The sequence below is a fragment of the Streptomyces sp. NPDC001922 genome (assembly GCF_042891165.1).
Taxonomy (GTDB): domain Bacteria; phylum Actinomycetota; class Actinomycetes; order Streptomycetales; family Streptomycetaceae; genus Streptomyces.
In genome coordinates this window covers 1-53,752 of record NZ_JBIASV010000016.1, presented here as the reverse complement: position 1 = coordinate 53,752, position 53,752 = coordinate 1, and the positions used below count along the sequence as shown (strand labels likewise).

48 protein-coding genes and 1 pseudogene are annotated in these 53,752 nt (G+C 72.4%); 29 read left to right on the top strand and 20 right to left on the bottom strand.

The window, feature by feature from the left end; translation table 11 throughout:
- The 3 genes from ACFYYR_RS27195 to ACFYYR_RS27185 form a co-directional block, all read right to left on the bottom strand.
- A partial coding sequence (locus ACFYYR_RS27195; RefSeq protein ID WP_388858888.1) for an SUKH-3 domain-containing protein occupies positions 1 to 606 on the bottom strand: 606 nt, incomplete at its 3' end.
- Between the two features lie 2 nt (positions 607 to 608).
- Complete coding sequence (locus tag ACFYYR_RS27190; RefSeq protein WP_388858885.1) at positions 609 to 5,171, bottom strand: DUF6531 domain-containing protein; 4,563 nt, start codon at positions 5,169 to 5,171, stop codon at positions 609 to 611.
- 151 nt (positions 5,172 to 5,322) lie between these two features.
- Positions 5,323 to 5,961 (bottom strand): hypothetical protein, encoded by a 639-nt coding sequence (locus ACFYYR_RS27185; protein ID WP_388858882.1) that lies wholly within the window; start codon positions 5,959 to 5,961, stop codon positions 5,323 to 5,325.
- 152 nt (positions 5,962 to 6,113) lie between these two features.
- On the opposite strand from ACFYYR_RS27185, the gene ACFYYR_RS27180 reads away from it, so the two are divergent.
- From ACFYYR_RS27180 to ACFYYR_RS27170, 3 genes and pseudogenes are all read left to right on the top strand, one after another.
- The gene (locus ACFYYR_RS27180; RefSeq protein WP_388858879.1) at positions 6,114 to 6,434 is read left to right on the top strand and encodes a hypothetical protein; all 321 of its coding nucleotides are present in this window, start codon (positions 6,114 to 6,116) and stop codon (positions 6,432 to 6,434) included.
- A 52-nt stretch (positions 6,435 to 6,486) separates the two neighbouring features.
- Positions 6,487 to 6,591 (top strand): annotated as a pseudogene (locus tag ACFYYR_RS27175) (DNA-binding protein); the annotation flags it as partial.
- 179 nt (positions 6,592 to 6,770) lie between these two features.
- On the top strand, positions 6,771 to 7,952 hold the full coding sequence (locus tag ACFYYR_RS27170) for an FAD-dependent oxidoreductase (RefSeq protein WP_388858876.1): 1,182 nt from the start codon (positions 6,771 to 6,773) through the stop codon (positions 7,950 to 7,952).
- A gap of 198 nt (positions 7,953 to 8,150) precedes the next feature.
- On the opposite strand, the gene ACFYYR_RS27165 is transcribed toward ACFYYR_RS27170, so the two are convergent.
- Positions 8,151 to 8,717, bottom strand: a complete 567-nt coding sequence (locus ACFYYR_RS27165; RefSeq protein ID WP_388858873.1) for a TetR/AcrR family transcriptional regulator — start codon at positions 8,715 to 8,717, stop codon at positions 8,151 to 8,153.
- 175 nt (positions 8,718 to 8,892) lie between these two features.
- Between ACFYYR_RS27165 and ACFYYR_RS27160 the strand changes: the two genes are divergently transcribed.
- The 3 genes from ACFYYR_RS27160 (at position 8,893) to ACFYYR_RS27150 (ending at position 12,183) form a co-directional block, all read left to right on the top strand.
- A complete protein-coding gene (locus tag ACFYYR_RS27160; protein ID WP_388858870.1) occupies positions 8,893 to 9,684 on the top strand; it encodes an SDR family NAD(P)-dependent oxidoreductase in 792 nt (263 codons plus the stop codon).
- A 156-nt stretch (positions 9,685 to 9,840) separates the two neighbouring features.
- Positions 9,841 to 11,067 (top strand): PucR family transcriptional regulator, encoded by a 1,227-nt coding sequence (locus ACFYYR_RS27155; RefSeq protein WP_388858867.1) that lies wholly within the window; start codon positions 9,841 to 9,843, stop codon positions 11,065 to 11,067.
- Between the two features lie 93 nt (positions 11,068 to 11,160).
- Positions 11,161 to 12,183, top strand: coding sequence for an ornithine cyclodeaminase family protein (locus tag ACFYYR_RS27150; protein WP_388858864.1), 1,023 nt, complete (start codon positions 11,161 to 11,163; stop codon positions 12,181 to 12,183).
- A 60-nt stretch (positions 12,184 to 12,243) separates the two neighbouring features.
- Here ACFYYR_RS27150 and ACFYYR_RS27145 read toward each other — a convergent pair whose 3' ends face one another.
- Positions 12,244 to 13,215 carry a helix-turn-helix domain-containing protein gene (locus ACFYYR_RS27145; protein WP_388858861.1) on the bottom strand — a complete coding sequence of 324 codons (972 nt, stop codon included), beginning with the start codon at positions 13,213 to 13,215 and terminating at the stop codon, positions 12,244 to 12,246.
- A 145-nt stretch (positions 13,216 to 13,360) separates the two neighbouring features.
- Between ACFYYR_RS27145 and ACFYYR_RS27140 the strand changes: the two genes are divergently transcribed.
- A complete protein-coding gene (locus tag ACFYYR_RS27140) occupies positions 13,361 to 14,083 on the top strand; it encodes an SDR family oxidoreductase (protein ID WP_388858858.1) in 723 nt (240 codons plus the stop codon).
- A gap of 302 nt (positions 14,084 to 14,385) precedes the next feature.
- Positions 14,386 to 17,682 (top strand): tetratricopeptide repeat protein, encoded by a 3,297-nt coding sequence (locus ACFYYR_RS27135; RefSeq protein WP_388858855.1) that lies wholly within the window; start codon positions 14,386 to 14,388, stop codon positions 17,680 to 17,682.
- 345 nt (positions 17,683 to 18,027) lie between these two features.
- Here the strand turns inward: ACFYYR_RS27135 and ACFYYR_RS27130 are convergent, their stop codons facing one another.
- Together ACFYYR_RS27130 and mca are read right to left on the bottom strand one after the other, a co-directional pair.
- Complete coding sequence (locus ACFYYR_RS27130) at positions 18,028 to 18,318, bottom strand: hypothetical protein (protein ID WP_388858852.1); 291 nt, start codon at positions 18,316 to 18,318, stop codon at positions 18,028 to 18,030.
- A gap of 4 nt (positions 18,319 to 18,322) precedes the next feature.
- Positions 18,323 to 19,195, bottom strand: coding sequence for a mycothiol conjugate amidase Mca (gene mca / locus ACFYYR_RS27125; protein WP_388858849.1), 873 nt, complete (start codon positions 19,193 to 19,195; stop codon positions 18,323 to 18,325).
- 125 nt (positions 19,196 to 19,320) lie between these two features.
- Between mca and ACFYYR_RS27120 the strand changes: the two genes are divergently transcribed.
- Complete coding sequence (locus ACFYYR_RS27120) at positions 19,321 to 19,734, top strand: DUF4307 domain-containing protein (protein ID WP_388858846.1); 414 nt, start codon at positions 19,321 to 19,323, stop codon at positions 19,732 to 19,734.
- Between the two features lie 232 nt (positions 19,735 to 19,966).
- Positions 19,967 to 20,464 (top strand): transcription elongation factor GreA, encoded by a 498-nt coding sequence (greA, locus tag ACFYYR_RS27115; RefSeq protein WP_351515510.1) that lies wholly within the window; start codon positions 19,967 to 19,969, stop codon positions 20,462 to 20,464.
- A 216-nt stretch (positions 20,465 to 20,680) separates the two neighbouring features.
- Here the strand turns inward: greA and ACFYYR_RS27110 are convergent, their stop codons facing one another.
- From ACFYYR_RS27110 to ilvA, 3 genes are all read right to left on the bottom strand, one after another.
- Entirely contained in the window at positions 20,681 to 21,541 is an 861-nt protein-coding gene (locus ACFYYR_RS27110; RefSeq protein WP_388858843.1) for an ABC transporter permease, read from the bottom strand.
- A complete protein-coding gene (locus ACFYYR_RS27105; protein WP_388858840.1) occupies positions 21,538 to 22,686 on the bottom strand; it encodes an ATP-binding cassette domain-containing protein in 1,149 nt (382 codons plus the stop codon). Before ACFYYR_RS27105 ends, ACFYYR_RS27110 begins: the two co-directional genes overlap by 4 nt.
- A 460-nt stretch (positions 22,687 to 23,146) precedes the next feature.
- The gene (ilvA, locus tag ACFYYR_RS27100; protein WP_388858837.1) at positions 23,147 to 24,397 is read right to left on the bottom strand and encodes a threonine ammonia-lyase; all 1,251 of its coding nucleotides are present in this window, start codon (positions 24,395 to 24,397) and stop codon (positions 23,147 to 23,149) included.
- A gap of 159 nt (positions 24,398 to 24,556) precedes the next feature.
- Between ilvA and ACFYYR_RS27095 the strand changes: the two genes are divergently transcribed.
- The 3 genes from ACFYYR_RS27095 to ACFYYR_RS27085 are packed head-to-tail and all read left to right on the top strand — an operon-like array spanning position 24,557 to position 26,005.
- Positions 24,557 to 25,081, top strand: a complete 525-nt coding sequence (locus ACFYYR_RS27095; protein ID WP_388859333.1) for a MarR family winged helix-turn-helix transcriptional regulator — start codon at positions 24,557 to 24,559, stop codon at positions 25,079 to 25,081.
- Positions 25,082 to 25,124: 43 nt separating this feature from the next.
- Positions 25,125 to 25,757 (top strand): sigma factor-like helix-turn-helix DNA-binding protein, encoded by a 633-nt coding sequence (locus tag ACFYYR_RS27090; protein WP_388858834.1) that lies wholly within the window; start codon positions 25,125 to 25,127, stop codon positions 25,755 to 25,757.
- On the top strand, positions 25,754 to 26,005 hold the full coding sequence (locus tag ACFYYR_RS27085) for a hypothetical protein (protein ID WP_388858831.1): 252 nt from the start codon (positions 25,754 to 25,756) through the stop codon (positions 26,003 to 26,005). The genes ACFYYR_RS27090 and ACFYYR_RS27085 overlap by 4 nt, the downstream gene beginning before the upstream one ends.
- 273 nt (positions 26,006 to 26,278) lie before the next feature.
- On the opposite strand, the gene ACFYYR_RS27080 is transcribed toward ACFYYR_RS27085, so the two are convergent.
- Positions 26,279 to 27,439 (bottom strand): cystathionine gamma-synthase, encoded by a 1,161-nt coding sequence (locus tag ACFYYR_RS27080; RefSeq protein WP_388858828.1) that lies wholly within the window; start codon positions 27,437 to 27,439, stop codon positions 26,279 to 26,281.
- 290 nt (positions 27,440 to 27,729) lie between these two features.
- Between ACFYYR_RS27080 and ACFYYR_RS27075 the strand changes: the two genes are divergently transcribed.
- Positions 27,730 to 28,830, top strand: coding sequence for a hypothetical protein (locus ACFYYR_RS27075; RefSeq protein ID WP_388858825.1), 1,101 nt, complete (start codon positions 27,730 to 27,732; stop codon positions 28,828 to 28,830).
- Between the two features lie 213 nt (positions 28,831 to 29,043).
- Complete coding sequence (msrA, locus tag ACFYYR_RS27070; protein ID WP_388858822.1) at positions 29,044 to 29,709, top strand: peptide-methionine (S)-S-oxide reductase MsrA; 666 nt, start codon at positions 29,044 to 29,046, stop codon at positions 29,707 to 29,709.
- 80 nt (positions 29,710 to 29,789) lie between these two features.
- On the opposite strand, the gene ACFYYR_RS27065 is transcribed toward msrA, so the two are convergent.
- Positions 29,790 to 30,893, bottom strand: a complete 1,104-nt coding sequence (locus ACFYYR_RS27065) for a hypothetical protein (protein WP_388858819.1) — start codon at positions 30,891 to 30,893, stop codon at positions 29,790 to 29,792.
- Between the two features lie 448 nt (positions 30,894 to 31,341).
- Between ACFYYR_RS27065 and ACFYYR_RS27060 the strand changes: the two genes are divergently transcribed.
- The 8 genes from ACFYYR_RS27060 (at position 31,342) to ACFYYR_RS27025 (ending at position 40,632) form a co-directional block, all read left to right on the top strand.
- Positions 31,342 to 32,412, top strand: coding sequence for a hypothetical protein (locus ACFYYR_RS27060; protein ID WP_388858816.1), 1,071 nt, complete (start codon positions 31,342 to 31,344; stop codon positions 32,410 to 32,412).
- 349 nt (positions 32,413 to 32,761) lie between these two features.
- Positions 32,762 to 33,589, top strand: coding sequence for a hypothetical protein (locus ACFYYR_RS27055; protein WP_388858813.1), 828 nt, complete (start codon positions 32,762 to 32,764; stop codon positions 33,587 to 33,589).
- A 135-nt stretch (positions 33,590 to 33,724) separates the two neighbouring features.
- Positions 33,725 to 36,361 carry a SpoIIE family protein phosphatase gene (locus ACFYYR_RS27050; protein WP_388858810.1) on the top strand — a complete coding sequence of 879 codons (2,637 nt, stop codon included), beginning with the start codon at positions 33,725 to 33,727 and terminating at the stop codon, positions 36,359 to 36,361.
- Between the two features lie 17 nt (positions 36,362 to 36,378).
- On the top strand, positions 36,379 to 37,500 hold the full coding sequence (locus tag ACFYYR_RS27045; protein ID WP_388859330.1) for a substrate-binding domain-containing protein: 1,122 nt from the start codon (positions 36,379 to 36,381) through the stop codon (positions 37,498 to 37,500).
- A gap of 24 nt (positions 37,501 to 37,524) precedes the next feature.
- Positions 37,525 to 38,304 carry an ATP-binding cassette domain-containing protein gene (locus ACFYYR_RS27040; protein WP_388858807.1) on the top strand — a complete coding sequence of 260 codons (780 nt, stop codon included), beginning with the start codon at positions 37,525 to 37,527 and terminating at the stop codon, positions 38,302 to 38,304.
- Positions 38,301 to 39,500 (top strand): sugar ABC transporter permease, encoded by a 1,200-nt coding sequence (locus tag ACFYYR_RS27035; RefSeq protein WP_388858804.1) that lies wholly within the window; start codon positions 38,301 to 38,303, stop codon positions 39,498 to 39,500. Before ACFYYR_RS27040 ends, ACFYYR_RS27035 begins: the two co-directional genes overlap by 4 nt.
- A 182-nt stretch (positions 39,501 to 39,682) precedes the next feature.
- Positions 39,683 to 40,057, top strand: a complete 375-nt coding sequence (locus ACFYYR_RS27030; protein WP_388858801.1) for a hypothetical protein — start codon at positions 39,683 to 39,685, stop codon at positions 40,055 to 40,057.
- A 155-nt stretch (positions 40,058 to 40,212) separates the two neighbouring features.
- Entirely contained in the window at positions 40,213 to 40,632 is a 420-nt protein-coding gene (locus tag ACFYYR_RS27025; RefSeq protein ID WP_388858798.1) for an acyl-CoA thioesterase, read from the top strand.
- An 85-nt stretch (positions 40,633 to 40,717) separates the two neighbouring features.
- Here the strand turns inward: ACFYYR_RS27025 and ACFYYR_RS27020 are convergent, their stop codons facing one another.
- Together ACFYYR_RS27020 and ACFYYR_RS27015 are read right to left on the bottom strand one after the other, a co-directional pair.
- Positions 40,718 to 41,974, bottom strand: coding sequence for an Ig-like domain-containing protein (locus ACFYYR_RS27020; RefSeq protein WP_388858795.1), 1,257 nt, complete (start codon positions 41,972 to 41,974; stop codon positions 40,718 to 40,720).
- 194 nt (positions 41,975 to 42,168) lie between these two features.
- On the bottom strand, positions 42,169 to 42,555 hold the full coding sequence (locus tag ACFYYR_RS27015; protein ID WP_388858792.1) for a hypothetical protein: 387 nt from the start codon (positions 42,553 to 42,555) through the stop codon (positions 42,169 to 42,171).
- Between the two features lie 107 nt (positions 42,556 to 42,662).
- On the opposite strand from ACFYYR_RS27015, the gene ACFYYR_RS27010 reads away from it, so the two are divergent.
- On the top strand, positions 42,663 to 42,971 hold the full coding sequence (locus tag ACFYYR_RS27010) for a hypothetical protein (RefSeq protein ID WP_388858789.1): 309 nt from the start codon (positions 42,663 to 42,665) through the stop codon (positions 42,969 to 42,971).
- A 238-nt stretch (positions 42,972 to 43,209) separates the two neighbouring features.
- Here the strand turns inward: ACFYYR_RS27010 and hutH are convergent, their stop codons facing one another.
- The 5 genes from hutH to ACFYYR_RS26985 all read right to left on the bottom strand — a co-directional run bounded on the left by hutH (position 43,210) and on the right by ACFYYR_RS26985 (position 49,668).
- Positions 43,210 to 44,748 carry a histidine ammonia-lyase gene (gene hutH / locus ACFYYR_RS27005; RefSeq protein WP_388859327.1) on the bottom strand — a complete coding sequence of 513 codons (1,539 nt, stop codon included), beginning with the start codon at positions 44,746 to 44,748 and terminating at the stop codon, positions 43,210 to 43,212.
- Between the two features lie 78 nt (positions 44,749 to 44,826).
- Complete coding sequence (locus tag ACFYYR_RS27000; RefSeq protein WP_388859324.1) at positions 44,827 to 45,948, bottom strand: diguanylate cyclase domain-containing protein; 1,122 nt, start codon at positions 45,946 to 45,948, stop codon at positions 44,827 to 44,829.
- Between the two features lie 332 nt (positions 45,949 to 46,280).
- The gene (locus ACFYYR_RS26995) at positions 46,281 to 47,078 is read right to left on the bottom strand and encodes an enoyl-CoA hydratase/isomerase family protein (protein ID WP_388858786.1); all 798 of its coding nucleotides are present in this window, start codon (positions 47,076 to 47,078) and stop codon (positions 46,281 to 46,283) included.
- Between the two features lie 258 nt (positions 47,079 to 47,336).
- Positions 47,337 to 48,656, bottom strand: coding sequence for an adenylate/guanylate cyclase domain-containing protein (locus tag ACFYYR_RS26990; protein WP_388858783.1), 1,320 nt, complete (start codon positions 48,654 to 48,656; stop codon positions 47,337 to 47,339).
- Between the two features lie 121 nt (positions 48,657 to 48,777).
- Positions 48,778 to 49,668 carry a biotin--[acetyl-CoA-carboxylase] ligase gene (locus tag ACFYYR_RS26985; RefSeq protein ID WP_388858780.1) on the bottom strand — a complete coding sequence of 297 codons (891 nt, stop codon included), beginning with the start codon at positions 49,666 to 49,668 and terminating at the stop codon, positions 48,778 to 48,780.
- Between the two features lie 163 nt (positions 49,669 to 49,831).
- Here ACFYYR_RS26985 and ACFYYR_RS26980 point away from each other — a divergent pair, with 163 nt between their 5' ends.
- The 4 genes from ACFYYR_RS26980 to ACFYYR_RS26965 all read left to right on the top strand — a co-directional run bounded on the left by ACFYYR_RS26980 (position 49,832) and on the right by ACFYYR_RS26965 (position 52,613).
- On the top strand, positions 49,832 to 51,421 hold the full coding sequence (locus tag ACFYYR_RS26980; RefSeq protein WP_351514718.1) for an acyl-CoA carboxylase subunit beta: 1,590 nt from the start codon (positions 49,832 to 49,834) through the stop codon (positions 51,419 to 51,421).
- Positions 51,422 to 51,433: 12 nt separating this feature from the next.
- Positions 51,434 to 51,640 carry an acyl-CoA carboxylase epsilon subunit gene (locus ACFYYR_RS26975; RefSeq protein ID WP_351514720.1) on the top strand — a complete coding sequence of 69 codons (207 nt, stop codon included), beginning with the start codon at positions 51,434 to 51,436 and terminating at the stop codon, positions 51,638 to 51,640.
- Positions 51,641 to 51,724: 84 nt separating this feature from the next.
- On the top strand, positions 51,725 to 51,859 hold the full coding sequence (gene mmpB / locus ACFYYR_RS26970; RefSeq protein ID WP_351514722.1) for a morphogenic membrane protein MmpB: 135 nt from the start codon (positions 51,725 to 51,727) through the stop codon (positions 51,857 to 51,859).
- Between the two features lie 127 nt (positions 51,860 to 51,986).
- Positions 51,987 to 52,613, top strand: coding sequence for a Maf family protein (locus ACFYYR_RS26965; RefSeq protein WP_388858774.1), 627 nt, complete (start codon positions 51,987 to 51,989; stop codon positions 52,611 to 52,613).
- Positions 52,614 to 52,831: 218 nt separating this feature from the next.
- On the opposite strand, the gene ACFYYR_RS26960 is transcribed toward ACFYYR_RS26965, so the two are convergent.
- Entirely contained in the window at positions 52,832 to 53,287 is a 456-nt protein-coding gene (locus ACFYYR_RS26960) for a hypothetical protein (protein ID WP_388858771.1), read from the bottom strand.
- Between the two features lie 372 nt (positions 53,288 to 53,659).
- Here ACFYYR_RS26960 and ACFYYR_RS26955 point away from each other — a divergent pair.
- Positions 53,660 to 53,752: biotin carboxylase N-terminal domain-containing protein (locus ACFYYR_RS26955; protein WP_351219746.1), on the top strand; the 93-nt coding region annotated here is incomplete at its 3' end.

Here is a 53,752-nt window from a genome sequence, read left to right as displayed (position 1 = left end):
CCGCAGCCCGCGCTCCCACTCCGCCGTGGACACCGAACGCCCTGGGTACCAACCCGCCTCTTCCAGCAGTCCGTTGGTCTTCGCCGACCACCGCGGCTTGGATCCACCCTGCTGCATCCCCAGGTCACCGACGGCACCCGGAACTGCGGGCTCGGTGGGCCGGCGGGGCCACCCAAAGATCTTCTCCAGAGCCTGGTCGCCGCTTTCCGCCAGAAAGTAGGCGTCGTCCATGCCGGTGTAGACCGTGCCGGCCGACGTCATGCCGAGGTACGCGTTACGGTTGCCGGTCATACCGACGGGATAGAGTTCGGCGCCCGCCTGCTCGCTGAGCACCTCGAAAATCTCCTGGTCCCACTGGGCCAGAGTGGGGTCGAAGCTGACCTCCGACCGCACCACCGTGATAGCGCCGACGATCACTTCCGTTACGGACAGCCCGCCGAACTCAGCCAGGAAGCGTTGCGCGTCCGGATGGATCTCGAACTCGTCGTGCTCCTGCAGCACGCGCTCCCACTCCGCCGTCGGCACCGAACGCCCCGGACGCCAGCCCGCCTTCCGTAGCAGTCGCTCGGTCTCCGTCGACCACCGCTGCTCGGGTCCGCTCTGCATCGCTAAGTCACCGCCGTAATTCCGAACTGATCCAGCACATGTTGGCATGACGAACACGGTGGCTTGATCCCGCCAAGTTTCGGGTTGCCCGGAGGACGGGTTTCGACGGCGGCCATCACCCCACCGCGTGGATCAACGCCCGCGTTCTTGGCATGCGACAGGGCTTCCGCCTCGCCGCATTTCGCATGTTGTCGTCCCTCCGCATCCTTCAGTCTGACCCTCATCGGCACTTTGTCGTACGCCGCCTGTACGTCCGGGTGCAGGTCGTGGTTCCCGCCACCCTTGAGGCTCGAGCCGGTGAACACCTGCCGATGCCCAGGCACGGCCAGGCCCGCCGAGCTCGACGGCCTGGTGTTCTTGTTGGCGCCCGGCCTCAGGGCTTCGTTGTCCGCCCGGTCCCGTGCCCCCTGCAGCGCACGCTCGCAGTCGGGTGCGAGCCCCAGAGGGTCCACCGCGGAGAACGGGTTCGACACGTACGCACGCGGGTTGGGACCCGGCGCCAGGCCGAGTGGGTCGAGGGAGGCGTACTGCCCTGTGTCCGGGTCGTAGTGCCGGTGGTAGTTGTAATGGAGCTGCGTCTCGGGGTCGTGGTACTGGCCGGGGAAGCGCAGTGGGCAGTACGCCTCTCCTGGGGCCGGGTCGACGTCAAGGGAGCTGCCCCAGAGCGTCGTTCGCGCGTGCCATGCCACCGTGCCCGTGTCGTCCACGAGTTCCGCGGGAGTGCCGACGACGTCGGTGACGATGGCGTAGAACTGCTCGTCGACCCACTCCTGCGGCCGGTCCTTCGCGGGGATGCGGTCGACCTGGGTGACGGGGCTGACGCGATCGCGTTCCCAGTCCCAGACCGTGCACCGGGGTGGCTCGTCGCCGGTCCGGGTGACCTGTTCGGCCATGACGAAGCCGTCCCAGGTGAACCGCACCTCTTCCACCACGGTCACCCCGTCGGCTCCGAGCCGCTGTTTCGCGATCCGGCGGCCGAAGGGGTCGTAGGTGTACCGCCAGCGTGTGCCGTCCGGGGTGGTGACCCCGACCAGCCGGTCCTCGCTGTCCCAGGCGTAGTGCCAGACCTCGGGCTTTCTCGACAGGCGCTTCTTGCGGCGCTGCACTACGCGGCCCTGCGCGTCGTACTCGTAACGGACGTTGCCCGGGCTCCGCATGGGCAGCGCGTCGGTGGCGGACGGCTCTGCGCTGTCCCCCGAGGGCTCGCCCTGGGCGAGGTTGCCGGCGGCGTCGTACGCGTAGCGTTCCGACCAGGTCGCCGCCTGTACGTGCGTGATACGCCCGGCGTGATCGGTGCGGTAGGCGCGGTCGCCCGTGAGCCGATCGCCGATGGCGGCGATCGTGCCGTCCGGACCATAGGCGTACGTGCGGCGCTGCACGGGCTCCGGCGCAGGGCCGGCTGTGGGCCCGCCGCTCGCTGTCAATGTCTGCGAGGTCAGGCGGTTGCGCGTATCCCATGTCTGGTGGAGCACCGCGTTGCCCGCCCGGCGCTCGACCTCCCGCCCCGCGTCGTCGTAGGCGAAGCTGACGGACCTGCCCGCAGTCCGCAGCATGACGGGGCGATCGCGCCCGTCGTACTCCCACCGGCTCTCGGCACCGGTGGGAGTGACACGGTGCATGCGCCTGCCGAGCACGTCGTAGGTGGAGCGAACGGTGGCGCCGTTGCACGTCTCGGCAAGGACGCGGCCGAGGGGGTCGCGTTCGTAGCTCAACTCGGCGTGCGGGCTCCGAACCGTGCGTACATTGCCAACCGGGTCGTACGCGTAGGTCGTGACCCCCTCGGTGGTGCGCTGCTCGAGCACCTTGCCGAGCGTGTCCCGTACGTACACGGTGGATTCGCCGGCGCCATTGGTCCGCTCGACGAGCCGGCCCGCGGCGTCGTGCCGGTAGCTCTGCGTGCGTCCGCCGAAGTCACGTTCACGGGACAACCGGCCCACTGCGTCGTACTCGTACTGCCACGACCGGCCGAGCTGGTTGGTCACCGAGGTCACGCGCAGCTCGCGGTCGTACGTGAATTCCAGGCGCGAGCCGTCCGGGTCGGTCCGAGCGGCAGGCAGGTCGAAACCGGTGTACTCGAAGCGAGTCGTCTGCCCGGTACCGTCCGTGTGCTCGACCAGGTTGCCCTCGCCGTCGTAGGTCCAGCGCTCGGTGGTGCCGTCCGGGAGCGTGCGCCGGCTGAGCTTGCCTTCGGGCGTCCAGTCGAACCGGGTGACGGAGCCGTCCGGTTCGGTCTGGGCGATGAGCCGGCCCATGGGGTCGCGCTCGAGTCGCCTGGTGGCGCCTTCGGCGTCAGTGACCGCGATCGGCATGCCCGCGGCGTCGGTCTCCATCAGCACGGTGCGGTCGGCGGCGTCGGTGATCGCGGTGACGGCGCCGATGTCGTCGTACCGGTACGAGACCCGGCCACCCGTGGGATCCGTTTCGGCGGTCAGCTCGCCGCAGGAGTCGTACTCCATCCGCCAGACGCTTCCGTCGGCTTCGGTCACGGTGGTCGGCCGCCCGAACTCGCCGTTCTCCGCGGTGCTCCGGTATCCGTCCGCCCGAAGGACGGCGGTCGGGTGGCCTGCCTCGTCGTATGTGTAGCGGGTGGTCTGACCCAAAGGGTCGGTGACCGAGGTGATGCGGTCGTACCGGTCCTGAGTGCGCAGGGTCTCGTTGCCGAGCGGGTCCCGCTCCCTGATCATCTGATAGCTGTCGTTGAACTCGTAGACAGTGGTGTTCCCGAGGGCATCGGTGAACAGGGTGCGGCGGCCCTCGGTGTCGTAGACGATGCTGCTGCTGAGGAACCCGTCGGCGCCCTCCGTGGCGACACAGCAGCCGTCTTCGTACGTGTAGCGGTACCAGACGTCGTTGCGGTCCTGCCAGCCGGTGATGCGGCCGGCATCGTCGTAGACGAACGTCAGCGGCCGGTCGGCGGAGTTGTAGACCTCTGTGAGGTTGCCGCGCGCGTCGTACGCGTAGCGCAGCAGCGTGGGCCGGTCGGGGGCGCTGAGCAGGGTCAAGGCGGTGACACGGCCGCTTTCGGTGGTCACACCGATGCGGTATCCGCCGTGATGGACGATCTCGCCCGGCGTCCCGTCGGGTTGATAGTGCACGGCGACGGTGTTGCCGTGCCGGTCCCGTATCTCGGCGAGGGCGAGCTCGTGGGCAGGGTTGTTGGGCTGCGGCCGGAAGGCCAACGTCTGCCCGGTGTCGGGGCGGTGGACCGTCAGAGTGCCTTGCGCGGCGCCGTCCCAGGTCAGGGGCCACCTGGGACCTTCGACGGGGAGGACGGAGAGGTCGGGCTCGGGGACGGGGTAGTGCAGCTCCATGCCGTCCTCGGTGAAGAACCGGAGGCCGGAGGCGTCGAGGAGGAGGCGCTGGTCGAGTGTTGAGGCCCAGGTGGGTCCGAACCACCGGCCGCTGCGGACGCTGGTGCGGTGATGCCGCTGCAGGACGAGTGGCAGCACGCCGGGAAGCTCGAGGTCCGTGGCCGACATGACCATGTCGCCGGTCGCCATGTCGATCGGATCGGTGCGGCAGACGAGCGATTTCGCTTCGCGGCCGAGCCCGCGAACGTTCTTGCCCATGCCCTTGACGCCGAGCGCCATGCCCTTGAGTCCGGTCTTGTTGAGAGCTTTGGCTCCCTTGGCGAGGCGACCGAGGCTGGTCAATCCCTTGACGCCCGGGATGCAGTCCAGCGCCGCCATGGCGACGTCGAAGAGGCCGGCCTGGCCTTTTCTGTATTTGTTGAGGGTGTCGGCGAGCACCACCAGGGCCGCGACGACCACGATGGCGGCGAGGATCGGGCCACCGATGACCATCGCGACGATGCCGACGACGGCGACGACGACCTTGCAGACCGAGACGATCGCGTCCCAATTGTCGGTGACGAAGTCGGTGACCTCCTCCCACCAGTGACGGTTCTGGATACCGGCGTCGGAGGCCTCCTCCAGCTTGTCCTTGCAGACCCGGGCGGCCTCCTCGCGCAGCTCCCTGGCCTCCTGAGCCATCGCCTTCGCGGCGTCCAGAGCCGACTGGGCGGTGTCCACCGCGCCCTGAGCGTCCCTACGGGCGGAGGCCGCATGCTGGGCATTGCGGGTCGCCGCCCGCACCTTGGCCTCGTCCGGCGCCTCGTGGCCCTTGGCCTCGTCGTACGACTTGGTCCGGGCGGTGGCGGTCTTCACCCAGTCGGTGGACGAATCCAGCCGGCCCTGCGCCCCGGTCAGATCCGAGCGCGCCTCACGGCCCTTGGCCAGCGCCCGCAGCGACAGGGCCTGGGCACGCTCGAGCTTCGGCCAGTAGGCGGCGATGGCATCGCCCGCCATCTCGTACGAGGTCCGCAGCTTCCGCAGATTGCCCGGGACGCCGTCGAACGCCTCCTTGAACTTCTTCGCCGAGCGGCCGGACCACTTCTGCACCGCGTCCTCGGAGGACATGTTGCGGATCCCCCGCAGCGCGGTACCGACGTCCTCGGCGAACTCGTGCAGCTCGCGCGCGAGATGCCGCACCCTGTCCGGATCGCCGGGCACCGGATCCCCGTCGAGATCCAGCACATGCCAGTCCGTCGGACGATGCCCGCCCACGTCAACTCCCCCGTAAAACACTGAACTTCAGACCGCGTGACGCTGCGCGCAACCCTAACTCCCGCCCCTGACAAGGGTGAAGGCGGTAGAGGGAGGCCGGAGGAGTCGGGCTGATCAGCGAGGCGCGAGGGTGCGCCGTGCGACTGAGCCGTCACACAAAGCGGAACGTCGAGGTGACGGCGTCGAACATGTCGAAGAAGGAGTCCGCCAGGTCCAGTACCCGGCTGCTGCCGGACACCAGCGCCACCGTGCCCTCCTGCCCGGGGACGGGGATGAAGGTCTGCATCAGCACCGCCCGCACGGTGCGCTGGTCGCCGGGGACGGCGACGTCCTCGATCCCGTAGGTCCGCGCCACGGGGCCCACCTGCGGGATCTCGACAGTGGTGACCTCGCGCCACGCATCGCCGTCCCGCTTCGCCGGCCGGGGACTGATCTGTTGGGCGATGAGCTGCGGATCGGTCGGCAGGATCTCGCCGTCGTCGGTACGGGCACCGATCACCGACACGGTCACCGAGGCGGTGACGGGCGCCGCGCCGCCGAAGGACTCCGCCATGCAGCCGCAGTACAGCGCCCCGGACTTCCAGGCATCCCCGGCAGCCTTCTGCAGAAACCAGGTGAACGCGTCCCGGTGCTCGGCCAACTCCGGGCGCTGCCGGATGCGCTCGTTGACCAGCTGCCGGATGGTGTCGTCGCGCGATGCGGGGCGGATGTCGAACTCCCACCAGGACTTCGGCACCTTGATATGGAATCCGCTGCGCTCGATGGTCTGTGCTTCGCTTCGACGGCTCATCGCCTGCTCCCCTCCCGTAGCCCGATCCTGTCCCCGGGGCAGCCGCCCACCTTACGGCCGGGCGGGAACGGGGTGGTGCGGCGGATGGGGCCTGCGCCTAGGCTGGCCGCTCACGTGACTATGTGATGACACTGCTGCGGGGGAGGTTCCGGGTGAGCGGCGACGAGGGACGGCTGGCGATACCGCTGACCGAGCTCGAAGGCTTCGGCGGCCGGCTGCGGTCCATCAAGAGCCGGATGAACGCCACCAAGAAGATGTTCGCCTCCTACGAGGACGACATCGGCGACGACGGCGTCGTGGAGAAGATGGAGAGCTTCGAGGGGAACTGGGAGGACGGCCGCGGCGACATCGACAAGCAGCTCTCCGGACTGGCCGACATGGCCGACGCGGTGTACCGCGAAGTGACCAAAGTCGACCTGGACTTCGCGAAGAAACTTGAGAAGGGCAACAAGGGGCGATCTCCCCGAGACTAGGGCTCACGGATGTCGGGCTGGGCAGGGCGACAAGGTCCTGCACCGCGGTAGAGCGCTGCTCCGGGACGCAGGCGGCCTGCACGGACACACATACGCCATCGGCATCGACGCTCTCGTCGCGGCACTTGCGCTCCGCGCTCCGGCCCCCGTCGCCGTGGGGCCCGCCCAGCACACGCTCGACGCATACCGTGGCCCCCAAAGGACGGTGCGCAGCGCGAGCTTGTCGCAACCGATGTATTCGGCCAGACACCAGGAGCGGCACGACGGCTTCGCAGCGACCGGTGCATCATGGACGCGGACGCCCGACGGGACCTACGCGGAAGAGCGGACTGGTACGTGACACGCATCCTGGTCATCGGTGGCGGAATCGCCGGTACGGCGACCGCGCTGGCCCTGCACAAGGCGGGATTCGACGTCGCCGTGCACGAAGCACATCGTGACACGGCCGAGGACATCGGGGCGTTCCTGACCCTGGCGAGCAACGGAATGCGCGCACTGGCGCAGCTCGACGCCTCGGACGTGGTCACCGCGCTCGGCTTTCCGCTGCGCTCCATGCGGCTGCTCGACGACCGGGGCGGCGAAACGGCCCACGTACCGCTGGGAGAGGCCGACGACCCGCTCCTGCGGTACCGGTGCCTGCGCCGGGGCGAGTTGAACGCCGCCCTGCAGGCCGAGACCCTGCGCCGGGGCATCGGTCTGTCGCACGGCGCGCGGCTGGTGTCCGTGGAGAACGGCCCGGACGAGGTGACCGCGCGCTTCGCCGACGGCAGTGCCGCGACCGGCGATCTGCTCATCGGCGCGGACGGCCTGAACTCGACCGTCCGGCGGTCGATCGCGCCCGGCACCGAGCCCGTCCACGCGGGGCAGAGCGTCTTCTACGGCTACACCCGCGGCACCCCGGCGGCGGAGGGCACGGGGCACATCACCATGGTGCGGGGCAGCAGCACCGCCTTCGGTTACGCGGTCTCGCCGGACGGGGAGACGTACTGGTTCGCCCGCGTCGGCGGGGACGCCATCCCCGCCGGGGAACTCGCGCACCCCGCACCGTCCGCCTGGCGGGAGCGGCTCGTCGGGATGCTGCGCCGGGACGCCACCCCCACCGCGGACATCGTCGCGGCCTCCACCGACGACCTCATGGCCACCAACGCCACCGAGATTCCGCTCGGCACTCCCTGGCGCTCCGGACGGACGCTGATCATCGGGGATGCGGCGCATGCGGCCTCACCGGCGACGGGACAAGGGGCCTCGATGGCGCTGGAGGACGCCGTCGTCCTCGCCAAGTCCCTGCGGGACACGCCCGATCCCGACAGCGGGCTCTCGCTCTACGAGGCGTGCCGCCGCCCGCGGGTCGAGTACAACATCACCGCCAGCGGAGCGATCTCCCGCGGAACGCGCACCGCTTCGCGCCCCGGCGGGGCACCGGCACCCCAGCGTCCCGGCGACGACATGCTGGCCCAGCAGTTGGACTGGAACCTCGATCTGCGCACCGTCGTCTCGCCGGCCACGCGGACCGGATGATCCGTTTCCAGGTTCGGTGACCGCATGAGGCGAGCGGGCGGGGCCACGCCCGCGGCCCGGCAGCGGGCGGTCCGGGCCCGCGCTCACCGGAAGCAGCCGTTGCGCTCACCGGGAGCGGCCACAGCGCCGCGGCGATGACACCCGTCCGACGGCGACCCTCCGGCGGCCCGGCGCGACCGGACGAACCGGCGGCGCGGATCAGGCGTGCTGTGCCCCGCGTGCCAGCAGCATCAGGGCGTCGACGAGTTCCTCGGCGGGCAGGCCGGTGGCGAGGCTGCGCAGTTGCAGTCCGAAGACCAGCGCGACGGCGGTGCTCGCCAGGCGCTCGGCGTCCGGTACGCCGAGACCGGTGAGGATCCGGGCGGCCAGCTGGTCGTACGCGGCGAAGCACTGTGCGGCCGCGGTGCGCAGCCGCTCGTCGCGGCCGGCCTGGACGTAGAGCTCGAAGGGTGCGATGTACCTGCCGTCGGTCTGCGTGCACCCGGCGACCTGGCCGACCGTGGCGGAGGCCCGGTCGATGTCCATCCCTTCGGTCTCGCACTGGTCGGCGAGCTCGGTGAAGCGCCGGGTCTCCTCGGCCACGAAGTGCAGCAGGCTCTCCCGCAGCAGCTCGTGCTGGGTCGTGAAGTGGTAGGTGACCGAACCGAGCGAGACCTTGGCCTCCTCGGCGATCCGCCGGTTGGTGACCCCGGCGACGCCGTCCTCACCGATGATGCGCAGGACGGCGTCGATGATGCTCTGCCGGGTTCCGGAGGACTTGGACATGGCGGCCATTGTGCCACCGGTGCGGCGGCGGGACGGCGGGCGCCGAGGTCAGCGGGATGCACCCACCGCGAACGCCCCCGATCGCGCGGTGCGGGCGGACGCATGCGGCGGTTGACAGGGTCACCCCACCCTCCTACTGTTCGTTCGAACGAACAGTGTTCGAGAGGCTCGCACCATGCGCATCGCAGGATCCACCGTTCTCCTCACCGGGGCCGTCGGCGGCATCGGCCAGGCCCTTGCTCGCGACTTGGCTGCCAAGGGGGCCGAGCTGATCCTCTCCGGGCGCCGGGCCGAGCCCTTGGAGGCGCTCGGCGACGAACTCGGCGCCCGGGCGGTCACCGCCGATCTCGCCGACCCGGACCAGGTCGACCACCTCGCCCGGGCCGCCCGCGACGCGGACATCGTGATCGCCAATGCCGCGCTGCCCTCCACCGGCGATCTCCTCGACTACACGCCCGAGCAGATCGACCGTGCGCTGACGGTGAATCTGCGCGCCCCCGTCATGCTGGCCCGCGCGCTCGCGCCCCGGATGGTCGAGGCGGGCCGGGGCCACATCGTCCTCGTCGGCTCGATCTCCGGGAAGACGGCCACCAAGTACTCCTCGCTCTACAGCGCGGCCAAGTTCGGGCTGCGCGGCTTTGCGCTCTCCTTCCGCCAGGACCTGCACGGCACGGGGGTGGGGGTGTCGCTGGTCCAGCCCGGCGCCGTCCGCGACGTCGGTATGTTCGCCGCCACGGGCGCCACCCCGCCGCCCGGCGTGCGCATGGTCTCCCCGGACCAGGTGGTGGCGGGAGTGGTCCGGGCCGTCGAGCGCGATCTGTGCGAAGTCAATGTCGCGCCGGTGGAGTTGAAGGTGCTCAGCGCCCTCGCCGGGCAGTTCCCCGGCTTCGCGGAGAAGGCACAGCGCGGCTCCGGTGCCGAGCGCACCATCAACCAGGTCGCGGCGGCCCATCGGGACCGGCGGTAGCCGGCTGCCACCGGTTCCGCCGGAGGTCACCGGCGGCCGCGCCCTCGCGGCCGCCGGCTCCGGCCGGTTCGGGGGCCGACCGTGCGCTGCGCGGCGACCGGGCGGCAGGGGCTATGTTGCACCTGTGTACGACGTTCATCCGTAGCGGGAGTCGCCGTGGCCCTGCCCTGCACCGACGCGATCCAGCGGCTGGTCGACTCGCTCGCAGCCCGCATCCGGCATTCGGTCGCCGTGGACGACGAGCGCGGCCGCCTCATCGTGTGCAGCCGTCACTACGGGGACGAGGACCGGCTCCGTATCGGCGTGGTGCTGTCCCGGCGGCTGCCGGCCCCCGTTGCCGAGTACGTCAACGGCTTCGGCATCGCCACCTCCGCCACACCCCGGTCGATTCCCGCCCATCCGGGTCTCGGACTCAAGGAACGACGCTGCTATCCGATTCGTGACCACGGACGGCTGCTGGGCTACCTGTGGCTGATCGGCGCGCACGCCGAGCGCTTCGACGAGGTGGTGGGCGACTGCGTGGTCCAGCTGTCGGCGCGGCTTCGCGAGCGGTCGGTCCAGGTGAGCGAGGAGGAGCAGCGGCGCCGGGCGCTGGCGACCGACCTCCTGAACGGGGGCGAGGGCTCCGCTCGCGCCGCACGGGACCTGGCCGCCCAGGGGCTCGTCGGTGCGGAGGACGAGGTCGCGGTCGTCGTGGCCGGGGAGGCCACGGACCCCGAGACGGTCGCCGCGGTGATCGCGGAGGCCACCGGCGGCCGCGACGAGCCGCCGGTCCGGGTGCTCACGGCCGCGGTGCGGGGTCGCGGTGCGGTCCTCGTCACCGGCCGGCAGGAGGTCGGGCAGGCCGCTGCATGGTGGGCCGAGGAGGTGCGGCGGGGGGTGCGGCAGCGGGATGCGGAAGGCGGCGGTGTCGTCGTCGGTGTGAGCAACGCCGGCCGGCTCGACGCGGCTCCTGATCTGTTGCGCCAGGCAGTGCTGGCGGCGTTCGCCGCCACCGAGCTGCCGGAGCTTCCACCCGTGCTCTCCTGGCGGGACACCGGCGTCTACGGCCCGCTCATGCTCGCCGCGATGACCTCCCCGGAGCTGGTGGTACCGCCGCGGATCGCCGGTCTCGGCACCGTCGCACGCACCGACTCCCTGGCCCGCACCGCCGAGGTGTTCCTGGACGCCGCCGGGGACACCGCGGCCGCGTCCGAGCAGCTGAGGATTCACCGGACGACGCTCTACTACCGGCTGGCCCAGGTCGAGAACAGGACCGGGTGGGACCTGAAGAACGGCCGTGACCGGCTGACCCTGCATGTGGGGCTGAAGATGCAGCGCCTCCTCGACAGCGGCATCCCGGCTTTGCTACGGGGAGAGGAAGGGCGGCGGGAAAGTTCCTGACACGCGACGATGCCCGCGGGGGCCGGGCGGCCGGAGACTGCGCGGAACCCGGAGGACGGCCCCGGGTGAGGATCGATCGTGAAGGGACCTCGCATGACCTTCCCCACGGACCGACAGCACATCGCCGGCCATCTGAAGCTCGGCTCGGAGCTGCTCCACCTGTCCCGGCAGGACGTCGAAGACCTGCAACTGACGCGGGACACCCTGCTCGAGCTGACCCGCCGGGCCCTGGTCGAGCACGGACACCGCCGCTACGAGATGCCGGCCAAGATCGGTGTCCACCCGTACGACAACGTCTTCTTCCACGCCATGCCGGCCTACTTGCCGGGGCCGGGGATCGTGGGCGCGAAGTGGATCGCGTGCTACCCGGACAATCCGCGCAGGTTCGGCCTTCCGCAGACCACCGGGCTGCTCGTCCTCAACGATGAGGAATCCGGTGTGCCGCTGGCCGTCATGGACTCGGCGTGGCTGACCGCGATGCGCACCCCGGCGGTGACGGTTCTGGCCGCCGCGGCACTGCATCCCGGCGCCACCACGTTCGGGATGTTCGGCTGTGGCGTGCAGGGGAGGGAACACGTCCGCTACGCCGCCCTGGCGATGCCCGGGCTGGAGACGGTCCATGTCCACGACACCGACGAGGCCGCCGCGGATGCCCTGATCGCGCAACTGCAGCCCGAACTGGACGTGCGGATCGTCAAGGGTGAGTCGGCCGAGGCGGTCACCAAGAGCGCGGAAGTGCTGAGCTCGGCGACGGTCATCCTGCGGGAACCGCTCGCGGTGGTGAAGGACGAGTGGGTCACCGCCGGACAGACGATCCTCCCGTGCGACCTGAACACCTTCTGGGATCCCCGCACGGCCCGGCGCGCCGACAAGTACATCGTCGACAGCGTCGAGGAGCACGAGCTGTTCGCATCGATGGGGTACTTCCCCGACGGCCTGCCCGAGGTCGTCGCCGAGACCGGCGAGGTGCTGGCCGGGGTGAAGCCCGGCCGGGAGAGCCCCGACGAGATCATCGTCAACAGCAACATCGGCATGGCCGTCTGCGATGTCGCGATGGGGCACGCGATCCTGCACCGCGCGCTGGAGCGCGGGGTCGGGTCGCGGCTTCCCCTCTGACCTCCGGGCGGGCGGCGGATGCCGGGCCGTGTCCCGCGCGCGAGAGCCGGGGCCCGCAGGTCAGCGGTCGCGGCCGGTGCCGCTGAGCGGTGTGCCGGCGGCGTCGTCCGGGTGGCCGGGGCGGGCGGTGGCCCCGGTGTCCGGCGCGGGCTGCGGCGTCCGCCCGGCCGTGGGGTCCGTCGCCGCCCAGCTGCCCAGCAGGCGCAGGGCGTGTGCGGAGGGGGTGTCGGGTTCTGCGGTGTAGAGGTAGAGGGCCTGGTCCGGGTCGTCGGGCAGGGGGAGGGTCTCGTAGTCGAGGGCCAGCTCGCCGACGACGGGGTGCCGGTAGTGCTTGGTGCCGTGGGTGTACTGGAGAACGTCGTGGTCGGCCCACCACTGGCGGAAGTCCTCGTCGTGCACGGACAGCTCGCCGATCAGCTCGGTCAGGCGGGGGTCGTGCGGGTGGCGTCCCGCGTACAGGCGCAGGACGGCGACCGTGCCGCGGGCCGCGGTCTCCCAGTCGGCGAGCAGGTCACGGGCGGCGGGGTCGAGGAAGATGAACCGGGCGAGGTTGCGGTCGCGGTGCGGCAGCGCGTCGAAGTCGGTGTACAGGGCCTTGGCGAGGGGGTTGGCGGCCAGCACGTCCAGCCGGTGACCCATGATCATCGCGGGGATGTCGGACAGGGAGTCCAGGAGCCTCAGCAGTCCGGGCCGCACGCGCTGCGGCGGCACCGCACGGCGGCGGGCCGAGCCCGGCCGGGGGCAGGCCAGGTCGAACAGATGGGCGTGCTCGGCCGCGTCCAGGCGCAGCGCGCGGGCGATGGCGTCCAGGACCTGCGCGGAGGCGTTCGCGCTGCGCCCGCGCTCCAGCCGCACGTAGTAGTCGACGCTGATGCCGGCCAGCCGGGCCACCTCCTCGCGGCGCAGTCCCGGCACCCGGCGGCGGCCGGTGTCCGGGCCCAGGCCGGCCTCGTCGGGGCTGGTCCGGGCCCGGCGCGAGCGCAGGAAGTCGCGCAGCTCGAGGTTGGGCTCACGCCCCGCTGACGTGCTCATCCACTCAGGTTAGGCGGGCGCGTGCCACGGCGGCACGGCGGAAGGGGGGCCTGACAGGCCCCCCGTCCCGGCGCCCGGCGTGGTCCCCGTGATGGTCTGCTGAACGGAGCCCCCCGTTCGCATCTGCTCTTGAGAGGGATCAACCATGTCCAAGCCCCTGATCGTCATCACCGGCGCCAGCTCCGGCATCGGCGCGGCCACCGCCCGCCTCCTGTCGTCCCAGGGTCACCCGCTGCTGCTGCTCGCGCGCCGGCTGGAGAAGCTGGAGGAGCTCGGTCTGCCCGAGACCCTGTGCCGCAAGGTCGACGTCACCGACCGGGACGCCCTCCAGGCCGCGGTGCGCGAGGCCGAGGAGCGGTTCGGGCCGGCGGACGCGATCGTCAACAACGCCGGGGCGATGCTCCTGAGCCGGTTGGCGGACCAGGGTGCCGAGGAATGGGACCGGATGATCGACCTGAACATCAAGGGCGTGCTGTACGGCATCCGTGCCGTCCTTCCCGGCATGCTCGCCCGCGGCACGGGGACGATCATCAACGTCAGCTCCGTCGCCGGCCGCAAGACCTTCCCGAACCACACCGCCTATGTGGGCACCAAGTTCGCCGTCCACGCCATGTCGGAGAACCTGCGCGAGGAGGTCGCCTCCTCCGGCGTGCGCGTGGTGACCATCGCCCCCGGCGCCGTGGAGACCGAACTGCTCTCCCACACCGGCGACGAGCAGATCAAGCAGGACTACGAGGAGTGGAAGAAGTCCGCCGGGGGTGCCCTGGACAGCCGGTCCGTGGCCGAGGCCATCGCCTACGCCTACCACCAGCCGCAGAACGTCACCATCCGCGAGATCGTTCTCGCCGCCACCGGCCAGGAGGGCTGACCGGCGCGGCATCGCGGGGACGGCCGGCCCCGACGGGGCCGCTGTCCCTGTCCCCCGGCCGGAGCCGGGCTCCTCGGTCGCCGCCTCCCGCGTGGAGCCCGCCGCCCGAGCGGTGGTCCGCACGGGCCATGCCCTCTCCCTACGGCACGTGACGTTCCGGGGCCCGCGCGCCGGACGCCTCCCCTACGCCTCCCATCCTGTCGCATCCGGCCGTTCATGCGAGTTATCCACAGGGTGCGCGGAAATCCCGTAGACGCGGAAGACTTTCCGTAAGCGACGACCACTGGTGGAGGGGGAGGCCCATGACGGGCTCACTGGCTGTCCTGCGCGAGGGACACCGGGCGGACGCGGACCGGCTGTTGGCCCGCGCCGTCGAGGAGGAGGTGCGGCGCTCCGGCGGCCGCACGGACGGGGCGGTGCTGCTGGCCCGGGCCCGGGAGGCGCTGGACGGCATGGCGGCGTCGGCGGCCGAGGAGTACGCGGCGTATCTGCGGGAGTTGGACGAGGCCGGCGGTCAACGGCCGCCCGGCGAACGGCTCTCCCGCCGGGCGCTGGGCACCCCGGCCCTGGTGGCCGCGGTGGCGGCGGTGACGGCGTTCGGTGCGGACCTGGGATCGGGCACCACGGCCGGGACGGCGCTGACCGCCGGTGCGGCGGTGGCCGTCGCGGGCGGCGCGGCCGCGGTGCTGGGACTCTCGGCAGGGCACCGGCAGCCGGCCCGTCGGCAGGCGGGCCTGCGCGGAAGACCGGGCGGCGAGGAGCAGTTGCGCCTGCAGTGGCTGACGGCACTGGAGGTGCGGGGGATCCGGCCGTTCCTGGACCAGCAGCGGATGCTCGCCGCGGCCACACGGCGGGACACCGGGGGCGGGATTCCCGCCGCGCGGGGCCAGGGCGCCTCCGCCGGCCGGGGACCCCAGCTGCGCGGCGGCGACAAGAGCGCGGCAGCGCTCCGGCGGAACGTCCTCCAGCAGTCCTTCGGTCATCTCCCGGAGGAGGACGGCCCGTTCGCGGGACGCCGGACCCAGCTGCTGCAGATCGCGCAGTGGGTGCACGCGTCCCGGGCGAGCACGGAGACGGTGCCGACGGTGGTGGTGCTGCACGGGGCGCCGGGCTCCGGCCGGACCACCCTGGCGGTGCGGGCCGCGCACCATCTGCGCGACCAGTTCCGCGGCGCCTGCGTCGTGGACCTGCGCGGGGACAGCACCGAGGAGCCCCCGCTGCCCACCCGGGACGCCCTGCTGCATCTGCTCAACCGGCTGGGCGCGCCCCGCGAACAGCTGCTCTTCCGGGAGCGGTCCTCCCCGGAGCAGCAGGTCAAGCGGCTGAGCGAGCTGTACCACCAGCATGTGGCGGGGCTGCCCGTCACGGTCGTCCTCGACGACGCGTCCGATCCGGAGCAGGTGCGCGTGCTGCTGCCGGAGCGTTCGGACAGCCTGCTGCTGGTCACCGCCCGCACCCCGCTCGACCTGCCGCCGGAGTTCCCCGCCCGGGTCCATCAGCTGGCGGTGGAGCCGCTGGAGGCGGCCGGGGCCGAGGAGTTGCTGAAGGCGGTCGCGGAGCGGTCGGCGGGGCCGTACGACATGGCCGCGGGCGACCGGATCCGTGAGCTGTGCGGCGGGCTGCCGCTGGCGCTGCGGGTGGCCGGTTCCGCGCTGGGCGGGCGGACGCCGAGCGGTCTGGCGGACGACCTGGCGGGCTGCGCCGGGGCGGACCCGGTCGAGCGGGCGCTGCGCCTGCGCTACGCCGACCAGCCGGAGGCCGCGCGCAGGCTGCTGCGCCGGCTGTCCCTGGCGGGCCGGGCCAGCCTGGGCGCGGCGGCCGCCGCCGCGCTGCTCGCCACCGACGAGCAGGAGGCCGTGCGGCAGTTGACCGCGCTGTCCCGGGCCGGGCTGATCGAGCATGTGCGCGGCAGCCGCTACCGGCTGCACGACCTGGTGCGCCGCTTCGCCCACGCCCGGCTCGTCGGCGAGGAGGACCCGGCCGAGCGGTCGGCGGCCCAGGAGCGCCTGATCCGCAGCTACGCGGAGCTCGCGGACTCGGTGATCCGGCTGGTGGACGGCAGGACGTCGACCCGGGCGGACCTGGTGTCCCACGGCCCCGCGGGCTCGCACGGCTTCACCTCGCTCGACGCGGCGCTGCGCTGGCTGGACGACGAGTCGAGCTTCATCACGGCGGCTCTGCGGCACGCGGAGGACGTGGACCAGTCGGCGGTGCTGCACCTGCTCGGCGCGCTGTGCGACTACTGCCTGCTCCGCGGCGACCTCTACCGGCTCGGCGAGCTGAGCGACCTGACGAAGGCCGCCGACCGGGGGCTGCTGGTGCGGTCGGTGCAGTGGCGCACCGGTGTCGCGGCCCGCCAGCTCGGCGAGCTGGACAAGGCCCGCACGACCCTGTCGTCCGTGGTGGATCTGTACTTCGAGGCCCAGCACCCGTCCGGCGCGGCCCGCGCGCTGCGGGACCTCGGCATCACCCTGCACCACCAGGGCAATCTGCCGGAGGCAGCGGCGAAGCTCCGGGAAGCCCTGGACATGCAGACCGGCGAGGAGCTGAGTGGTGACCGGGCGTGGACGCTGCACGCCCTGGCGGCGGTGGAGCGCGACCGGGCTCATGTCGCGGAAGCCCTGGAGATGCTGCACACGGCGCTGGAGCTGCACCGGCGCAGCGAGAGCGTGCACGGTCAGGCGTGGGCGCACTTCCAGCTCGGCCAGGTCCATCTGCGGCTGGGCGCCGTCCCGGACGCCGAGCGGGAGCTGCGGCAGGCCCTCGAGGAGTACGGCAGCACCCGTGACGGCCGGGGCGAGGCCTGGGCGCTCACGGAGCTGGCGCGGGCCCGGCTGGTGGACGGCGACGCGGGCACCGCGGCGGACCAGCTTCGGCAGGCACTGTCGCGGCACGCGGACAACGAGGACGCCCGGGGCGAGGCGTGGACCCGCTACTACCTCGGCCAGGCCCTGGAGGAGCGGGGCGAGCACGACGAGGCGGTCCGGGAGCTGGAGCGGGCCCGCACGATGTTCAGCCGCATGCGGGACGCCTACGGGCTGGCCTGCGCCCGGCACCACTCCGGCCGGGTCACCCGTGACCAGCGCGCGGCCCGGACGGGGAGCCTGCTCAACAGCGGGTTCGCCCGGCAGCTCCTCCAGGACGCCCGGCAGGACTTCCACCGGGTGGGCGTCGCTCACGGCCAGGCCTGGTCGTGCCTCGAACTCGCGGTGATCGACGCGGGCAACGGCCGCTCCGCGCAGGCCCTGGACCTCACCGAGGAGGCGGGCCGGCTGTTCGTGGAGTACGGGGACCGGCGCGGTGAGGACTGGTCCCGCTTCCTGCGCTGCACGCTGCTGCCGCTGGCGTCGCCGGGCGGATCGGTGGTCGGCACGGCGGTGGCCCAGGAGGAGCTGGCCGAGCTGCTGCGGGACGCGCATCCGATGCGCGACGGGAAGCTGGAGGACTGCGCGGAGGCGTACGCGCTGATCCTGGAGCGCGGTGTCGAACCGGAGACCGGCTGGCAGGCATGGCGGCTCGGCATGGTTCCGAACCGCCACTCCCGGGAGGTGATGGGCGTGACCGTGGCAGCCGCTGGCCGGGAACCGGGGCCGGCGTAGCCCGACCACCGCCGGGCCGGACGCGCCGGCTCGGCGCCCGGTCCCGATGCCGCGGTCCCGATGCCAGGGCTCGACGGCCGGGCTCGACGGCCGGGCTGTCGGGCCTGGCATGAAGCGCAGGAGGCACGGGCCGGCGCCGGAGGCCGGGGCCGGCGGCGGTCTTGCGCAGCCCTGCCCACCGGTCCTCCGACCGGGCGGTGACCGGTCCTGCTCCGGCGCGCCCACCGCCCGACCGGCCGGCCGGTCCTGCTCCGGCCCGTCCCCCGACCCGCCGGTCAGTCCCGCTCCGGCACGTCCCCCGACCCGCCGGTCAGTCCTGCGTCGGCTTGCCCTTCGACCCGCCGGTCAGTCCTGCTTCGGCTTGCCCTTCGACCCGCCGGAGGAGGCGTCGGCCGTGCGCTCCGCCGAGGCGGCGCCGCCCGCGGCGGAGGCACCCGCGGCGGAGGCGGCGGGCGCCTCTTCGAAGTCGATCTTCGTGAACTGCTTGTTCATGCTCTTCATCAGCAGCCACACCGCTCCGCCGATGAGCGCGAAGACGATGAAGCCGAGGACGCCGGGCGTCACCTTTTTCTCGTCCAGCTCCTTGGCGAGCGGGACGAGATGCGTCATGGCGAGCTGAGTGGTCGCAGAGGTCATGCGCTCAATTCTCCCGGATGCCCGCGAAGAGGTCGTCCTCGGGGAGGGAGGTGTCCACGAGCGACTTCGCGAGCTCGTACTCCTCCGTGGGCCAGACCTCCTGCTGGAGCTCCATCGGCACGCGGAACCAGCCCCCGTCGGGGTCGATCTGCGTGGCGTGGGCGATCAGCGCCTTGTCGCGGATCGGGTAGAACTCGGCGCAGGGAACGTGCGTGGTCAGCGTCCGCTCGACCCGCTCGAACTCCTTCCAGCGCTTCAGCCACTCTCCGTACGGCGACTCCATGCCCCGGGCGAGAAGCGCCTCGTGCAGGGCGACGGTCCGCGGCCGGTTGAAGCCCTGGTTGTAGTAGAGCTTCAGCGGCTGCCACGGTTCCCCGGTCCCCGGGTACTTCTCCGGGTCCCCCGCGGCATCGAAGGCCACCATGGAGATCTTGTGGGTCATGATGTGATCGGGGTGCGGGTAGCCGCCGTTCTCGTCGTACGTGGTGACCACGTGCGGCTTGAACTCACGGATCAGCTTCACCAGCGCGCCCGCCGCCTCGTCGACGTCCTGGAGCGCGAAGCACCCGTCGGGCAGCGGCGGCAGCGGGTCCCCCTCCGGAAGCCCGGAGTCCACGTAACCCAGCCAGGACTGTTTGACGCCCAGGATCTGCCGGGCCTCGTCCATTTCCTTGGCCCGCACCTCGTGGATGTGTTCCTCGATGTAGGGGTCGCCCTGCAGCTTGGGATTGAGGATGGAGCCGCGCTCACCGCCCGTGCAGGTCGCGACCAGCACGTCCACCCCCTCGGACACGTACTTGGCCATGGTCGCCGCGCCCTTGCTCGACTCGTCGTCGGGGTGGGCGTGGACCGCCATCAATCGCAGTTGCTCGGTCAAGACTCGATCCTCGGATCCTGAAGTCATGGGTCGCAGCCCTCTCCCACGGTTGGCGAGGGCGCCTTCTATAGTGACCGAAACGACGGGCCGTAAATTCCGCGGTCCACATCGCGGGAGGAACGAACATGAGCGGCACGCGCGCAGAGCTGCCGGAGGGGCGGTACGGCCGCTCCGCCGACGCCCGCGCCGACCGCACCCTGAAGATCGTCGGCGCGGTGCTGGGCACGGCGCTGCTCGCGGTGATCGGCTGGTCGGGCTTCTCCTACATCGCGGGCGAGGCCGTCAGCGGCGAAGTGATCAAGTCCAAGGTCGTCACGGACTCGGCCGTCGAGGTCCACCTCGAGGTCCGTAAGGACACGCACACGGACGGTGTCTGCACGGTCCGCTCACTGGCCGAGGACGGCAGCGAGGTGGGCCGCAAGGACATCCGCTTCGAGGAGCGCCGGAGCCGCGTGGACAAGGTCGCGACCATCCGGACGACGGGGCGTGCCACGGCCACGGAACTGGTCGACTGCACGCCGTCCGCGACCTCCGGCTGACACCACGGGACCGCCCGGGCACCCTCCGTTCCGCCCCCTCCGCAGCGAGCGGGCGCGCGGGCTCGGAGCACCGGCCACCCACCCGGCCTGACCTGCATTGACGCGATTTTCACCGTTTCCTCCTCCCCCTTTTCCTAGGGAATTGTTAGGCTCGTGGTTTCGCCCACCGGTGAAGGCGCAACCCTCCGGGTAGGGCGTTGCTTTGTATCCCCAGTACCGACGAGGAGCACCTGTGACCCAGACCAGCGACAACGTCACCTGGCTGACCCAGGAGGCGTACGACCAGCTGAAGGCCGAGCTGGAGTACCTGTCGGGTCCCGCACGTACCGAGATCGCCACGAAGATCGCGGCGGCCCGGGAAGAGGGTGACCTGCGGGAGAACGGTGGGTACCACGCCGCCAAGGAGGAGCAGGGCAAGCAGGAGCTCCGGGTCCGCCAGCTGACCCAGCTGCTGGAGCACGCGAAGGTCGGAGAGGCCCCCGCCGCGACCGGCGTGGTCGCCCCCGGCACCGTCGTCACCATCGCCTTCGACGGCGACCCGGACGACACCCTCACCTTCCTGCTCGCCTCGCGCGAGTACGCCAGCTCGGACATCGAGACCTACTCCCCGCAGTCCCCGCTGGGCAGCGGCGTCCTCGACAAGAAGGTCGGCGACGACGCGGAGTACGAGCTGCCGAACGGCCGCAAGGCATCGGTGAAGATCCTCGAGGCCAAGCCGTACCAGGGCTGAGCGCGCTCGCGCCGCCCCGCGGACGGAAACGAGGCCCCCGGCGCCGGAGCGCCGGGGGCCTCGCCGTGTCCTGCGCCGTCGGCCCGGCCCGCCGCCGTACCGAATCCGTGGATCCGGGGCGGCGACGGCCCCGGCCCGTGAAACGGGTCCGGGGACCGGCCGGTCCCGACCGCTGCTGAGCGGTGTCAGGCCGTGGCCGAGCGGTACTGAGCGGTGTCAGGCCGTGGCCGAGCGGTACTTCCGGACGGCCAGGGTCCGGAAGACCACGATGATCAGGACCGACCAGAGTGCCGACGCGACCACCGGGTGCTGCATCGGCCAGGCGTCCGCCGCGTGGTAGTTCGCCGGGAGGTTGCCGAAGAGCTCACGGCAGGCCTGCACCGTGGCACTGAACGGGTTCCACTCGGCGATGTGCCGCAGGAAGCCCGGCATGTTCTCGGACGGCACGAAGGCGTTCGAGATGAACGTCAGCGGGAACAGCCAGATCAGACCGCCCGATGTCGCCGCCTCCGGGGTCCGCACGACCAGGCCGATCAGGGCGCCGATCCAGGAGAAGGCGTAGCCGAGCAGGAGCAGCAGGCCGAAGCCGGCGAGCGCACCGAGGATGCCGTCCTCGATCCGCCATCCGACGAGGAGCGCGACGATCGCCAGCACCACCAGGGTGAGCGCGGTCTGTACGAGGTCGGCCAGCGTCCGGCCGGTCAGTACGGCGCCCCGCGCCATGGGCAGCGACCGGAACCGGTCGATGAGGCCCTTCTGCATGTCGTCCGCGATGCCCGCGCCCGAACCGGCGGTGGCGAAGGTGACGGTCTGGGCGAAGATCCCGGCCATGAGGAAGGCGCGGTACTCCTCGGGTGAAACGGTGCCGGCGATCGCGATGGACCCGCCGAAGACATAGCTGAACAGCACCACGAACATGATCGGCTGAATGAGCCCGAAGATGACCACTTCCGGGATCCGGGCCATACGGATCAGGTTCCGCTTCGCCACCACCAGCGAGTCCCGGACGGACTGGCCGATGGCTCCGCCGGGCTGCGGCGCCGTGGCGCGGGGAGCCGTGTCGGTGACGGCGCTCACTGGTGTGCCTCCTGCTGCGTCGAGGTCTGCCGGGTGGCGGACGGCTGCGATGTGGACGGCTGGGTGGTGGACGGCTGGGTGGTGGACGACCGGGCCGTGGAGGACTGGGTTGCGGAGGACCGGGCCGCACCGGACCCGCCGGTTCCGTCCGGCGAGCCGCCGTCTCCGTCCTGCGCGGCGCCTCCGTCCCGCGCGGCGTCACCGTCCTCCGCCGCGTGGCCGGTCAGTGAGATGAACACGTCGTCGAGGGTCGGCCTGCGGAGACCGACGTCGTCGATCTCGACGCCCCGGGCGTCGAATTCGCGGATGACCTCCGCGAGCAGCTTGGCGCCGCCGGTGACCGGGACGGTGACCTTGCGGGTGTGCTCCTCCACGCCGACCTCGCCCTTGCCGAAGCCGCCGAGGATCTCGGCCGCGTCCCGGAGCTGGTCCCGGCGATGGGCGACGATCTCCACCCGCTCACCGCCGGTCCGGGCCTTGAGCTGGTCGGACGTGCCGCGCGCGATGACCCTGCCGTGGTCGACGACGCAGATGTCGTGGGCGAGGTGGTCGGCCTCCTCCAGGTACTGGGTGGTCAGCAGCAGGGTCGTGCCACCGGCCACCAGTTCCTGGATGACCTCCCACAGGGCCTGGCGGTTGCGCGGGTCGAGTCCGGTGGTCGGCTCGTCCATGAACATCACCGGCGGACTGATGACCAGCGCGGCCGCGAGGTCGAGACGGCGCCGCATGCCGCCGGAGTACGTCTTGGCGGGGCGGTCCCCGGCCTCGGCGAGGTTGAAGCGTTCGAGCAGCTCGCTCGCGCGGGCCTTCGCGGCGCGCGCGGACAGCTGGTAGAGCCTGCCGACCATCTGGAGGTTCTCACGGCCCGTGAGGTACTCGTCGACGGCGGCGAACTGGCCGGAGAGACCTATCGAGCGGCGGACGTCGTTGGGGCGCTCGAGGACGTCCACCCCGGCCACGAACGCCTTTCCGCTGTCGGGCCGCAGCAGGGTGGTGAGCACGCGCACGGCGGTCGTCTTGCCCGCCCCGTTCGGGCCGAGCAGGCCCAGCACGGTGCCCTCGGGGACATCGAGGTCGACGCCGTCCAGAGCCCTCACCTCACCGAAGGTCTTGACGAGACCCTCGGCGTAAATGGCACCTGGCATGAAGTTCTCCCACAGTCTTGGGTTGTTCAGCTTGGGTGGTTCAGCGGAGATCAGGGACATCGGAGACGACGGCGGCGCCGTTACGTATGCCGGTTCTGTCCCGATGCGAAGTCGGGTCGCACGTGGAGGAGCACGACTGTACAGCTAACGCGATATATCGCGTCAAGGGTTTTGCGGTCCCCGCATCCGCGGCCCTTCGCGGAAGCGAGCTGCATCCGGGCCCCTTTCCGCACCCCGCCCCGCGACCGCGATGCGTTGCGCCCGGAGGGGCGGGGCCCGTATGGAAACCGCGAGGACAGCGCGGCGGGGAGCACACCAGGCTCGGCGGCTCAGCCCTGCCAGCGGCTCAGCCCTGCCACGTCACGGCAGGGCACGGCAGTCCCTGCAGGGGCACGGCAGTCACAGCAGGGGCACGGCAGTCACGGCAGGGTCATGACCTGCGGCAACGCCTTGCGCGGCGTCACGTCATCACGATGTAGCCCGCCTTGCGCAGCGCGGCCCGCACCTCGACACAGTGCTCGGGCCCCCTCGTCTCCAACTGCAGTTCCACCTCGGCCTCCGTCAGCCGCAGCCGTGCATCGGTCCGGACGTGGCTCACGTCGAGCACATTGACGTCCCCCTGCGACAGCACTCCGAGCAGAGTGGCCAGCGCCCCCGGTCGGTCCGTCAGCCGCAGCCGCAGCGACAGGTACCGGCCCGCCGCCGCCATGCCGTGCCGCAGAATGCGCTGGAGCAGCAACGGGTCGACGTTCCCGCCGGACAGCACCCCGACCACCGGCCCGTCGAAGGAGTCCGGCTGCGACAGCAGCGCCGCCACCGGGCTCGCCCCGGCCGGCTCCACCACGAGCTTCGCCCGCTCCAGGCAGAGCAGCAGCGCGCTGGAGAGCTCGTCCTCGGAGACCGTACGAACCTCGTCCACGAGATCGCCAACGATTTTGAACGGCACGTCCCCCGGGCGTCCGACCTTGATGCCGTCGGCCATGGTCGCCATGGTCTCCAGCGACACCGGGCGCCCCGCCGCCAGCGAGGGCGGGTAGGCGGCGGCCCCCTCCGCCTGCACGCCCACCAGCCGCACGTCCGGCCGCAGCGCCTTCACGGCCACCGCCATCCCGGCCGCCAGCCCGCCGCCGCCGATGCCGACGACGATCGTCCGGACCTCGGGGCACTGCTCCAGGATCTCCAGCCCGACCGTGCCCTGACCCGCCACCACGTCCCGGTGGTCGAACGGGTGGATGAAGACCGCGCCGGTCGCCCGCGCGTGCTCCTGCGCCGCCTCCAGCGTCTCGTCGACGACATGGCCGTGCATCCGCACGTCGGCGCCGTACTCACGGGTCGCCGCGATCTTCGGCAGGGGGGCGCCCACCGGCATGAAGACCGTCGAGGCCACGCCCAGCAGGGAGGCGGCGAGGGCGACGCCCTGCGCGTGGTTCCCGGCACTTGCGGCCACCACGCCCGCCGCCCGCTCCTCGGCGCTCAGTCCGGCGATCCGCACATACGCACCGCGTACCTTGAAGGAGCCGGTCCGCTGGAGGTTCTCGCACTTCAGGTGGACCGGGTCACCCACCAGCTGGCTGAGATGCCGGCTGCCCTCCATGGCGGTCACCCGGGCCACCCCGGTGAGCATTTTGTGCGCCGCACGCACCTCGTCGACCGTGATCTCGGACAGATCGAGGGGCTCCGGGCGGGCACCCACCCCATGGTTTTCAGCCATGTGGCCAAGTTTCGCAGTTCCGGTCGGACCCGGCCGCCGGAGGACCCGTCCACCGGTTTGTCCCGTGCTGCTCCGGCCCGGGCCCGGGCCGCGTACCCTGTGCGCATCCACAGCCCGATTCCCACGAAGTGAGCTCAGGCCATGCCGACGACTCCGGACATGACGACTGCTCCGCCGCCCTCCGGCCAGGAGGGGCCTGCGGACAGCGGTCTCCTCGAAGCGCTGCAGCACCAGGTCGCCGTGTTCGCACGGCGCGCGGAGCAGACCAGGCTCGGCGGCGTCGGCCAGGTCCGCAATTCCATGGACCGTGCCGCCTACCTGCTGCTCAACCGCCTGGACCGGGAGGGTCCGATGGGGGTCAAGGCGCTCGCCGCGGGGATGGGCATCGACTCCTCGACGGTCACCCGGCAGGTCGCGCCGCTCGTGGACACCGGCCTGGTCAAGCGCACGTCGCACCCCGAGGACGGCCGGGCCGTCGTCCTCCAGCTCTCGCCGCGCGGCAAGGCCCGGCTGGACGAGGTCCGCTCCTCGCGGCGGCAGCTGATGGCCCTGGTCACGGAGGGCTGGACCGAGGAGGAGCGGGAGATCTTCTGCGCCCTGCTCACCCGCTTCAACGGCTCGCTCTCCGCCCGGCAGGCCGCGGCTCATCTGCCGCCCGCCGACCCGGAGGCCCCCGCCTCTTGACCGCGCGCACCGGCTGCCGTCCCATGGAGGCTCAGGAGGCGCGGTGCGAGAGCGGCGAGCAGCACAGGAGCGCCGCCGGGCCCGGGAATTCGAGGCGTTCGTCGCGGGTGCGGCCGGCCGGCTGCTGCATGCCGCCATGCTGCTCACCGGCGACCGGGACGCCGCCGAGCGCCTGCTGACGGCCGCGCTCGCGCGCACCTATGCGGGGTGGGACCGGCTGCACGGCGAGGATCCGTACGACCGCACGCGGCAGGAGCTCATCGGCCGCTTCGCCCATGGCGCCTGGCACCACCGACGGGTCCACGACGGCGTGCTCGGCGGGCTCACCCCGCGCGAACGCCTCGTGCTGGTGCTGCGGCTCTACGAGGGGGTGCCCGAGGAACAGACCGCCGCCCGGCTCGGCCTCCCCGTCGAGCGGGTCCGTGCCATCTGCCTGCGCTCGATGACCGCCCTGCGCAGCCGCGCCGCCTCCCCCGGCGGATCCGTTCCGCGCGGACCGGCCCCGCCCGGTCCGGCACCGCGCGGGGCCGCGCCACCCGGAGCCGCGCCGGGTGGTGCCACGCCGCTCGGAGCCCGGGCTCCGGGGGCCGGACCGCCCGGCGCGACGGCGGCATCGGCGGCCGCGGCGGACCGGCACCCCGACGGCGGCGCGCCCCCGGGGGTGTCGGCGCGATGAGCCTTCCCGACCGCAAGGAGGACGAGGTCCGCCGGATGCTCGAAGGGCCTCATCCCGCCGTGCCGCCGGACCTCGCGGCACGGGCCGTCCAGCGCGGACAGCGCATCCACGGCCGGCACCGGGCGGTACGGACCGCCGGGTGGGTCCTGCTGCTGGCGGCCGCCCTGGCCTTCGCGGTGTGGGCGGCCGTGGCGGAGCCATGGCTCGTGCCGCCGGCCGACACCACACCGCCGTTGGACGGCTGGTAGGCCCGTTGGAGGCCGGCCGGCCGTCGGCCCGAGAGCGGTGCTCCGGCCCGAGGAGGGGTGATCCGGCCCAAGGTGGGCGATCCGGCCCGAGGACGGTGATCCGGCCCGCCCCCGGATACGGCAAGCGGGCCCGTGCCGTCGTATGCACGAGCCCGCCGAGGCCCTCAGGAGCCGGCCCGGGGTGACCCCGCGCGGGGTCACCCCGGCAGGAATCGGCCCAGCAGGGACCGTCCCAGCGAGAGCCGGACCAGCAGGAACCGTCCCGGTACGGGGTCAGCCCAGGGCGCGGGTCAGGTCCGCCAGCTGGTCGTCGACCGCCTCGATGCCGACCGACAGCCGCACCAGGTCCGCCGGCACCTCCAGCGCCGAGCCCGCCACCGAGGCGTGCGTCATCCGGCCCGGGTGCTCGATCAGCGACTCCACGCCGCCGAGGGACTCGCCGAGGGTGAACAGCCGGGCCCGGTTGCAGACCTCGACCGCCGCCTCCTCGCCGCCCTCGACCCGGAACGACACCATGCCGCCGAAGCCGCGCATCTGCTTCGCGGCGACCTCGTGCCCGGGGTGGTCCGGCAGCCCCGGGTAGTAGACCTGGGTCACCTTGGGGTGGGAGACCAGCATCTCCGCGATGCGCCCGGCGTTCAGGCTGTGACGGTCCATCCGGACCGCGAGGGTCTTGATCCCGCGCAGCACCAGCCAGGAGTCGAAGGGCCCGGCGACGGCGCCCATCGCGTTCTGGTGGAAGGCGAGCTCCTCGCCGAGTGCGTCGTCGTTCACCACCAGGGCGCCGCCGACCACGTCGGAGTGCCCGCCCATGTACTTGGTCATGGAGTGCACGACGATGTCCGCACCGAGCGCGAGCGGCTGCTGGAGGTACGGGCTGGCGAAGGTGTTGTCGACGACGAGCCGCGCCCCGGCGGCGTGCGCCACCTCGGCGACGGCGGCGATGTCGGTGATGCCGAGGAGCGGGTTGCTGGGCGTCTCGACCCAGATGAGCTTCGTGCGGGGCGTGACCGCGGCCCGGACGGACGCCGCGTCGGAGGTGTCGGCCACCGACCACTCCACGCCCCAGCGCTCCACGACCTTCGCGAAGAGCCGGAACGTTCCGCCGTAGGCGTCGTTCGGGATGACCACGTGGTCGCCCGGCACCAGGAGCGCGCGCAGCAGGCAGTCCTCGGCGGCGAGCCCCGAGGCGAAGGCCAGCCCGCGCCGTCCGCTCTCCAGCGCGGCGAGGTTCTCCTCGAGCGCGGTACGGGTCGGGTTGGCGGAACGGCTGTACTCGTAGCCGCCCCGCAGCCCGCCGACCCCGTCCTGCTTGTACGTGGACACTTGGTAGATCGGCGGCACGACCGCGCCGGTGAGCGGGTCGGCCGTGTTGCCCGCATGGATGGCGCGGGTCTCGAAGCTCTGGTGTGCGTGCTGGTGCTCGTCACTCATGAGGCCCGAGAGTAGTACGCGCGGCCCGGGAACTCCTGGGCTCGTCCGACAGTACTTTTGGGGGACGGGCTCCGACGTCCGGGCACGGGCGGCGGCGCCGGGAGACCGGTGCGCGGTGGAGGCGGCGGCTCCGGTCCGTGGCCGGGGCGGACGCGACGGCCCGGGACCGGCGGACACGACGACTCGGGACCGTACGAACGGGCACGCGGCGGTCCGGGCCACACTGGTGCCCGGCATCCGAGACGACGACACGGCACGAGACGACACGGCAGAGGACACCTGGACACCTCATGGAGATTCTGATCATCCTGCTGGGCCTGACCATGATCGGCGGTGTTCTGATCCCGGCCCTGCGGCGCAGGCGCGACGGACGTCAGGCGTTCCACGCCCATGGCAGCGCCCTCGACCCCCGGCAGTACGGCTTCGTCAGCCCCGAGCAGCTCGACGTCCGGCTGCCGGGACCGGACCGGGAGCTGGCCGAGGTGCTGGCGGAGATCCGGCGCACCCAGGAGTGGCGCCCCGCCGCGCAGTTGCTCGCCGTGACGGACGACTGGGAGCTGCGCTGGCAGCGGGTCCAGACGCTGGCCGGAGCGGCGGCCGTGGAGCTGGCCGAGCTGCCCGGCGAGGGCGGCCGGTGGCTGCGGACCTGGCGCACCGAGTCCCCGAAGGAGGCGGGCGGCGCGGTGGTGCACGCCGAGTTCCTGGTCCGGCAGGCGCGCCAGTCCTCCGGCGGCGCCGGGTCGGACGAGTACCGGATCATCCTGGAGGAGGCGCGGTCGGTGGCCGAGGACGCGGCGCTGCTGGCCCCCGGCGACCCGACCCCGTACATCGTCCAGCTCGCGGTGGCCCGCGGACTCGGCTACCGGGAGGCCGACGTCGAGGAGCTGTGGAGCACGATCACCACGCGCGCCCCGCACCACATGGGCGCGCATCTGGCCGCCCTGCACCACTGGTGCGAGAAGTGGCACGGTTCGAAGGAGCTGGCCGACGCCTTCACGCACCGGGCCGCCGCCTCGGCCCCGGAGAAGAGCCTGCTGCCGGCGCTGCCGCTGTTCGCCGTCTTCGAGCACCTGCCCGAGGTGAACATGGTCCGCGGCCTGTACCAGAGCGCCGTGGTGACCCGGGCCGTCCAGGGCGCCCTGTTCGCCACCCGCTCGGTGCCCTCCGACCACCCCGTCCTGCCGCACGTCCGCCATCTGCTGGTCTGGTTCCTGGTCCGCGCGGAGCGCTACGCCGAGGCGATGGAGCAGCTGCGGCACGTGGACGGGCATGTGGGCGCGGTGCCCTGGTCCTACTCCCCCGACCCCGCGGCGGAGTACACGGCGTACCGGGCGCTGGCGGTCAACGGCTGGGAACAGTCGGGCGGCACCCCGGCGACGCTGCCGCGCTGACGGGCGGGCAGCCTCCGCACCGACAGGACGGGGGCCGGTGCGGGCTCCCGCCCCGATGGAGCCTCGGCCGGTGGCCTGCACACGAACGACGGACGACGGACGACGGCTTACGGACGACGGCTTACGGAGCGGTGACGGCCCGCGGCGGCCGGCCAGGAATCCCCGGGCCCCCGCATACGTTGTCCGTACGGACATCACGCCGAGAGGACCCTCATGTTCCTGCACAGCCACCGGCCCCAGCTCCCCACCCCGGAAGAGGCACTGCGCGGCCGTGACACCCCCGAGTTCTCGGTGCCGGACCGGCACACCGTCCTCGGCAACCCGCTGCTCGGCCCGTACCCGGAGGGCCTGGAGGTCGCCGACTTCGGGCTGGGCTGCTTCTGGGGAGCGGAGCGGAAGTTCTGGCAGACCCCCGGCGTCTGGACCACGCTCGTCGGCTACCAGGGCGGGTACACCCCGAACCCGGCGTACGAAGAGGTGTGCAGCGGCCTCACCGGGCACACCGAGGCGGTCCGGGTGGTCTTCGACCCGGCGGTCGTCTCCTACGCGGAGCTGCTGAAGCTCTTCTGGGAGTCCCACGACCCGACCCAGGGCTTCCGCCAGGGCAACGACGTCGGCACCCAGTACCGCTCGGCGATCTACACGCACTCCCCCGAGCAGCAGTCCGCCGCCGAGGCCTCCCGCGACGCCTACCAGCAGGTGCTGACGCAGGCGAACCACTCCGCGATCACCACGGAGATCCTCCCGGCGGAGGGCCGCCCGTTCCATCCGGCGGAGCCCTATCACCAGCAGTACCTGGACAAGAACCCGAACGGGTACTGCGGGATCGGGGGGACGGGCGTGAGCTGCCCGGTCGGTGTGGTGAAGGCCGACGGCTGAGGTTCGCAGCCGGACGGCATCGCCCCCGGTGAGGCCGGGCATCGCTCAGGCGCGCGGGGCAGCAACCGGTGCCGGACGGGTCACTCGGGGGCCTTGCCGGTCTCGGCAGCGCTGTTCCCGGCAGAACTGTCCCCGGCAGTGTTGTTCCCGGCAGGCGGGGACGGGTACGAACTCGGCGCGGTCACGCTGTCGGCAGGGTTGGCGCACCCGGGAACGCTGCCTTCGGGGCTGCAGTTGTCCGGGGTGTTGCGGACGACTGCGTTGCCCGTGAGGGTGACCTGAGCGGAGGTCCCGCTGAAGACACCGCCACCAGCGGTGATCGCGGTGTTGCGGGTGACCAGGCTGCGCGTCAGCGTGGCTGTGCTGAACTCGTTCGACAGGCCCGCGCCCGACACGGCGATGTTGTTCCTGACGGTGGTCGACGTGAGCTGCAGGGTGGCGCCGAACTGGTTGATGCCGCCCCCGTGAATCGCCGTGTTGCCGCTGACCGTTACGGAGTCCAGGGACGCGGTACTCCTGACGTTCTCCAGACCACCGCCGTTGTCGTTGTGTGCCCGGTTGCCGAGCAGCGCCCCGCCCTTCATCGTCATCGTGCCGGGACGGTCGAGGATGCTGTTGCGTCCGTTGGCGATTCCGCCGCCGTTACGGACGGCGGTGTTGTGCGCGATGGTGGTGCGGTCCAGACGGAACTGCCCGCCCAGGTTGTAGACGCCGCCGCCCGTACCGGCACGATTGCCCTTGATGATCACGTCGGCCAGGTTCAGGGTGCCGCTGTTCCAGATGGCGCCGCCGGCGGAGTGGGGCACGCTTCCGCCGCTGACCTCGAGCGACTTCAGGGAGAGTTCCCCGCCGTTCGCCACGTGAAAGATGCGGAAGTCCGACGTCGCGCCGGGGGCGCGTCGAACGGTGGTGTCGCGGCCGGAGACGGTCACGTTCCCGGTGATCTCCGGGAGCCCGTCGTCGGGATGGTCGGGTGCGGTCAGGGTGTAGGTGCAGTGGGCCGCGAGGGTGATGCGACCGCCGCTGGTGTTGGCCTGGTTGATGGCCGTCTTCAGGGCTGCGATGTCGTTGCACCGCACATGGGTCTCTCCTGCGGCACCGGCCGGTCCGGCCGGCAGGACGGCGATGGACAGTCCCACCCCCAGCGCGGCGGTCAGGGCGCCGGACCGTGCCAAGCTCTTCATCGCTGCACCCTTCGCCGTGCTGGAGAGGAAAAGGCCGGTCTCACCGGCAGCCGATGGCCGGGCCGCCGACCGACCGTCCGGTGACCATGCCGTTTCGTTCTTAACCGCCGGACGTACCGGCCTCACCCGGCGTACCGCCGAACGGCCCCGGTTCCCACGCCTCCGGTCCGGCGCCCCCGGCCCTCACCTCGGCCCAGCAGCCCAGGGGCCGGACGCGTCACGGCGGGAGGCGCGAACCGGCAGTGCGGTGGTGGCGGGGCCCGCAGCTCCAGCCGAACCCGGCATCGAGCGGCCCAGGGGCCGTGCACCCGAATGACCGGCAAGCCATGCATGGAAGGCACACGTCGGATATGTCTGAGTGGCGATCAGCGACGCTCAGGGGGTGCAGGCTCGACGGCTTGGCGTCGCCGGGATCGCGGAATCCTGCCCCCACAGCCAAGGAAGCCCCATGACTGACACGCTCAGACGCGCAACCGTCACCGCCGTCACCGGCCTCGGCCTGTGCCTGACGCTGCTGCCCGCCGCGCAGGCCCAGGCGCAGGCACCGACCCGCGTCGCGTGCAATGACATCGCAGCCCTGAAGGCGGCCATCAACAACGCGAACACCAGCGGCGGCAGCATCGCCCTCGCCCCTCGGTGCGTCTACACCCTGACCCAGGCCGACAACCCGGGTGACGGCCTGCCCGAGATCACCGGCAAGGTGGAGATCACCGGGGACAACACGACCATCGATCGCAATTCCGGCACGCCGTTCCGCCTCTTCCACGTGCGGGAGGGCGGCAGCCTCACCCTGAAATCGATCACCGTGCGCTACGGCGAGACCGGCACCACGGACTCGCACGGCGGGGGCCTCCTCAACGACCACGGAAGCCTCACCCTGATCGACTCGACGGTGCGGAACAACAGGGCCAGCACCGGCGGCGGGATCTGGAACCAGCTGGGGACGCTCACCCTGAAGAACACCACGGTCAGCAACAACCACGCGGCTTTCGGCGGCGGGGTGGCCACCAACGGCACGATGTCCATGCAGGGCGGCGCCCTCCGCGCCAATACGGGCGCCTTCTGGGGAGGCGGCCTCGCCAATGCAGGGGACACCAAGCTCAACGACGTGTCGGTCAACGGCAACGACTCCGGTGACCGCGGCGCCGGCATCGTCACCCTGGCGATCAACCTCGAGACCGGGCCACTGCGTCTGAACTCGACCAAGATCAAGGGCAACATCGCCCGGAGCAACGGCGGCGGCATCCAGACCGGCTCGGACGAGCCGACGACCCTCCACCGCAGCACCGTCAGCCACAACACCTCGAACGGCGGCCCCACCACCGGCGGCGGCATCGAGAACTCCGGGATCATCCTCCGGCTCTTTATCGGTACGACGAGCGACTCCCAGCGCAAGGAGAGCACCGAGAACTCGACCAAGCTGGCACCCCACCGGGTGGAGCTCATCCAGAGCAGCGTCGTGAAGAACGATCCGACCAACTGCGCCCCGCCCAACAGCGTTCCCGGCTGCGTGAACTGAATCCCGGGTGGCGGCGGGGCACCGGTGACGCGGAGAGTGCCGCACGATCCCGACAGCCGTCGGGGGAGGCGCCACCGCGGGTTCGCATCCACCGCCGGTGGCCGCACCACCGCGGGATGTCCACCGCCGCATCCACCGCACCGCCGAAGAGCAGGCACCTGCGCGGGACCGCCGGGCACGCGGTCCCCAGCGGCCCCTCTGCCCCCCGGCCGACGCCATCGGCCGGGGGCTTCGCCTCGGGCCCGCCGCGCCGGCGAGTGGCGACGGCAGCGCACCTGGGCCCGCCACTTCTCCGGGAGACGGCCCGCCGCTTCTCCGGAAGGTCGAGGCGCGGGTAGCTTGGGCGCCCATGTGCATCTCGCTCGACCGGGCCGAGTTCTCGGGAACGACCCTGTACGCCGGGAGACTTCACCACCCCGAGCACGGCCTGATCCACGTGCTCGGGTACCAGAACACTCCCGTCAACCTCGCCGCCGGGCCGAACGCGATGCTGCTGCATCTGCCCACCGCCCGGATGACCCGGGAGCACTTCCTCCCGGTGGGGCGCACCGGCGATGTCCTCAACCGCATGGTCGACGCGGTCCGCCGGCCCCTCCGGACGGGCATCACCGACGACATCGCCTGGATGGGGACGGACGGCGCAGCGGTCGAGATCTTCGAGCACGACATCTACACCGTGCTGCTCGCGGCCGACCCGACCAGGATCCCGGCCGCGCTCGATGACGTACCGGAGCACAGGCGTCCGCGCCTCGACCCGGACCTGCTGAGGTTCTACGCCGACCACTATCCGGGGCACACCATCGCGGTGTGCTGCTTCGACAGCGCCGCGGCCCGGCGCGCCGAACCACTCCTGATGTGGTACTCGCCCCTCGACCCGGACCGGTTGACCCTGCCGGCGCTGGACTGCCACACCGGCGAGGCACCCGATCTCGACGCCGATGTGCCCGTCGACCACTGGGTGATGCTCTCCACCGACGCGGCACCGCCCTGCTGGGGCGAGCTCGTCGACCACCCGCGGGAGATGCGTCACCGGCTGCGCTCGTACCTCCCCGACGCGGTGGTCGGTGCCCGCTACGGCGGCCGGCTGCCCAACGGCGACTTCTCCATCAGCCACGACGACCTGCTCGCCACCGGCATGGAGGGGCTGCGCCGTCTGAGGCCGGAGCGGGCCGCGTAGCCGGACCCGCGGGACTCCTCCCCTCAGCCCGCCACCCAGCCCCCGCACCGCCCGGCCACCCGCACGTTCGGCGCCGGTCCCTGACTGGCCTCCCCCCGCCCGGGCGCACAGTATGGGTCTCAGGTGGGTTACGGAATGTCCAGCGACAGCGGGGCCGGGGTCGGACTCCCGAACGAGGAGGCGGATCCCGGCACCGGAACGCGCGGTGTCGGCCTGCGGACCCCAGGGGCGCGGCAGGCTGCGGCCGAGCAGGCCCCGGTGTTCGCCGGAGCGACGCTCGCCGCCGTCTACGTGCTGGGCGAGGGTGAGGGCGAGCTGTACCTGACCGGGACCCTCGGCGGCTCCGGGGCCCGGTACGGGCTCGCGCCGAGTTACGCGCTGGCGGGCCGTTCCCCCGCGGCCGACGCGTTCCGGGCCGGCCGCCCCCTGTGGTGGAGCTCCGCCGAGCTCGCCGACCGCCGCACGGCACCCGGCGACAACGGGGACGCACCGGTCGGCGCCACGGAGTCCCCCGAGCCCCTCCCCGCGGGCATCTCGCTGGGCGCCGTGCCCCTCGGGGTCAACACCCGGGGCCTGGGCTGTCTGCTCTTCGTGGACGAGAACGGGGACGGGTTCGCCCCCGAGCGGCGCACCCTGCTGGAGCTGTACGCCGACCATGTCGCCGCCCGGCTCGAAGCCGGCGGCGAGCCGGACGCCGTGGGGTCCCTGACGCGGACGGAGGCCCGCGCCCTGCCGGGATCCGCCCTGGACGGTCTGCGGGTGGGGTCCTTCACCGTCGTGCTGAACACCGGGCTGATCGAGGCCGATCCGTGCATGCTGGAGCTGGTCGACATCGCGCCGGAGCGTTTCGACGGCCGGGTGGAGACGCTGCTGGCGTACACCGTCCCGGACGACCTGCCCGCGCTGATGTCCGTCGTGGAGCCGGGCCGGCTGACCGTCGGCAGCCGTGAACTGGAGTTCCGTGTCCGCCGTCCCTCCGGGGAACTGCGCTGGCTGCGGTTGCGCTGCCGGGTTCTGCCCGACGCCGGGGGCGGTCCGGAGCGGGTGCTCGGGGTGGTGGCCGACGCCTCGTACCTGCGCCCCGGTGCCGACGAGGTCTCCCGGGTGCAGCAGCTGTCCGCCGCGCTGGCCAACGCGACGACCGTCCGGGAGGTGGGCCGGGTGGTCGTCTCCGCCCTGCGGGAGCCGCTCGGCGCCGACCGGGTGGTGCTCGCCGAGGTCGGCGGGGACCGGCTCGTCGTCACCCTCCTGGACCCGCCGGAGCCCGGCAGCTGGCCGGAGGCCTGGCGGGCGGAGTGGCATGCGGAGTGGCCCGACGCACCGGCGCGCGCCCTGCCCACGCTGGAGGCGGCGCTGCGCGAGGGCCGGGCGACGCTGTGGCCCGCGGGCACCGGGCTCGAACCGAGCCTCGCGGACGTCGGCCCCGGCGGGCTCGCCATCCTGCCGCTGCCCGCCGACGGCCGGGTGGTCGGCGCGTGTCTGGTGGGGTGGGAGGACCTGCACGAGTTCGGTCCGGAGGAGCGGTCGCTGCTGACCGCGACGGCGGGCCTGGTCGGGCAGGCTCTCAAGCACGCCCATGCGCTGGACGCCGAGCACGAGCTCGCCACCATGCTCCAGCGCAGCCTGCTGCCGCGCCGGCTGCCCGCGCTGCCCGGCGGGGTGGCCGTCGCCCGCTATCTGCCCGCGATGGTGGGGATGGACCTGGGCGGCGACTGGTACGACGTCATCCCGCTCTCCGAGGGCCGCATCGCCCTGGTCATCGGCGATGTGCAGGGGCACAGCGCCGGGGCCGCCACGATCATGGGCCAGATGCGGACGGCGATCCGGGCGTACGCGGTGGAGGGGCACCCGGCGGACGTGGTGGTCTCGCACACCAACCGGCTGCTGGTCGGCATGGAGACCGACCTCTTCGCCACCTGCTGCTACGTCGAACTGGACATGGAGGAGGGCGAGGCATGGATCGTCCGGGCCGGGCACCTGCTGCCGCTGGTGCGCCACCCGGACGGCAGCGCCCAGGAGGTGGCGGCCGAGGGCGGGCCGCCGCTCGGGGTGCTCGCCGACGCGGAGTTCGCCATCACCACGCTCGGGCTGCTGCCCGGCACGGTCCTCGCCCTCCTCACCGACGGCCTGGTCGAGTCCTCGCGGCTCGACCTGGAGGACGGGATGCGCCGGCTGTGCCATCTGCTCACCGCGGCCGACCCGTCCGACGCGGGGCGGATGGCCGACGCACTCCTCGTCGACGCCGGCCGCCGGGACGACGACGTGGCGCTTCTGCTGCTGCGCTACGACGGCATGGAGTTCCGGCCGATCCGGGCCGGCTGGACGGTGTGGCGGCTGCCCGACGCGGTGCTGCACGCCCGCCGGTTCGCCGCCCGCAAGCTGCGCGCCTGGGGCCTGGAGGAGGAGGTGGACGCGGCGCTGCTGGTCGTCTCCGAGCTGGTCACCAACGCCCTGCTGCACACCCAGGGGGCGGTGCGGCTCGATCTCACGCTGGGCGTGGACCGGCTGCGGGTGGCGGTCAGCGACTCCTCCCCGCGGGCCCCCGCCAAGCCGGTGATCGTCGACTGGGAGTCGACCGGTGGCCGGGGCATCCTGCTGGTCGAGGCGATGTCCTCCGCCTGGGGTTCGGTGCCGGTCAGCGGCGGCAAGCAGGTGTGGAGCGAGATCGTCGTGCCGCCGCGCGAGCCCCGCCCCACGGACCCCCCGGAGGGCCCCGCGGAGCCGGAGCCGGAGGCGGACGCCCCCTGGTGGACCGCGCTCGGAACGCCGTGAGGAGGCTCCGCGTGCCGATCCGCACGACCGTCCGGTCCCCCGGCGCCGCCCTCGGGGCGGTCGCCCTCTCCCTCGCGCTCGCCCTGGGCTGCGGGCAGGCCAAGGAGTCCGGGGGCTCGGGCGAGGAGTCCCTGTCCGGGGGACGGGAGGGTACGGGCGTGACGATCGGCCTGCTGCTGCCGGACAGCCACACCGCCCGCTGGGAGGCGTTCGACCGGCCGCTGATCGAGCAGAAGATCAAGGAGCTGTGCGCCGACTGCAGGGTGGAGTACGCCAACGGCCAGGGCAGTGTCGCCACCCAGCAGCAGCAGGTGGACACCATGATCACCAAGAGGGTGGACGTGATCGTCCTGGACCCGGTCGACTACAAGTCGCTGCGCTCCTCGGTCAAGGAGGCGGACCGGGCGGGCATCCCCGTCGTCTCCTACGACCGGCTCGCCGAGGGCCCGATCTCGGGCTACGTCTCCTTCGACGGCAACGAGGTCGGCCGGCTCCAGGCCGAGGCCCTGCTCCGGGCGATGGGGAAGAAGGCCGACGGCGGCCGGATCGTCATGATGAACGGCGACCCGACCGATCCGAACGCGGCGTGGTTCCGGGAGGGCGCCCTGTCCGTCCTCGAGGACAAGGTGCGGATCGGCAAGGAGTACGACACCCCCCAGTGGAGCCCGGAGAACGCGCACATCGACATGTCCGGCGCCATCTCCGCCCTCGGCCCCGGCAGCATCGACGGCGTGTACTCGGCCAACGACGCGCTCGCCTCCGGCATCGTCTCCGCCCTGAAGTCCGGCAACGTCACTCCGCTGCCCCCGATCACCGGCCAGGACGCCGAGCTGAACGGCGTCCAGCGCATCGTCAAGGGCGAGCAGTCGATGACCGTCTACAAGCCGTTCAAGCCGGAGGCCGAGGCCGCCGCCGCCATGGCCGTCGCGCTGGGCCGCGGCGAGTCGCCCGACAGCGTGGCCCAGGACCGGATCAGCACCTCGACCGCCACCAACGTCCCCGCCGTTCTGCTCACCCCGGTCCCCCTGACGGTCGACACCATCAAGGACACCGTCGTCAAGGACGGTATGTACACGATCGATCAGATCTGCACCGCCAAGTTCCGGTCGGCCTGCGAGCGGGCCGGACTGATCCCGTGACCGGGGAGAAGGAGAGGGTGTGCCGTGTCGTCCCTGCCCCTGCTGTCCCTGCGCGGTGTCTCCAAGCACTTCGGCGCCGTCCAGGCCCTCACGGACGTGGAACTGGACATCCACCCCGGGCGGGTGGTCGCCCTGGTGGGCGACAACGGCGCCGGGAAGTCCACCCTGGTGAAGGTGATCGCCGGAGTCGGCCCCGCCGACCACGGGCTGATCGAGTGGGAGGGCCGGGCGGTGCAGATCAAACGGCCGCACGACGCCCAGACCCTCGGCATCGCCACCGTCTACCAGGACCTCGCGCTCTGCGACAACCTCGATGTCGTCGGGAATCTCTTCCTCGGCCGGGAGATCCACCGGATCGGCATCCTCGACGAGGTGGAGATGGAACGCCGGACCCGCAGTCTGCTGCGGGCCCTGTCCATCCACATCCCCGATGTGCGCCGCCCGGTCGCCGCCCTGTCCGGCGGCCAGCGCCAGACGGTCGCGATCTCCCGCTCGCTGCTCGCCGGGCCCCGGGTCCTGCTGCTGGACGAGCCCACCGCGTCCCTCGGGGTCCAGCAGACCACCCAGGTCCTCGACCTCATCGACCAGCTGCGGGACCGCGGCATCGGGATCCTGCTGATCAGCCACAACATGGGTGACGTCAAGGCCGTCGCGGACGAGGTCGCGGTGCTGCGGCTGGGGCGCAACAACGGCCTCTTCGACGTGAACACCGCCTCCCAGGAACAGATCATCTCCTCCATCACCGGAGCCACCGGCGACGCCGTGACGCGCCGCTCCCCGCGTGCGGGGGAGACGGAGCTGTGATCCCGGGCGGACGGGTCCTCAGGGGCTGGCTCCGGGCCTACGAGAACCGGCTGGCCGGCGGCGAGCTCGGCGCCGTGCCCGTGATCCTGGGGCTGCTCGCGATCTGGATCATCTTCCAGAGCCTGAACGCCAACTTCCTCTCGGCACGCAACCTGTCCAACCTCAGCGTGGACATCGTGGGCACCGGCCTGATCGCGGTGGGCATCGTCTTCGTGCTGCTGATCGGTGAGCTGGACCTGTCGGTCGGCTCGGTCAGCGGCCTCGCGGCGGCCCTGTTCGCGGTGCTGAACGTGCAGCAGGGCGTGCCGGAGTGGCTGGCCCTGGTGACGGCGGTGCTGTGCGGGGCGGCCGTCGGGATCGTCCAGGGGTTCTTCTTCGCCAGAGTCGGGGTGCCGGCCTTCGTGGTCACCCTGGCCGGGCTGCTGGCCTGGAACGGCCTGATGCTCTACATCCTGGGCACCAGCGGCACCGTGAACCTCGACGACGAGGGGCTGGTCGCCACGCTGACCAGCCACTACTTCGGCAATGTCGCCGCCGCGTACGGCCTGGCGGCGCTGGGCGCGGCGGTGTACTTCCTCACCTCCCACGTGGACCGGCGGCGCCGCAGGGCCATCGGGATGCCGGCCCGGTCACTCGTCGAGATCGGGGTGCGCACCGGCGTGCTCACGGTGGTCGCGTTCGCCACCGCCTGGGTGCTCAACCAGTTCCAGGGCCTGCCGCTGGCCCTGCTGATCTTCCTGACCGTCCTCGCGAGCCTGGAGTTCGTGCTCCGCCGCACCTCCTACGGCCGCAAGGTGTTCGCCCTCGGCGGGGGCGTCGAGGCGGCCCGCCGGGCGGGCATCAACATCGTGCGGATGCGGATCTCGGTGTTCATGGTGTCCGGCACGATGGCCGCGGTCGGCGGCCTGATGCTGGCCTCGCGGGTGACCTCGGCGAGCCAGACCTCCGGCTCGGGCATCCTGCTGATGAACGCCATCGCCGCGGCGGTCATCGGCGGCACCAGCCTCTTCGGCGGACACGGCTCGGCCTGGTCCGCCCTGCTGGGGATGCTGGTCATCCAGTCGATCGCCTCGGGCATGGCCCTGCTGGGCATCCAGGCGGCCGTGCAGTTCATGATCACCGGCGGGGTGCTGCTCGCGGCCGTGGTCATCGACTCCCTGTCACGCCGCTTCCAGAAGGCCCACGGCCGGGCCTAGCCGCTCGGCGGGGTCCGGCGCGTCGGCCGTGCCGGGCAGGCTGCCGTGCCGGGCAGGCCGCGCCATGCCGGGCAGGCGCCCCACGGCGCCGGGAGACGAAAAGCGGCCCGGTGCGGACGGGCCGAGTTGCCGCCCTCCGCGCACGGGTGTGCTCTGGTCGTGAGGGGAGAGAGGAGTCCGCCATGTCCACGACTGCCATGCCGGCCCGCCACTACCCGTCCAGCGCCGTGGGCGTCCCCGTCACGCTGGGGATCGCCTACGGCCTCTACGTGGCCTGGCTGGAGAGCAACAACGGATCGTCCAACACCAGGATCACCGTCGCGAGCCTGGTGGGCGGAGCCGCCGTCGCCGCGCTCTGCTTCGCCCTCGGAATGGTGCAGCACCGGCTGCGCCGGGAGGTCCGGGCCGCGTCCTACGGGGCGATCTTCGGGGCCGCGCTGGGCTACATGCTCACCGTGAGCGGTCAGACCTGGCTGGAGGGGACCCTGATGGGGCTGATCCTCGGGCTGTCCATGGCCGTGGTGACGTTCTACATCCGCTATACGCAGGAGATGTGACCGGCGCGGCCTCCGTCCGGAGCGTCACCGGCGCCTCGTCCCGCCCCCGCGTCAGCGCGTCCGCGCACCGCCGCGTCCCGCCCCGGCTCGTCCACGCGCCCCCGCGGTCGTGCGCAAGGATGGCGGCGAGCCAAGGATCGTCGGAAAGGGACGCCATGACGCAGCCGTTCACCGTACGGATCACCGTCCGGGGCTACGAGACGGACTCACAGGGACACGTCAACACCAGCGTGTACATGCAGTACGCCGAGCACGCCCGCTGGTCCCTCGTCCAGGCAGCCGGGATACGCCAGAGCGAGCTGATCGAGAAGGGTGTGGGCCCGGTCAACCTGGAGACCACGATGCGCTTCCACCGTGAACTCCGGGCCGGTGAGGAGATCGAGGTGTCCTGCGCGTTCGTGTGGGGCGAGGGAAAGACGTTCCGGGTCGAGCAGACCATCCGGCGGGACGGCGAGCTCGCCGCCGAGCTGCACAGCGTCGGCGGGCTGATGGACCTGCGGGCCCGCAAGCTGGTGCCGGACCCCCGGGATGCCTTCCGCGCCTTCGCCACCGACGCCTCACTGCTGGGCCTCTGAACCGGAGGGGAACGGGGGAAACGACGGCGGCGGACCGCACCCGAGGGTGTGGTCCGCCGCCGTCGTCCAGGGGAACGGGCCGGTGTCAGCCGCCGATCGCGCTCCCGGCGACCCACTCGTTCCAGTCCATGTTCCAGCCATTGAGGCCGTTGTCCGGGGTGATGGTCTTGTCCGGGGAGTTCTTCACGACCACCACGTCACCGATGAGCGTGTTGTCGAAGAACCAGGCCCCGGGCTGGCTGCTGTCGCCGGCGCCCTTGGCGTCGTTCAGGCCGACACAGCCGTGGCTGGTGTTGACGCTGCCGAAGATCGAGTCGGCGCCCCAGTAGTTGCCGTGGATGAAGGTGCCCGAGGTGGACAGCCGCATCGCGTGGGGCACGTCCTTGATGTCGTACTCGCCCTTGCCGCTGCTGTTCTTGAAGCCGACGGTCGAGCCGTCCATCCGGGTCTCCTTGAACTTCTCGGAGATCACCATCTGGCCGTTGTAGGTCGGGTTCTCGGGGCTGCCGGCCGAGATCGGGATGGTCTTGACCTTCTTGCCGTCCCGGGTGATGGTCATCTGCTTGGTCTTGGTGTCGACCGTGCTGACCTGGTTCCGGCCGACGGTGAAGGTGACCTTCTTCTTCTGGACACCCTTCACCCCCGGAGCGCCTTCGACCCCGTCCAGGTCGAGATCGAGGGTGACCGTGGAGCCGGCCTTCCAGTAGTCCTCGGGGCGGAAGTCCAGACGGTTGCCGTTGAACCAGTGCCCGACGACCTTCTGGCCGCTGGTCGAGCTGACCTTGATCGCGGACTCGACGTCCTTCTTGTTCGTGATCGCCTTGTCGAAGTTGATGGACACCGGCATGCCGACGCCGACCTTCGACCCGTCCTCCGGCGTGAAGTTGCCGATGAAGCTGTTGGACGGGGAGACCGTGGTGATGGTGGAGTTCTCGTTGGCCGAGCGGCCCTTCGAGTCCTTCGCCTCCGCGGTGATCTTGTACTTGGTGGAGCGCTCCAACTGGCCGTCGGGCGTCCACGTCCGGCCGTCGGAGGACAGCTTGCCGGGAACATCCGTACCGGACTCGACCGCGGTCATGGTGACCTTGGTGAGCTTGCCGCCCGCGACCTTGACCTTGACGTCGCTGTTGATGCCGGCGTTGTTGGCGCCGTCCTTCGGGCTGATCGCTATTCGCGCGTCGGAAGCATCCTTGGCGGCCTGCTGGTCCACCTGAGCCTGCGACTTGGCACGGTTGTCGGTGCTGCCTTCGCCGTCACCGCCGCCGCATGCCGTGAGCGCGAGCGCACCACTGAGCAGTGCGGCCGCGGCCACCAGGCTCCTGCGACGCTTACCGTCCGTCATCACACGCTTCTCCATTGCTACTGGTCCCCTGAAATCCCCGAGCCGAGCCGTGCGGCGCACTTTTCCCGGCCGCTCTTGGTAGAACACCTATCCCTATTCGTCCGGTTCCCCCGCGACCGAAAATTGTGGGGTACGCCACGTGGGACAGGGTCCCGGTCCACATCGTGGACACCGGGACGGCTCGTGCCCTTCCGTCACGCCCTCCCGGCACCGCCTTCCCCAACCGACCGGTCCCCATCCTCACCGATCCAGCCGATTCCGTCGAAGCCCCCGTCCTCGTCGTCGAAGTCCCACTCCGCGGAGTCCGGGTCGTAGTCGACCTTCTCACTGCTCCAGGACGCCTGTGCGAGCTCGACCCCGGGAACCCCGTTGACCAGGTCGAACGGGTCGACGAGATAGGCGAGCGCCTCGGCCGCGTCGTCCCGGACGGACGCCTGGGCGTGAGCGCGCTCGTCGTCGGGCACCGTGGCGTCACCCCCGATCTGATCCATGGCCGCTCCGGTGAGTTCACCCGTGTCGGTGATCTCCAGGACCAGTTCCACCCGAAGGCGCACGAACTGCGATGTCTCCTCAGTGCTCATGGCCGGAGCGTAAGGGGCCCGGAGGCCAAGACTTTCCCGCGACCCGCAGGTGTCATTAACATCTCCCGGGACGGCCAATTCTCCAGCTCCACAAGGGGGTCCGTTACGTGTCCGCACGCCGCCCGCTGCTGACCGCAACTGCCGCGGGTTCGATGCTCTTCGCACTGTGGTTCGTCCCCTCCGCGAACGCGACGGTCGAGGATCCCGGCGCGGCACCGCGGAACCAGCCGACGACACAGCAGGTGAACGCCCCGGATGCCCCGGACGCCTCGGGTGCCCGGCCCCAGCAGCTCTCGCTGGCGGACACCGGCAGCGTGGACACCACCCCGTACCTGGTGGGCGGCACCCTGTTCCTGGGCCTCGGCGCCGCGTTGGTCTCGGTGGCCGCGCGCCGCTCCCGTCCGAACATGTTCTGACGGTCCGGAGGATTCCGGCCCCGCGGCCTTCCGCGCTCGGGCCGCGACCTGGCCCCGCTCCCGCCACGGCCCGCCATGGACCCCGAACACCCCTCTTCCCACGTCCCGCTGACGGACCTTCCGGCTGAAGGCGGCCGACCGCGGGCGGCCCCGCCACCTCAGGTGGCGGGGCCGCACCGGACCGGTTCCGCCCACCGGAGGAAGCGGCTCGGGGGTCAGGACTCGGAAGCCAAGGGGCTCAGTCGAGCGGCCCGGTGACCGACTCCACCGCGTGGACCAGCTTCCCGGAGCGGACGAAGGCGTCCGCCGCCGCGAGGTCCGGTGCCAGGAAGCGGTCCCCGCCCGGCCCCTCGACTCCCGCCTCCCGTACGGCCGTCAGGACGGCGCGGGTCGCCGGCGCCGGGGTCAGACCGTCGCGCAGCTCGATCGCCCGGGTCGCCGCGACGAGTTCGACGGCGATGATCCGGCCGAGGTTGTCGACGGCCGTCCGCAGCTTGCGCGCCGCGGACCAGCCCATCGACACATGGTCCTCCTGCATCGCGGAGGACGGGATCGAGTCCACCGACGCCGGCACGGCCAGCCGCTTCAGCTCGCTGACCAGGGCGGCCTGCGTGTACTGGGCGATCATCAGCCCGGAGTCGACACCGGGGTCGCCGGCCAGGAACGGCGGCAGGCCGTGGGAGCGGTTCCTGTCCAGCAGCCGGTCGGTGCGCCGCTCGGCGATGGAGCCGAGATCGGCCGCCGCCACCGCCAGGAAGTCCAGGACGTACGCGACGGGCGCGCCGTGGAAGTTGCCGTTGGACTCCACCCGCCCGTCGGGCAGCACCACGGGGTTGTCCACCGCGGCCGCGAGCTCCCGGTCGGCCACCAGCCGCGCGTGGGCGAGGGTGTCCCGGCCCGCGCCGGCGACCTGCGGGGCGCAGCGGACCGAGTACGCGTCCTGGACCCGCGGCGCGTCGTCCTGGTGGTGACCGGTGAGGCCCGAACCGGCCAGCACCTTCAGCATGTTGGCGGCGCTGGCGGCCTGGCCCGGGTGCGGCCGGATGGCGTGCAGCTCGGGCGCGAGGACCTTCTCGGTGCCCAGCAGGGCCTCCAGGGTCAGCGCGGCCGTGATGTCGGCGGCGGTGAACAGCCGCGCCAGGTCGGCGCAGGCCATCACCAGCATGCCCAGCATGCCGTCGGTGCCGTTGAGCAGGGCGAGGCCCTCCTTCTCGTGCAGCACCACGGGCTCGATGCCGTGCTCGGCGAGGAGTTCGTGGGCCGGCCGGACGACCCCGTCGGGGCCCTCCGCGTCCCCCTCGCCCATGAGGGCCAGGGCGCAGTGGGAGAGCGGGGCGAGGTCCCCGGAGCAGCCCAGCGAGCCGTACTCGTGGACGACCGGGGTGATCCCGGCGTTGAGGAGCGCGGCCATGGTCCGGGCGACCAGCGGCCGGACGCCCGTCCGGCCGGAGCACACCGTCTTCAGGCGCAGGAACATCAGGGCGCGCACCACTTCGCGCTCGACCCGCGGGCCCATGCCGGCGGCGTGCGAGCGCACGATGTTGCGCTGGAGCTGGGCCCGCAGCTCGGGGCTGATGTGCCGGACGGCCAGCGCGCCGAAGCCGGTGGAGACGCCGTAGACCGGCTCCGGCTTGGCGGCGAGCGCGTCGATGACCTCGCGGGACGCGGCGAGGGCCGCCAGGGTCTCGTCGGAGAGCTCGATCCGGGCCTCGCCCCGGGCCACGGCGATGACGTCCTCCGCGCTCGTCCCGGACGTCCCCACCACCACAGTGTGCATATCCATATTCAGGCACCCTAGAGACTGAATCGCTGGATGTCACGAGTGGGTTCGCACACGGGGAACGACCCCGCGGCGTCAGTCCCGGCGGAACCTGCGGCGCTCCGGGCCGCCCTCCGGCGGCGCCTCCGCGAGCCGCAGGACCGGGTCGTCCGGCCCCTCCCGGCCCGCGACCACGGGCTTCCGGGAGTGGGCGGCCTTCGCCCGGTACTGCGCCGCGTCCGCGAGCCGGAACAGCCGCCGCGCGGAGCCGACGGGGCCGATCCGCTCGCCGGTGGAGGCGACCCCGCAGGCCACGCCCTCGCCCAGCTCCAGCGCGGTGGCCCGGCGGCACAGCTCCTCGGCGGCCCGGACCACGTCGTCCGGCGGCGGGCCCACCGCCAGCAGGCAGAACTCGTCGCCGCCCAGCCGGGCCACCAGGGCGCCCGGCAGCATCGCGCCGCACAGCGACAGCAGCGAGCCGAACCGCTCCAGCAGCCGGTCCCCCACCGCGTGGCCGAGCGAGTCGTTGACCCGCTTGAGCCCGTTGAGGTCGCAGACCACCAGGCTCACCACGGTGCCGTCGGCCCGGTGCCGCTCCACCGCCTCGTCGAGCCGCAGATCGACCAGCCGCCGGTTGGCGAGACCGGTCAGCGGGTCGGTGAAGGCCAGCCGCCGCGCCTCCTCCAGCCGCTCGGTCTGCGCGATCCCGGCCGCGGTCACCGAGGCCAGCACGGTGGCGAAGGAGGCGTCCGCGGGCCCGAAGACCGGCTCGTCCGCGGGGCGCGCCACATAGAGCTCGCCCCACGCGCGCCCGTGCAGCACGATCGGCGCGATCACGCAGCAGCCCCGGCCGCGCCGCAGCAGGGCCGCGCCGCGCCCCCAGCCGCCGCCCGGGGGCGGCCCCGGGGGCCCGTACGCGGCGGAGGCGGCGTCCGCTCCGGGCTCGCCGGCGACCTCCACCCAGGCGCTCGGCTCACCGCCGTCCGCCCCCTGCTCGTGCAGGAACTCCACGATCTCCGGGAACTCGTGCACCGGATAGGTCTCGTCCTCCGGGAACTCCTCCTCGCCGGCCGCCAGCTCACCGACGTTGACCAGCACCCGGAGCCGGCCGAGCTCCCGCTCCCAGACCGAGATCGCCGCGAACACCCCGCCGAGGGCCCGGCAGGCGCCCGCGGCGGCGGCCCGCAGCGCCTCGGGGCCCGTCTGCGCGGCGGCCATCGCCTGGGCCAGGCCCACAACGGCCCGCAGCCGCGCATCGCCCCCGCTGCCGTTGTCCGACACCGCACCCTCGCGTTCCGTTCACCGTGCGCACACCCTGCACCGCGCGCACTCCAGCGTAGGAACATTTCACGCCATTCGCCCCGTTCGGGCGAGAGGTCGTACCGGTACGGCACCGGGACCGCGCGAGCCTACGCTCCACGGCGCGGGCCACCCGCCCGCGACGGGGCACGGCACCGGCCCGCGGGACCGGCGCGCGCCCCGTACGGCCGGGTGGCCGCCGGGCCACGAGGCCGGGCCGTGGGGGCCGGCCGCCGGGCACGGGGCAGCCGCTACTCGCCCGGCCAGTCCGGGGTGCGCTTCTCGTTGAACGCCGCCACACCCTCGGCGCGGTCGCCCGAGAAGGCCACGCTCCGCCAGGCCGCGTCCTCCACCTCCAGGCCGGCCGCCAGGTCCAGCCCGTGCCCCAGCCGCATGGCCCGCTTGGCGGCCCGCAGCCCGACCGGGGAGTTCCCGGCGATCCGCGCGGCCAGCGCCAGCGCCTCGGTGCGGTCCTCGCCCGCCGCGACCAGCTCGTCCACCAGGCCCAGCTCCCGGGCCTCCGCCGCCTCCACCCGGCGGGCGGTGAAGACCAGCTCCGCCGCGCGGGCCGCGCCCACCCGACGCGGCAGCAGCTGGGTGCCGCCACCGCCGGGGATCACGCCGACCGACACCTCGGGCAGTCCGACCACGGCCGTCCGGTCCGCCACGATCAGGTCGCAGGCCAGCGCGATCTCGAAGCCGCCGCCGAGGGCGAAGCCGTGAACGGCGGCGACGGTCGGCATCGGCAGCTCCAGCACCGCGGTGTAGGCGGCCCGGGTGTACGGGCGCTGGCGCACCAGCTCGGCGTCGGTCAGGGAGTTGCGCTCCTTGAGGTCCGCCCCGACGCAGAAGGCGCGCTCGTGGCTGGAGGACACCACCACGACCCGGGCGGAGCGGTCGGCGGCCAGCGTGGCGCACGCCTCCGTCAGCGAGCGCGCCATGGCGGTGGAGACGGCGTTCATCGCCTTCACCCGGTCGAGCACCAGCTCCGCCACATGCCCGCCGTGCCGTCGTACGACGACCCACTCCCCGAACCGCTGCTCGCCCATGCGCCCTCCCGGTTAACGACCGTGAACCCGACGCGAGGCATCATCGCACCGGCAGCCGCCCGCCGTCAGGCCCCTCCCGGGGCGACGGGTACGGTCCGCCCGCCGAGCAGCCCCGCGACCGGTACGGTCCGTCCACTGAGCAGCCTTCCGTGGCGACCGGTACGGGCCCCTCTCCGCTCAGCGGGCTCCCCGGTCTCCGCTCAGCGGGCTCCCCGGCGCGACCGCACGGCGTACCGGACGGCGCCCCGCCCGGCGCCGTCAGACCCGGCCGCCGCCGTCCGGGGAGGCCGGCTGCGCCCGCCGGGTCAGCAGCCACGGCTCGACGACCCCGAGCCCGCGGACCGGCCGCTGCCACATCGGCTGCAGCGCGAAGCGGTACGGCGTCTCCGGGCCCTCGCCCTCCTTCTCGGCCGCCGCGGCCTCGGCCTCCGACTCCGGGGCCTCCCCGGACCGCATCAGTTCCTCCGCGAACGCCCCGTCCACCAGGACGGCGTCCTTCGGCGCTATCGACGTCAGCCGGCTCGCCAGGTTCACCGTGGTGCCGAAGACGTCGCCCATCCGCGTCGTCACGGTGCCCAGCGCGATGCCGACCCGCAGCTCCGGCATCGTCTCGTCGTGCCCCATGGTCTCGATCAGCCGCAGCCCGATCTCGCTGGCGACCCCGGCGTCGTCCGCGGCGAACAGCACCTCGTCGCCCAGGGTCTTGATCAGCCGGCCGCCGTGCGCCGCGACCAGGTCCGCGGCCGTGGTCTCGAAGGCCTCGACCAGCTCGCCGAGCTCCTCCTCCTCCAGCCGCCGGGTCAGCCGGGTGAAGCCGACCAGGTCGGCGAAGCCCACCGCCAGCCGCCGGTCGACCATCTCCTCGTCGTCCTGCGCCTGCACGACCCGGCCGGTCGCGGCGGCCAGCTGCCGCCGCCAGACGTAGACCAGGAACTCCTCCAGCTCCGGCAGCAGCAGCTCGATCAGCGGATAGGTGACCTCGGTGCGGGTCATGCCGGGCTCCGGCGGCTCGGTCAGCCCCTCCAGGAAGGAGTCGATCTGCCACTCGGCGAGCCGGGCGGTGGTCTGGCCGGTGGACCGCGCCACCTGCACCGCCAGCGGCTCGCTCAGCAGCCCCGCCTCGACCAGACCGGCCAGCCGCCGCAGCGCCAGCACGTCGGCCTCGGTCAGCGCCTTCGCCTGGCCGATGTCCGCGAAGCCCATCGCCCGCCAGAAGCGCGAGGCGAGCTCCATCGAGACCCCGGCGCTGCGGGCGGCCTGGAAGGGCGTGTAGCGGCGCTCGGCGCCCAGGATCAGCTGCTCCAGCCGGAGGGCCAGGGGGTCCCCCTCCTCGGGGGCCGCCCCGTCGCCGTCCCGGGCCGGGGCGGCCTCGGCACCCTCGGCGCCGTCGCCACGGGCACCGTTGCCGCCGGCCCCGTCGCTCCCGGCCCGGCGGGCGGGTCCGGCGCGATCGGCGTCGGTGCGGGCGGCGTCGGCACGTCCGGCGTCGGTGCGGGCGGCGTGCTCGGGGGCGGACTGCACCTGCGGTTCGGGGGATTCGTGTGCGCGCCCCGGCGCGCCCGGGTCGTCCACGGTCACCGCCCGCCCCCTGTCCGATCCCTGCGCACAGCCCTTCCGATCACTTCTCGCCGCTCCGCCCGGGTCCCGCCAGGCCGCTGCCTGGTCCGGTGCCCCAACGATACGGCAGGTGTGCCCTAGCTCACTCTTGTGTCGCGGAGCGGAGATGGACGATGTCCCCGGCTCCCACCGGCTGCTGCACACCCGCGTCCGTGGCGAGCACCAGCCGGCCGTCGCCGTCGATCGCGACGGCCTCGCCCACGATCTCCCGGCCGCCCGGAAGTTCGGCCCGTACGGTCCGGCCGAGCGTCGCGCAGCCCGCCGCGTAGGCCTCCTGGAGCCGGCTGGCCCCCGGGTCGCCCCGGGCCGCCCGCCAGTCCCCGTACCACTGCTCCAGGGACCGCAGCACCGCCCGCAGCAGCGGGTCCCGGTCGCTGGACGACGCCCCCGCGAGGGCGAGGGAGCCCGCGCCCGGCACCGGCAGCTCGTCCGCGTGCAGCGAGACGTTCAGCCCGATCCCGATCACGACGCCGTCCCCGGCCCGCTCGGCGAGGATCCCGCCGGTCTTGCGCTCCTCGTCGCCGATCCGCACCAGCAGGTCGTTGGGCCACTTCAGCCCGGTGTCGACACCCGCGGCGCGGGAGAGCGCGGTCGCCGTCGCGACCCCGGCGAGCAGCGGCAGCCAGCCCCACCGCCCGACCGGCACGTCGTGCGCGCCGGGCCGCAGGAAGACCGAGAAGAAGAGCCCGGAGCGGGGCGGGGCGGACCACTGCCGGTCCAGCCGCCCGCGTCCGGCGGACTGCTCCTCCGCCACCAGCACCGTGCCCTCGTCGGCCGCGCCGGCGCGGGCCCGCTCCGCCAGGTCGCTGTTGGTGGACCCGGTCACCTCGACCACGTCGCAGGAGGTCCAGAGCCCGCCCGGGCGGACGAGGGCCTTCCGCAGGGCGGTGGCGTTCAGCGGCGGCCGGTCCAGATCGGACCAGCGGCCGTGCGGACGGTCGGGCTGCGGTGCGCCCGGCGGCTTCGGCGTCATACCGTCAGCGTAGGGCCCGTACCAGCTCAGGGCCCGCGCGCGAAGGGTCCCAGGTGTGGCCAACACCGCACTGCCACAGCGCACAGTCGCGGATACGCTACGAGGCGGTAGCCCCATGTAGCCCAGGTAGCCCAATCCGAGGACGAGCAGGAGCCGCATCCCGATGTCCGAGCCGGAAATCGACATTCACACGACCGCAGGCAAGATCGCGGATCTGCAGCGGCGGACCCACGAAGCGACGCACGCCGGCTCCCAGCGCGCCGTCGAGAAGCAGCATGCCAAGGGCAAGCTGACAGCCCGTGAACGAGTCGAGCTCCTCCTCGACGAAGGGTCCTTCGTCGAGCTCGACGAGTTCGCCCGGCACCGGTCGACCAACTTCGGACTGGAGAAGAACCGGCCGTACGGCGACGGCGTCGTCACCGGCTACGGCACGGTCGACGGCCGCCCGGTGGCCGTGTTCTCCCAGGACTTCACCGTCTTCGGCGGCGCCCTCGGCGAGGTCTACGGCCAGAAGATCGTCAAGGTGATGGACTTCGCCCTGACCAACGGCTGCCCGGTCATCGGCATCAACGACTCCGGCGGCGCCCGCATCCAGGAGGGCGTCAGCGCCCTGGGCCTGTACGGCGAGATCTTCCGCCGCAACACCCACGCCTCCGGGGTGATCCCGCAGATCAGCCTGGTCGTCGGCCCCTGCGCCGGCGGCGCGGTCTACTCCCCCGCCATCACCGACTTCACGGTCATGGTGGACAAGACCTCGCACATGTTCATCACCGGCCCCGACGTCATCAAGACGGTCACCGGTGAGGACGTGGGCTTCGAGGAGCTGGGCGGCGCCCGGACGCACAACTCGACCTCCGGCGTCGCGCACCACATGGCGGGCGACGAGAAGGACGCGATCGAGTACATCAAGTCGCTGCTGTCCTACCTGCCGTCCAACAACCTCACCGAGCCGCCCGCCTTCCCCGAGGAGGCGGACCTGGAGACCTCGGACGAGGACCGCGAGCTGGACACGATCATCCCGGACTCGGCGAACCAGCCGTACGACATGCACCGGCTGATCGAGCACGTCCTGGACGACAACGAGTTCCTGGAGACCCAGGCGCTGTTCGCCCCGAACATCGTCACCGGCTTCGGCCGGGTCGAGGGCCACCCGGTGGGCATCGTCGCCAACCAGCCGATGCAGTTCGCCGGCTGCCTGGACATCGACGCCTCCGAGAAGGCCGCGCGCTTCGTCCGCACCTGCGACGCGTTCAACGTGCCGGTGCTGACCTTCGTGGACGTCCCGGGCTTCCTCCCCGGCACCGACCAGGAGTACAACGGCATCATCCGCCGCGGCGCCAAGCTGATCTACGCCTACGCGGAGGCCACGGTCCCGCTCATCACGGTCATCACCCGCAAGGCCTTCGGCGGCGCCTACGACGTCATGGGCTCCAAGCACCTGGGCGCCGACCTCAACCTGGCCTGGCCGACGGCGCAGATCGCGGTGATGGGCGCGCAGGGCGCGGTCAACATCCTGCACCGCCGCACCATCGCGGCGGCCGAGACGCCGGAGCAGGCCGAGGAGGTGCGGACCAGGCTCATCAGCGAGTACGAGGACGCCCTGCTCAACCCGTACACGGCAGCCGAGCGGGGCTACGTGGACGCGGTGATCATGCCCTCGGAGACCCGTCGGCACATCGTCCGCGGGCTGCGGACCCTGCGGAACAAGCGGGCGTCCCTGCCGCCGAAGAAGCACGGCAACATCCCCCTGTAAGGAGGCCGGCCCATGTTCAAGGTTCTGCGGGGCAACCCGACTCCCGAGGAGCTGGCTGCCGCACTGGCAGTGGTCCAAGCACGCGCCGCGGCGGCCTCGTCGGCCGCCGAGGCGCGGGAAGAGCTGAACGAGTGGTCCGACAAGGCCCGTAACGTGCCCCGCGGCGGCCTGCCGCAGCCGGGCCCGAAGGCCTGGCGCAGCTCGGCCTGGCCGCGCTGACCCGGCCGGTCCCGCCCGGTCCCACCGTGCCGCCTGAGTACCCGTACTCAGGCGGCACGGTCCGTTCTGTCGCAGGATCGAAGGATGCTGTGGTCCGATCCCTCCGACGAGCCCTCCGAGGAGCTGCGCGACGCCCAGGAGAAGCTCCGCCGGGCGGGCCGGGTCCTGGCGGTCGCGATGGTGGTTCTGATGCTGGTCCTCGGCCTGCTGCACCCGTGACGGGCGGGGCGGCCGACGCGTAGCTCCGCGCCCCGCCGCTCCCCTCCGGGCCCTGCTTTCTCCTCCCCGGCCCCTCGGGGTCCGTCTCCCCTCCGGGCCCCGGCGCGGCCCCGATACCCTGGCGGGCATGACCGGGAACCCCTCCGCCGCCGCGCGCACGCTCGTCCTCGCCTCCGCCTCGCCCGCCCGTCTCGGACTGCTCCGGCAGGCCGGAATGGCGCCCCAGGTGATCGTCAGCGGGGTCGACGAGGACGCCCTCACGGCGGACTCCCCCGCGGAGCTGGCCCGGGTGCTGGCGGAGGCCAAGGCCGCGGCGGTGGCGGCCCGTCCCGAGGCCGCGGGCGCGCTCGTGGTGGGCTGCGACTCGGTGCTGGAACTGGACGGCGAGGCGCTGGGGAAGCCGGCCGACGCCGAGGAGGCCACGGCCCGCTGGAAGTCCATGCGCGGGCGCTCCGGCGTCCTGCGGACCGGGCACTGCGTGATCGACACCGCGAACGGCCGCCGGGCCGCGACGACCGCCTCGACGACGGTGCGCTTCGGCGAGCCGACGGACGCCGAGGTCGCGGCGTACGTGGCGACCGGTGAGCCGCTGCACGTGGCGGGCGCGTTCACCCTGGACGGCCGCTCCGCGCCGTTCGTCGAGGGCATCGACGGCGACGCGGGCAACGTCATCGGGCTCTCCCTGCCGACGCTGCGGACCCTGCTCGCCGAGGTGGACGTGGCCATCACCGACCTGTGGGTCCGGGAGGCCTGAGCGGCGCCCCGACCTGACGGCGCGTCCGGAACGGCCCGCACGACGGAACCGCCGCGCGGAGCGAGGCCCGGGCCCGGCGAACGGCGCCGGAACGGCGTCACGGGGCTCCCCGGGGCGAGCCCCGGCCCACGCGGCGTCAGGAGGCCCTGGAACGGGCCACGGCCGCGCCCGAGCGGGGCGCGGCCGGTCAGCCGGTCCGGGGCCGGGACGCGCCCGGATCAGGCGGGGTTGGCCCCGGGAGCGGCGGGCGGAGCCTCCGCGGCCGGCTCCGTGCCCGCGCCGTCCTGCGGGGCGTAGGCGATGAGGGTGAAGACGAGCAGCGCCAGCACCACCGTCAGGAACAGGAACGCCGCCCAGCCCACCAGCCCGACCGCGAGCATGGCGAGCACCCCGTGCACCACGGCACACGTGATGAGCAGGATGCGGGCGAACCGCCCGGGGGCGCGGTCCCGCAGCGCGCCGAGCAGCAGGACCACCCCGCAGCAGGCCAGATAGCAGCCGAACAGGCCACCGGCGATCCAGGTGGACACGGTCATGGCGTGCGGGTCGAGACCGGCGAGGGACATGTCCTGCCGGTCCACCACCACGCCGAGTATCAAATGGACCAGCGCGATGCCGATCGCCTCCAGAAACAGCAGCACCGCCCCCACCACGGCCACCGGTCTCCGTGCCACGCCGCCCACCCACTTCCGCTGTTACCTGCAGTACCGACGTCAGCGCGAACGCTACTAATGGGTAATCCGAGGAAACAAGGGGTGTGCGCCTCGCCCGGCCGGGCGAATCGATGCGGCAAAGTTTCCTTCCCCCGTTCGTAGGGAGCCGACAAAGAATCACCTCCCACGACGGGGCCGCGCAGCAGAGATCTTGACCACACCGAAGGGCCTGTCTGCCCGGGGAATTGCGGGCGTACCGTTGGACGACAAGGGTTTTCGACCCTTCGGCGACGACGGGATGACACTCCGTGTGGGCAAGGTCACCCCGGATGGCGACTCGGCATCTCGTGTCGGCAGTCCCTAAACTCGCCTTGTTTCAAGGAGGGAGCCATCGTGCGCAAGGTGCTCATCGCCAACCGAGGCGAAATCGCTGTCCGCGTTGCCCGTGCCTGCCGGGATGCCGGGATCGGATCCGTAGCCGTCTAC

Excerpts from the sequence above, each read along its gene's own strand:
- ACFYYR_RS27185 (WP_388858882.1), bottom strand. The coding sequence starts at position 5,961 with ATGAGCCGTCGAAGCGAAGCACAGACCATCGAGCGCAGCGGATTCCAT.
- ACFYYR_RS26985 (WP_388858780.1), bottom strand. The coding sequence starts at position 49,668 with ATGACGCCGAAGCCGCCGGGCGCACCGCAGCCCGACCGTCCGCACGGC.
- ACFYYR_RS26995 (WP_388858786.1), bottom strand. The coding sequence starts at position 47,078 with ATGGGCGAGCAGCGGTTCGGGGAGTGGGTCGTCGTACGACGGCACGGC.
- ACFYYR_RS27140 (WP_388858858.1), top strand. The coding sequence starts at position 13,361 with ATGTCCAAGCCCCTGATCGTCATCACCGGCGCCAGCTCCGGCATCGGC.
- ACFYYR_RS27150 (WP_388858864.1), top strand. The coding sequence starts at position 11,161 with ATGACCTTCCCCACGGACCGACAGCACATCGCCGGCCATCTGAAGCTC.
- ACFYYR_RS27095 (WP_388859333.1), top strand. The coding sequence starts at position 24,557 with ATGACGACTGCTCCGCCGCCCTCCGGCCAGGAGGGGCCTGCGGACAGC.
- msrA (WP_388858822.1), top strand. The coding sequence starts at position 29,044 with ATGTTCCTGCACAGCCACCGGCCCCAGCTCCCCACCCCGGAAGAGGCA.
- ACFYYR_RS27165 (WP_388858873.1), bottom strand. The coding sequence starts at position 8,717 with ATGTCCAAGTCCTCCGGAACCCGGCAGAGCATCATCGACGCCGTCCTG.
- ACFYYR_RS27065 (WP_388858819.1), bottom strand. The coding sequence starts at position 30,893 with ATGAAGAGCTTGGCACGGTCCGGCGCCCTGACCGCCGCGCTGGGGGTG.
- ACFYYR_RS27135 (WP_388858855.1), top strand. The coding sequence starts at position 14,386 with ATGACGGGCTCACTGGCTGTCCTGCGCGAGGGACACCGGGCGGACGCG.
- mmpB (WP_351514722.1), top strand. The coding sequence starts at position 51,725 with ATGCTGTGGTCCGATCCCTCCGACGAGCCCTCCGAGGAGCTGCGCGAC.
- ACFYYR_RS27000 (WP_388859324.1), bottom strand. The coding sequence starts at position 45,948 with ATGGCCGCCGCGCAGACGGGCCCCGAGGCGCTGCGGGCCGCCGCCGCG.
- ilvA (WP_388858837.1), bottom strand. The coding sequence starts at position 24,397 with ATGGCTGAAAACCATGGGGTGGGTGCCCGCCCGGAGCCCCTCGATCTG.
- ACFYYR_RS26975 (WP_351514720.1), top strand. The coding sequence starts at position 51,434 with ATGTTCAAGGTTCTGCGGGGCAACCCGACTCCCGAGGAGCTGGCTGCC.
- ACFYYR_RS27050 (WP_388858810.1), top strand. The coding sequence starts at position 33,725 with ATGTCCAGCGACAGCGGGGCCGGGGTCGGACTCCCGAACGAGGAGGCG.
- ACFYYR_RS27085 (WP_388858831.1), top strand. The coding sequence starts at position 25,754 with ATGAGCCTTCCCGACCGCAAGGAGGACGAGGTCCGCCGGATGCTCGAA.
- ACFYYR_RS27015 (WP_388858792.1), bottom strand. The coding sequence starts at position 42,555 with ATGAGCACTGAGGAGACATCGCAGTTCGTGCGCCTTCGGGTGGAACTG.
- ACFYYR_RS27080 (WP_388858828.1), bottom strand. The coding sequence starts at position 27,439 with ATGAGTGACGAGCACCAGCACGCACACCAGAGCTTCGAGACCCGCGCC.
- ACFYYR_RS27145 (WP_388858861.1), bottom strand. The coding sequence starts at position 13,215 with ATGAGCACGTCAGCGGGGCGTGAGCCCAACCTCGAGCTGCGCGACTTC.
- hutH (WP_388859327.1), bottom strand. The coding sequence starts at position 44,748 with ATGCACACTGTGGTGGTGGGGACGTCCGGGACGAGCGCGGAGGACGTC.
- ACFYYR_RS27030 (WP_388858801.1), top strand. The coding sequence starts at position 39,683 with ATGTCCACGACTGCCATGCCGGCCCGCCACTACCCGTCCAGCGCCGTG.
- ACFYYR_RS27130 (WP_388858852.1), bottom strand. The coding sequence starts at position 18,318 with ATGACCTCTGCGACCACTCAGCTCGCCATGACGCATCTCGTCCCGCTC.
- ACFYYR_RS26965 (WP_388858774.1), top strand. The coding sequence starts at position 51,987 with ATGACCGGGAACCCCTCCGCCGCCGCGCGCACGCTCGTCCTCGCCTCC.
- ACFYYR_RS27160 (WP_388858870.1), top strand. The coding sequence starts at position 8,893 with ATGCGCATCGCAGGATCCACCGTTCTCCTCACCGGGGCCGTCGGCGGC.
- ACFYYR_RS27075 (WP_388858825.1), top strand. The coding sequence starts at position 27,730 with ATGGAGATTCTGATCATCCTGCTGGGCCTGACCATGATCGGCGGTGTT.
- ACFYYR_RS26980 (WP_351514718.1), top strand. The coding sequence starts at position 49,832 with ATGTCCGAGCCGGAAATCGACATTCACACGACCGCAGGCAAGATCGCG.
- ACFYYR_RS27060 (WP_388858816.1), top strand. The coding sequence starts at position 31,342 with ATGACTGACACGCTCAGACGCGCAACCGTCACCGCCGTCACCGGCCTC.
- ACFYYR_RS27025 (WP_388858798.1), top strand. The coding sequence starts at position 40,213 with ATGACGCAGCCGTTCACCGTACGGATCACCGTCCGGGGCTACGAGACG.
- ACFYYR_RS27120 (WP_388858846.1), top strand. The coding sequence starts at position 19,321 with ATGAGCGGCACGCGCGCAGAGCTGCCGGAGGGGCGGTACGGCCGCTCC.
- ACFYYR_RS27020 (WP_388858795.1), bottom strand. The coding sequence starts at position 41,974 with ATGACGGACGGTAAGCGTCGCAGGAGCCTGGTGGCCGCGGCCGCACTG.
- ACFYYR_RS27105 (WP_388858840.1), bottom strand. The coding sequence starts at position 22,686 with ATGCCAGGTGCCATTTACGCCGAGGGTCTCGTCAAGACCTTCGGTGAG.
- ACFYYR_RS27055 (WP_388858813.1), top strand. The coding sequence starts at position 32,762 with ATGTGCATCTCGCTCGACCGGGCCGAGTTCTCGGGAACGACCCTGTAC.